The sequence below is a fragment of the Streptomyces sp. NPDC060049 genome (assembly GCF_042736715.1).
Lineage (GTDB): Bacteria > Actinomycetota > Actinomycetes > Streptomycetales > Streptomycetaceae > Streptomyces.
The window spans coordinates 1-57671 of sequence record NZ_JBHWVV010000010.1 but is presented as its reverse complement, the minus strand read 5'-3'; the positions used below and the strand labels follow the sequence as shown (position 1 = coordinate 57671).

Sequence of the window (57671 nt, the reverse complement as noted above, 5' to 3'; positions counted from 1 at the left end):
ACGAGCAGTACCGCTACTAGGCCGCCGCCGGTACGGGCCGCCGGCCCGCGCCCCGACGGGGCCGCCGCCTACTGCGAGCCGCGGAAGTCCGCGCCCTCCACGATCAGCCCGGCCACCAGGGCGCCCGTCATCCCCGCGTGCGCCAGTCCGCCGCCGGGGTGCGCCCAGCCGCCGGCGAGGTAGAGCCCCGGCAGTGCGGTGGTGTTCGCGGGGCGCAGCAGCCGGCCCCCGGCCCCGGCCAGCGAGGGGGCGGGCACGGCGCCGCCGACGGCACCGGTGGCCGCCTCGATGTCGGCCGGGGTGCGCAGTTCGTGCCACAGCAGCCGCTCCCGCAGACCGGGCACGGCGCGGGCCGCCGCGGCCAGCAGCTCCTGGCCGGACGGAGCGGGCCCGCCCGTCACCACCGCGTGCACGGTGACCGCCTCGTGGTCCGCGTCGGGCCGGGTGGCCGGGTCGTCGGGGCGCAGCACGGTGACGGACCGGTGGGGCTGGAGGACGGCCGGGACCGTGCGGTGCACGGCATCGCCGTCGCGGGCCCCGCGCAGCGCGGCGAAGAGGGTGTACCAGCGGGCGGGTTCCGCCGCGCGGGCGGGCGCGGCGCCCGCGTCCGGGGTGATCCCCAGCCGCCGCGGGTCGGCCGCGCAGACCACGGAACCGGCTTCGACCACGACGCCGTCGGCGAGCACCAGCCCGGCCGCACGGTCCTCCCGTACGAGCACCTCGCGGACCTCGGCGCCGAAGACAAAGTCCACCTTCCGCTCCAGGCACCGCTCGTACACGGCGGTGGCCAGCTCCCGGATCCCGCCGCGCACGTACCAGCTGCCGAAGGTCTGCTCCATGTAGGGCAGCACCGCCGCGGAGGCGGGCGCGGTCGCCGGATCGAGCCCGTACGCGCGCACCCGCTCGGCGAGCAGCCCCCCGAGGCCGTCGCCGCCGAGCTCGCGCGCGGCGACCTCGGCCAGCGTCGGCGGCCGGCGGCGCAGCAGCCCGCTGCCGCGCAGCGCCGGATAGGGGTCGCGGCCCAGCGCCTGGCGGTCGGGGCGCAGCGGCTCCTCCAGCAGCGGGCGGCGGGTGGCGTCCCAGGCGTCCCGGGCGCGGCCCAGGACCGCACTCCAGCGATCGCCCGCACCCGAGCCGAAGGCCTCGTCGAGGGTGGCTGCCACGCCTCCGTGCGATGTGCCCGGGAGGGTGACCGTCCGGCCGTCCGAGAGCACGTGCCGGACGGCAGGGTCGACCTGGACCAGCTCGGCGCACTCCTCCAGCGGCCGCTTGCCGGTCTTGACGAACAGGTCGCGGTAGACGGCGGGCAGGTGCAGCAGCCCGGGGCCGGTGTCGAAGACGAAGCCTTCGCGCTCGTAGCGGCCGACGGCGCCGCCGTAGGTCCCCCCGCGCTCGTACACCGTCACCTGATGCCCCGCCACGGCCAGCCGGGCCGCCGTAGCCATCGCGCCCATCCCGGCGCCGATCACCGCAATTCGTGCCATGGGCAGAGCCTACCGAGCGACGCGTGCCACCTCGGCGGCGAGCCGCTTCTCCTCGCGGCGCTGGGCCCGGCGGCGCAGGAAGCGGCGGATCCTGCTCCAGAGGTAGATCACCAGGGCGAGTCCGGCGACCAGCAGGACGGCCGCGATGATCGCGGCGGCCTGCGGGTTGAACATCGCGAACGTGACGATCCCGGCCACGCCGAGGTCCTCGGCGGTGCTCATGACGATGTTGGTGAAGGGCTCGGGCGAGGTGTTGATCGCCATGCGGGTGCCGGTCTTGACGAAATGGCTGGCCAGGGCGGTGGTGCCGCCGACCGCGCCGGCGGTGATGTCGGAGAGCGAGCCGCTCTGCCCGGCCAGCAGCGCGCCGACCACCGCTCCGGCCACCGGGCGGATCACGGTGTGGACCGCGTCCCAGAGCGAGTCCATGTACGGGATCTTGTCGGCCACCGCCTCGCAGAGGAAGAGCACCGCCGCGACGATCAGCACGTCGGGGCGCTGCAGGGAGGCGGGGACCTCGTCGGTCAGTCCGGTCGCGCCGAAGATGCCGAGCAGGAGGACCACCGCATACGCGTTGATCCCGCTGGCCCAGCCGCTGGTGAAGACCAGGGGGAGGACACTCACCCGGTCATCATGCCGTACGGGGCGTGTCCCGCGGCCGGACGCGGGGGAGGGGACGACCCCGTGGGAAGGCGGACACAGCAGTGAGGGGACGGCCGCCTTCCGGCGGCCGTCCCCTCACCCGAGTCTGTCGTCGGGGCTACTGCCCCTGTTCGTCACGGCGGCGCTGCCACCGTTCCTCGATCCGGGTCATCATCGACCGACGCTGCCGGTTCTGGCCATGGGCCGAACCGCCTGCACTACCGGAGGCGGGTTGCTCACCCGGCTTGGGGGCTTTGCGCCAACCGGTGACCACGAGAACCGTGCAGCCCAGCATGACGAGGAACCCCACCACGCTGATCCAAAGCACGTTCGGAATGATCACACCGGTCATGAGGAGCGCGATACCCACCACGATGCCGGCGACTGCCTGGTAGACCCGTCGCCGGGTGTACGTGCGCAGTCCGCTTCCCTCAAGCGCTGTAGCGAATTTGGGATCTTCGGCGTACAGCGCTCGCTCCATCTGCTCGAGCATTCGCTGCTCGTGCTCCGAGAGCGGCACGGGAGTCCTCCTCATCCGTCGGTCGCGGGGGGAGCGACCAGGGGTCCCCTTCAGGATAGGCGGGGAATCGCCCCCGTGACACCCGCCCTCTACGCCACGTTCTAAAAACACTGCCCTTGGAAAGTACCGAGGAAAGCACAGTGCCGTCTTGGAGACGGCGCTGTCACAAACGAGTGGTGCGCGAAGCCGGACCGCCCGCCCGGCGATCCTCGAGGGCGTTATTCCCCAGAGGTCCGCTCGGCATGCCGGTCACTGCCTCCGATCATACGGGGCACGGCGCCGGTTCGGAGGGTGAGTGGCCCACTGCGTGCCCGGAAGGTCCGCAGATCAGGCGGGCTTCTCGCCCAGCACGTGCAGCTGGGTGGCGACCGCGTGGAAGGCGGGCAGCTCGGCGGCGGCCTCTTCCAGGCGCAGCAGGGCCTCCACCGCGCCCGGCTCGGTGTCCACCAGAACACCGGGGACCAGGTCGGCGAAGACCCGGACGCCGTGCACCGAGCCGACCGTCAGACCGGCGTCGCCGACCAGCGCGGCGAGCTGCTCGGCCGTGAAGCGCCTCGGCACCGGGTCGCCCTGCCCCCACCGGCCGGCCGGGTCGGTGAGCGCCGTACGGGCCTCCGTGAAGTGCCCGGCGAGCGCGCGGGCCAGGACGGCCCCGCCGAGGCCGGCGCCCAGCAGGCTGAGGATGCCGCCGGGGCGCAGTGCGGCCACCGCGTTGGCGACGCCCTCGGCCGGGTCGTCCACGTACTCCAGGACGCCGTGGCAGATCACCACGTCGTACGCGTCGCGCTCGACGACCTCGAGCAGGCCCTGGGCGTCGCCCTGCACCCCGCGGACGAGGTCGGCCACGCCGGCTTCGGCGACCCGGCGCTCCAGCCCGAACAGTGCGTTCGGGCTGGGGTCGACCACGGTGACCCGGTGGCCGAGGTGGGCGACGGGCACGGCGAACTTGCCGGTGCCGCCGCCGGTGTCGAGCACGTCCAGCACGTCCCGCCCGGTCGCCTTCACCCGGCGGTCGAGCGCCTCCTTGAGGACCTCCCACACCACGGCGGTGCGGAGGGAGGCGCGGGGGCGGGAAGTGTCCGACACGGCTGATGGCTCCTCGGCGCGTTTTGGGTGAGCGGTTCGTGCCCACCCTATGGCCTTCGGCTGCCGGGCAGGTCATCCCGCGTCGGGACGCCCCGCACGCGCCAGCGGAAGGCCCGGCGGCGGGCCGGCGGGCGTGATCGGCCGGAGCGCGAGCATCCGCTCCACCAGGCGCAGGAACATCGCCACCTCGCGCACCAGGTCGTCCGCGTCCCGGCCGGTCGCCGCTCCCGCTATCCCCGCCTCGGCCCGCGCCCGGCGGGCCGCGCCGGAGGCGAAGAGCGCGCTCCACTCGGTCAGTTCGGGCGCTATCTCCGGGAGCACCTCCCACGCGCTGCGGATCCGGGGCTTGCGCCGCGGGTTCACCGGCTCGGGCCGCCCGCGCGCGGCCAGCACGGCCGCGGCGGCGCGCAGCGCGGCGAGGTGGGCGGTGGCGTACCGCTCGTTGGACCGGGTCAGCCGGGCGGCTTCGGCCAGGCCCTCGTGGGCCTTGACGAGCAGATCGAGTGCGGCGGGGGGTGCCGCCGACTTCCGCGGGACGGGGTGGACAGGGGACGGGGACGGTGTGGCCATGACGAACCTCCTGTCGTTGCGTGCGCTTGCGCGCTGCCTGGTGTGGCTCCGTGCGGTGTGGCTCCGTGCGGTGTGGTGCCGTGCGATTCCGTGCGTGTCCCCATCGTGAAGGCCCCCACTGACAATCGCGCTGACCTGCGTTTTCGCCCTCGCGGCAGCGGCATCGTCCGGACAACTTCCCCCCGGCGCGCACCGGATGCCGCCGAAGGTGCTAGTTTTTGAACTGACTGGTCAGTTCAAAAGAAGGAGGATGGCGTGGACAGCCCGCACGGCGCGGCCGTCAGGGCCGAGGCTTTCGGACTCAAGGGCCCGCGGGGCTGGGTGTTCCGGGGCGTCGGGATCGACGCGGAGCCCGGCTCGCTCATCGCGGTCCAGGGCCCCTCCGGAAGCGGCCGGACCTGCCTGCTCCTCGCCCTCACCGGCCGGATGAAGCCCACCGAGGGCCACGCCGAGATCGGCCGACACCGGCTGCCGAAGAAGATGGCCGCGGTCCGCCGCATCGCCGCCCTCGGTCCGGTGTCCGGGGTCAACGACCTCGACCAGGCCCTCACCGTCGCCGAGCAACTGCGCGAGGGCGCCCTGCTCCAGCGCCGCTACGAGGGCCCCGTCCGCGCCCTGCTCCGCCCGCGCGGCGAACGCCGCAGCTCCTCCGCGGCCCGCATCGACGCCGCACTGGCCGCCGCCGGACTGGACCTCGCCACCCTGCCCAAGGGCCCGCGCACCTCCGTGCGGGACCTGGAACGGCTGGAATCCGTACGGCTGTCGGTGGCCATCGCGCTGCTCGGCTCGCCCCGGCTGCTGGCCCTGGACGACCTCGACCTCAAGCTCTCGGACGCGGAGCGGGCCGAGGCCTGGGACCTGCTCCGCTCCCTCGCCGCCGGCGGCACCACCGTCCTGGCGGTGTGCAGCGAGGCCCCGGCCGACGCGACGGTGCTGCGGACGGTCGCGTCCGCCGCCGAGCCGCACACCGAGCCGGCCGCCGAACCGGGCGGGGACGACGCCGCCGGACCCCGGCCCGTGGACTCCAAGATCACCTGGGGCACCTCCGCGGGCACCGGCACCACCGACACCGACACCGACGACACGAAGGGGGACGACGATGCGCTCACCGAAACTGGCCGCGCTTGAGCTGAAGCGGTTCGGGCGGGGGAAGCTGCCCAGGGCCGCGCTCGTCGCGCTGCTCCTGCTGCCGCTGCTCTACGGGGCCCTGTACCTGTGGTCCTTCTGGGACCCCTACAGCCGCCTCGACAAGGTGCCCGTCGCCCTCGTCAACTCCGACCAGGGCGCCACCGTGAACGGCGAGCGCATCGACGCGGGCGACGAGATCACCCGCAAGCTGCACGACAGCAAGACCTTCGACTGGCGCGAGGTCAGCGCGGAGGAGGCGGCCGAAGGGCTGGAGAACGGTACGTACTACCTCTCCCTCACCATGCCCGCCGACTTCAGCACGAAGATCGCCTCCAGCTCCGGCGAGGACCCGGCGACCGGGGCCCTCCAGGTCCGCACGAACGACGCGAACAACTACATCGTCGGCTCGATCTCGCGCACCGTCTTCTCCGAGGTCCGCTCGGCGGCGTCGACCAACGCCTCCCGCGGCTTCCTCGACAAGATCTTCGTCAACTTCTCCGACCTGCACGACAAGACCGCCGAGGCGGCCGACGGCGCCGACAAGCTCACCGACGGCGCCGGCAAGGCCCAGAAGGGCGCCAAGGACCTCGCCGACGGCCTGGACACGGCGAAGGAGAAGAACGGCGAGATCACCGGCGGCCTGAAGAAGCTGAACGGCGCCGCCGGGCAGCTCGAGACCGGCACGAAGGACATCGCGGCCGGCACCCAGCGGCTCGCCGACAAGGTCGGCGGCGTCGCCGGCAAGGCCCGCCCCTTCCTCAAGGACCCCAAGCAGCTCGCGGACAGCGCCGAACTCGTCGCCGACACCGCCAAGGTCGTGGGCAACCACCTCGACACCTTCACCAAGGCCGCCCCCGCCGCCGCCACCGTCACCCAGCGCGTCTCCACCGGCGCCGCCGACGTCTACGCGAAGACCTGCACCACCGGCGCCAAGCCGCTGCCCGCCACCTGCCCCCAGCTCAAGAGGCTCAAGGACGACGCCGCCGAGGGGGCCGAGCTCGCGGGCGACGTCGACACGCTCGTCAAGGACGCCGGCGGCGACATCGGCACGCTCCGCAAGCAGCTCTCCGACCTGGAGGACGAGGCCCGCAAGCTCGCCGTCAAGGCGCCCGGACTCTCCGCCGACATCGACGCGGCCGTCACCCAGGTGAACGCCCTCAACGACGGAGCCCACAAGGTCGCCACCGGCATGGCCAAGCTGCACACCGGCATCGGCACCGCCACCGCGGGCTCCGGCGCCCTCGGCGAGGGCGTCGGCAAGCTCGGCGACGGCGCGCACAGCCTCGACGGCGGCCTGGTCAAGCTCGTGGACGGCAACGGCGAACTCGCCGGCGGGCTCCACGACGGCGCCGGCAAGATCCCCGACTACGACCAGCAGCAGCGCGACGCCCGCACCCAGGTGATGGCCGATCCGATCCAGCTGGCCAACCAGTCCCTGCACAAGGCGCCCAACTACGGCACCGGCTTCGCCCCCTACTTCATCCCGCTCTCGCTGTGGGTCGGCGCGATGGTCGCCTACATGCTGATCGCACCGCTGAACCGGCGGGCGCTCGCCGCCGGCGCCTCGCCCTGGCGGATCGCCTTCGCGGGCTGGCTGCCCGTGGCCGGGCTCGGCGCCGCGCAGGTGGCCGCGCTGATGTCCGTACTCCACTGGGGGCTCGGCCTGCAGATGGCCCGGCCTGCGCTCACCGTGGCCTTCCTGATGCTGGTCACCGGCTGTTTCGCCGCGATCGTCCAGTGGCTCAACGCCAAGTTCGGCGCCGCCGGACGGATCCTGGTGCTGGCCGTCCTGATGCTCCAGCTGACCTCGGCCGGCGGCACCTACCCCGTCCAGACCAGCCCGGGGTTCTTCAACGCCATCCACCCCTACCTGCCGATGTCGTACGTGGTCGAGAGCCTGCGCCGCCTCATCACCGGCGGCGACCTCACCCCGGTCTGGCAGGGCTGCGCCGTACTGGCCGCCTTCACCGCGGGCGCCCTCGCCCTCACCGCGCTCGCCGCCCGGGGCAAGCAGGTGTGGACGATGGACCGGCTGCATCCGGAACTGAGCCTGTAGCCGGTGCGGAGCGGCAGACCTGTGAGAATCAGCGCCATGGAACGCAGCAGCACCGGTACGGCCGCGGGCGGCGCCCGCCGCCAGGCCACACGGCAGAAGCTCTACGAAGCCGCCGTCACCCTCATCGCGGAGCAGGGGTTCTCGGCGACCACGGTCGACGAGATCGCCGAGCGGGCGGGCGTTGCGAAGGGCACCGTCTACTACAACTTCGCCAGCAAGAACGAGCTCTTCGAGGAGCTGCTGCGGCACGGGGTCGGGCTGCTGACCGAGTCCCTGCGGACGGCGGCGGAATCGACCGAGGCCAGGGGCGGGAGCCGGGTCGAGGCGCTCGACGCGATGATCCGGGCCGGCTTGGTGTTCATCGACCGGTACCCGGCCTTCACCCAGCTCTACGTCGCGGAGCTGTGGCGGACGAACCGGACCTGGCAGTCCACCCTGATGGTCGTCCGGCGGGAGGCGGTCGCCGTCGTCGAGACGGTGCTGCGCGAGGGCGTGGAACGGGGGGAGCTGAGCGCGGAGATCGACGTGCCGCTGACCGCTGCCGCGATGGTGGGAATGGTGCTCGTGGCGGCGCTGGACTGGCAGTCGTTCCAGAGCGAGCGGTCGCTGGACGACGTGCACTCGGCGCTGTCGCTGCTGCTGCGGGGACGGGTCAGCGGGAACCGCTGACGTACCCCGATCGGCGGTGCCGCTGGGAGGCGGCGGCCGCGTAGAACTGGTGGGGCGGCTGAGTATCCGTACCTAGGCGCGGAAATGAGTACGCGCGCGGATGGGCCCCGACCTGCGCGGACGCCAGACTGGGGGCAACGGACAGGGACCCGGCCCGCACCGCCGACACGGGGCGGCAGGTGTGGACCGGGTCTCTCCGACCGGTGGGAAGGCGGCCGGCGCGGGGCTCGGGGGGATCGAGCCCCGGCGCCGGCCGCCTTTCGTTCTGGTACGGGGCCCTGCCCGGCGCCGTAGCCGTGTCCCGGGGCCCCATCGTCAGCCGCGACCCCGTAGCGGGATCCGGGTGCGGACCCGGGAGACGGCGGCCGCGACCTGCTCGGTCAGCGCCGCCCAGCGGGACGAGGCCGCCCAGCGGACGCGGGCCCCCGAGCGGGGGAGGAACAGCGCGCGCAGCCGGGCCGTCCGGGAAACCCCGGCGAGCAGACCCGCCCGCGCGAGCAGGACGTCAGGCCCCGCGGTCCCGTACGCGGGCTCCGCGCCCGGCGGGGCGTACAGCGCCCGCTCGACCGCGCCCGAGAGCCGGCGCACGGCGTCGGCCGCCTCCGCTTCCAGCCGGCCCAGCTCCACGACCCGGTCAGCGGCCCCCCGCGGGGACAGCGCCTCGTCCGGGGGGATCCCGACGTCCCACGCCGAGTCCGCGAGCTCGCGCCAGGCGGACAGCACGCTGCCCGAGCCGAGCCGCCGGGCCCGGAGCCTGCCGCGCCACAGGAACGGCAGCAACGGGAGCGCCAGTACCAGCAGGCCCGCGGCGGTCCAGGCCAGGACGGTGGCCGCCGACGGCCCGCCGTCCCCCGACCCCGCGTTCTGCTGCGGAGCGGTGGGCCCGCATTCGCCCAGCTTCTTCTGCTCCGGCGGGCAGCCCTCCTCGGTCGACGGCCCGGCCGAAGGCTGCACCGCGCTCGGGGACGGGGCCGCCGTCGGCGCCACCGGCTCGTTGCGCGGGGTCTCGGTCCGGCTGTAGTCCGGCACCGTGATGCCCGACCGGGGCGTCGGCTCGAAGCGGGTCCAGCCCACGCCCTCGAAGTACAGCTCCGGCCACGCGTGCGCGTCGCGCATCGAGACGTTGATGTTCCCGTCGGACTGCTTCTCACCGGGGGTGAACCCGACCGCGACCCGTGCGGGGATCCCGACCGAGCGCGCCATCGAGGCCATCGAGAAGGCGAAGTGGACGCAGAAGCCCTCCTTGTCCTCGAGGAACCGGGCGATGGCGTTCGAGCCCGTCCCCGAGGACACCTTCGTGTCGTAGCGGAAGCCGCCGCTGACCGCGAAGTAGTCCTGGAGCTTCACGGCCGCCGTGTAGTCGTCCTGGGCGCCCCGCGTGACCTCGCGGGCCGTCTTGACGACGATCTCCGGCAGGTTCTCCGGCAGCTTCGTGTACTCGGCCTTGACCGCCTCGTTCGGCGGCGGCGCCTTGCGCAGCTGCGTCGCCGTCGGCTTCAGCAGAAGGCTCCGTACGGTGTACTGCGCGCCCTGGGCGTTCTGGAACTTGTCCTTGGCCAGCTGGTCCCCGACGAGCGTGCGCCCGACCGGCTCGAACCGCCACTTGCCGCCGATGTCCACCTGCGTCGCCGGATACGGCATCGGCAGGTAGCGCTGCGCGTACGTCTGCGCCGAGGAGACGTTGGTGACCACCTCGACGGCACCCCCCAGGACGGCGGCGCTCACGCCGGGCGGGTCCGGCAGCCGCTTCGGGACGTCCGTCAGGGCCCGCCCGGAAGCCTCCCACTTGACGCCGTTGAACTCGTCCAGCGCCAGGATCCGCAGGTACTGCTCGCTCAGCTCCGGGCTGTTCGTGCGGTACTTCAGCACCACCCGGTTGTCCTGGGTGTTCAGGCTGGACTGGAGCGACACCAGCGGGTTGACCGCCTGGATCGAGGGGCCGATACCGGTCCCCGCGCCGTCGCCGCCCGCGCCCGAGCCCAGCACGCCCCCGCCCAGCGAGGGCAGCACCGCGGGCACCGCCAGCGCCAGCCCGAGCGCGAGCGCGCCGATCCGGCGCCCGGTCCGCACGGGGGCGAGCGCCTGCCCGCCGCCCGAGTAGCCGGCCGCGACCCGCCCGCGCGGTGCCGCGCCGAAGACCCGGCCCCACTGCGCGAGCCGGTCGCGGCCCTCGGCCAGCAACAGCAGCAGGTAGCCGCAGCCCGCCAGTACGAACGCGAACCAGGAGGCGCCGCCGGAAGCGGAGGCCGCGCTCGACAGGCCCGCCGCCACCGAGAACAGGGCGAGCAGCGGCAGCCCGGCCGCCGCGGCCATCCGCAGCGTCACCGCCAGCAGGTCCACCAGCAGCCCGATCGACAGGACCCCGCACACCAGCAGCAGCCGGATCCCGTCCGTCAGCGGCGCCGGGATCGCGAACTCGTTCACGTCCTGGACGCCCTGGCGGAACAGTGCGCCGAAGTCCGTCACCAGATAGGCCAGCAGCCCGTCGCCGGTCGAGGACTGCGCCTTCCCGCCGAACAGCAGCATGAGCGCCAGCAGCGATACGAGCAGTTGGGCCGCCACGGTCAGCGACCGCGCCAGCGGCACCCGCCGCGCCCCGGCGCCCACGGCGCTCTGCAGCGCCAGCAGCAGGGCCGCCTGCGGCAGCCAGCCGCCCGCCTCCACCAGGGGGTTCAGCGACCAGGCGGTGAACACGGTCGCCAGAGCCGCGAAGACCGTCAGTCTCGCCCGCCCGCTCATCCCCAGCCCCCCGCCGAACCCGAACCGCCACCCGTACCGATCGGAGCGTGGCCGGCCTGGCGCCACAGCTCCCCGAAGGCCACCCCGGGCGGGGCGGCCAGCGCCGTCCAGCCCGCGTCGCGCAGCCTGCCGAGGCGCTCCTCCAGCGGAGGCAGCCCCTGCGACATCACCGAAGCCAGCCCCGGCGGCCGCCCGGACCAGTCCGCGGAGTCCAGCACGAACGCCACGGCACCCCCACTGCGCCGGCACATCTTGGCCGCCAGATCCGTCTGTACGTCGTCCAGGTCTCCGAAGAAGGCGATGAGGAGCCCGTCACCGCCGGCTCCGCCGAAGCCGCTGCCGATGCCGTTGCCCCGTACCGCGTCGTACGCCCGGGACAGCCCGGCGCCGTCGGAGTGGGTGACCACCGCGAGGGTGTCCATCATCAGGCCCGCGGCCTCCGCGGACTCCTGGCCCCCAGAGGTGAAGCCACCGCCCTCGCGGGGCACGCAGTCCCCGGTGTCGGTCAGCAGCCGCACCGAGAAGCCCTGCTCCAGCAGGTGCACCAGGGCGGACGCGGCGCCCGAGACGGCCCACTCGAAGGCCGAGTCGGGGCCGGCGCCCTCGTAGGCGAGGTCCCGTGTGTCCAGCAGCACGGTGGCCCGGCTTCGCTGCGGCTGCTCCTCGCGGCGCACCATCAGCTCGCCGTAGCGGGCGGTGGAGCGCCAGTGCACGCGGCGCAGGTCGTCGCCGCGCCGGTAGCCGCGCGGGATCACGTCGTCCTCGCCGGCCAGGGCCAGCGAGCGGCGGCTGCCGTCGCCGTAGCCGGAGGACTCGCCGGTGAAGCGGACCGCGGGCAGGGCCTCGGTGCGCGGGATGACCGTGAGGGTGTCGTAGGCGGAGAACGAGCGGGTCAGCTCGACCAGCCCGAAGGGGTCGGTGAGGCGCAGCTGCAGCGGGCCCAGCGGATAGCGGCCGCGCAGGTCGGAACGGACCCGGTAGGACACCTCGCGGCGGCCGCCCGGCTCCACCCGGTCCAGGACGAAGCGGGGACGGGGACCGAGCACGTAGGGCACCCGGTCCTGGAGCATCAGCAGGCCGGTGGGCATCCGGGACGTGTTGTCGAGGCGCAGCTGCACCCGGGCCTCGGCGCCGGCGGCCACCCGCACCGGGGACAGCCGGCGGGTGCCGGAGACCCGGTAGCGGGTGCGGTGCAGGGCGTACACGCACAGCAGCGGCAGCACGGCGAGCAGGAGCCCGACCCGGAGCAGCTCCGACTGGCCCAGGACGTACGCGCACAGCGCGGCGGCGATGCCGGCGGCCAGGAAGGACCGGCCGCGGGTGGTCAGGCCGGACAGCGACGCGCGGAAACCGCCGCCTTCGCCCGCGCCCTGGCCGCCGGCGCCCTGCGGTGCGCCGGCACCCATCAGAAGCCCCGGATGCCCGCGCCGGGCGGCATCTCGCCGCGCGCGTGCGCGGCCGGTACGGGGGTGCGCTGCAGGATGTCGGCGACGACCTGCTCGGCGGTGCGGCGGCTCAGCTGGGCCTGCGCGGTGGGCAGCAGCCGGTGTGCGAGGACCGGACCGGCCAGCGCCTGGACGTCGTCGGGCAGGACGTAGTCCCGGCCGGCCAGCGCGGCGGAGGCCTTCACGGCGCGCAGCAGGTGCAGGGTGGCGCGGGGCGAGGCGCCCAGGCGCAGGTCCGGGTGGCTGCGGGTGGCGGAGACCAGGTCGACGACGTAGCGCCGGACGGGCGCGGCCACGTAGACCTCGCGGACGGCCTCGATGAGCTTGACGACGTCGTGGGCGTGCGCGACGGACGTCAGGTCGTCGAGCGGGGAGAGCCCGCCGTGCACGTCGAGCATCCGCAGTTCGGCGTCGGGGCTGGGGTAGCCGACGGAGACGCGGGCCATGAAGCGGTCGCGCTGGGCCTCGGGGAGCGGGTAGGTGCCCTCCATCTCGACCGGGTTCTGGGTGGCGACCACCATGAAGGGGCTCGGCAGCGCGTAGGTGGTGCCGTCGATGGTGACCTGCCCCTCCTCCATCGACTCCAGCAGCGCCGACTGGGTCTTGGGAGAGGCGCGGTTGATCTCGTCGCCGATGACGATCTGCGCGAAGATCGCGCCCGGCTTGAACTCGAACTCGCGGCGCTGCTGGTCGTAGATGCTGACGCCCGTGATGTCGGAGGGCAGCAGGTCCGGCGTGAACTGGATGCGCTGCACCGAGCAGTCGATGGACTTGGCGAGAGCCTTGGCCAGCATGGTCTTGCCGACGCCCGGCACGTCCTCGATCAGCAGGTGGCCCTCGGCGAGCAGGACGGTCAGCGCGAGGCGGACCACTTCCGGCTTGCCCTCGATCACGCTCTCGACCGACTCCCGCACCCGCTGCGCCGTGCTCGTCAGATCCGCGAGGCTCGCTCGGTCGTCATACGTGGTCACCTGGTTCTCCTCGACCCAATCCCAGGGCCGACGCGCATGACGCGGGAGGGCCCACCCCGAAACACCTCAAAAGCGAGAGTGCGGACACCGGCCCGGAGGTCCTCCGGGTGACGTCTCCCCGCATTCTTGACGGCGTTACGGCCTTGTGTCACTCACGAGGTGGGATCGATCTCCCGCAGCAGGCCGGTGTGCACGTCGAAGACGAAGCCTCGCACATCGTCCTTGTGGGGGAGGAACGGGTTCGTGCGAACCCGCTGCATGGACTGGCGGACGTCCTGGTCGACGTCCCGGAAGGCCTCGACGGCCCAGGCGGGGCGCTGCCCGACCTCGTCCTCCAGCTCGTGGCGGAAGTCCTCGGTCAGGCTTTCGAGACCGCAGCCGGTGTGGTGGATGAGTATCACCGTGCGGGTGCCGAGCGCCCGCTGGCTGATGGTGAGGGAGCGGATGGTGTCGTCGGTGACCACGCCGCCCGCGTTGCGGATGGTGTGGCAGTCGCCCAGTTCGAGGCCGAGGGCGGCGTGCAGGTCGAGCCGGGCGTCCATACAGGCCACGACCGCCACCTGGAGGACCGGTCGGGCGTCCATGCCGGGGTCGGCGAACTTGGCGGCGTAGGCGCGGTTCGACTCCACCAGCCTGTCGGTGACGGAGCGGCCGCCGGTGGCCTCGGAGGCGGACTCGGCGGGCACGGGTACGGAAGTCGTCATGGGTACGACGTTAATGGTCACAGCACGTCCGAGCATTGAGTGAGGGTGGACAAAGAAGGTCACGGCAACCTGTTGTGAGCTAACCCACAGGGGTGAGGCGAAGGTGGCCGTCCGGGTGATTCGCGGCATTTGTCGGTTCATGGGGAGAGGAGCGCACGGCGCGCGGGGCGGTTCGTTGACCGCGGCGACCGTTGCACTAAAGTGACGCGAACCGGCCGGAGCCCGGCCCTGACCGGCCGCCCGGCCCCTTTGGTAAGACTCCGCGTGCGCGGCGCGGCGTATGCCTGCCGCGCCGTTATCTGAGAGGGCGCTTTGACTAGCGAGTCCCGACACGTCCCGGTGATGCTCCAGCGGTGCCTGGACCTGTTGGCCCCGGCGCTGGAGAGGCCCGGGGCCGTCGTCGTCGACTGCACCCTGGGCCTCGGCGGCCACAGCGAGGCCCTGCTCTCCCGTTTCCCCGAGGCCCACCTGATCGGCCTCGACCGCGACAAGGAGGCCCTGCGCCTCTCCGGGGAGCGCCTCGCGCCCTTCGGGGACCGGGCCACCCTCGTCCACGCCATCTACGCGGACCTGGCCGACGTACTGGACAACCTGCGCATCCCCACCGTCCAGGGCATCCTCTTCGACCTCGGCGTCTCCTCCATGCAGCTGGACGAGGCCGACCGCGGCTTCGCCTACGCCCAGGACGCGCCCCTGGACATGCGGATGGACCAGACGACCGGCATCAGCGCGGCCGAGGTGCTCAACACCTATCCGCCCGGCGAGCTGGTCCGGATCCTGCGCCAGTACGGCGAGGAGAAGCAGGCCAAGCGGATCGTCTCCGCGGTGGTGCGCGAACGGGACAAGGAACCCTTCACCAACAGCGCGCGCCTGGTCGAACTGATCCGCGACTCCCTGCCGCAGGCGGCGAAGCGGACCGGGGGCAATCCCGCCAAGCGAACCTTCCAGGCGCTGCGCATCGAGGTCAACGGAGAGCTGTCCGGACTGGAGCGGGCCATCCCGGCCGCCGTCGGCCGGATCGCGGTCGGCGGCCGGATCGCCGTGCTCTCCTACCACTCGCTGGAGGACCGGCTCGTCAAGCAGGTCTTCGCGGCCGGCGCGACCTCCACGGCCCCGCCCGGGCTGCCGGTCGTACCGGAGAAGTACCAGCCGAAGCTGAAGCTCCTCACGCGCGGCGCGGAGCTGCCGACGGAGGAGGAGATCGCGGAGAACCGGCGTGCGGCGCCGGCCCGCTTCCGCGGGGTGGAACGGATCCGGGAGGCGCGGCTGTGAGTCCACGCGGGGGACGCTTCGGGCGGGTCCTTTCCGGGAGCCCGGCCGGCCAGGCGGCCAGGATGCCGTTCGTCCTGCTGGTGGTCGCGCTGCTCGGCGGCGGGCTGATCAGCCTGCTGCTGCTGAACTCGGCGCTGAACCAGGGCTCCTTCCAGCTGAGCAAGCTGCGCAAGGAGACCACCGTGCTCACGGACGAGGAGCAGGCGCTGCAGCGGGACGTGGACGGCTACTCCGCGCCCGACGCGCTGCAGAGCCGGGCGCACGAGCTGGGCCTGGTGCCCGGAGGCAGCCCGGTGTTCATCGGACCGGACGGCAAGGTCGCCGGTACCGCGTCCGCCGCCGCGGAGCCGCCCCCGCCCTCCCCGCCGCAGTCCGCCCCGCCGGTCTCGCCCTCACCGGGCGGGGCCGTCCCCAGCCCGGCCGGCTCCCCGGCCCCGGCTCCCTCGGGCTCGGCCACCCCCGTGGTGCCCGCCGCCCCGCCGGCATCGACCGGAGCCTCCCAGCCCTCCCAGACGCCTGGACGGTGACGTAGTGACGCGTACCCCTGCGGGGCCTGTCCCCTACCCGCCCTTCGGCCGGTCCCCGGGCCCTGCCCGGACCCGGCGTCCGAGGCACGGAGCCCCGGGAGCCCCGGCGCAGCAGGGCGCCGCCGCGTGAGCCCGCAGGAGCCGCCGCGGCGGCGGGTGCCCGGTCCGGGACGGGCCAGGCCCGGCGGGGACCGGGCACGGGCGACGGCCCGGCCGGCCTCCAGGCCCGCCACCCGCCGCCCCGCCCCGGCGAGGAAGACGCACACCATCCGTCTCGGCGCCCCCAAGCCCCGCCTGCGGCTGGTCAGCGTGGGGCTGACGCTCGTCATGCTCGCCTTCGTCGTCCGGCTGCTCCAGGTCCAGGCCGTCGACGCGTCCGCGTACTCCGCCAAGGCCTCCGAGAACCGCTTCGCCAGCTACACCCTGGCCGCCGAGCGCGGGGAGATCACCGACCGCAAGGGCGTGGCGCTCGCCACCAGCGTGGACGCGTACGACATCACGGCCGACCCGCAGATGTTCACCCCGCAGGAGAGTAAGGCCCCGGACGCCCCCGAGCAGGCGGCCGCACTCCTCGCGCCGATCATCGGCACGGACGCCAAGGAGCTCACCGAGCGCCTGAAGACGAAGAACACCCGCTACGTCGTCCTGGCCCGCCGCCAGACCCCGCAGGTCTGGAACCAGATCAAGGACCTCAAGAAGGTCTTCGCCGAGAAGGCGGCCGCGGACAAGAAGAACAACGGTCCCGGCGCCAACGTCCTGGGCGGCGTGTTCAACGAGAACAGCAGCAGGCGCGTGTACCCCAACGGCGACCTCGCCGCCGGGATACTGGGTTACGTCAACGCCGAGGGCAAGGGCGGCGGCGGACTGGAGTCCTCCCTCGACAAGAAACTGGCGGGCAAGGACGGCCGGCTCACCTACGCCCAGTCCGGCGGCCGCCGCGTGCCGACGGCCGGTTCCCGCGAGAAGCCCGCCGTGCCCGGCCAGGACATCGAGCTGACCATCGACCGCGACATCCAGTGGGCCGCCCAGAGCGCCATCACCGAACAGGTCGCCAAGTCGGAAGCCGACCGCGGCTACGTCATCGTCCAGGACACCCGCACCGGCGAGGTCCTCGCGATGGCCAACGCCCCCGGCTTCGACCCCAACGACCTGTCCAAGGCCAGCTCGGCCGCCATGGGCAACGCGGCCCTCCAGGACGTCTACGAGCCCGGATCCACCGCCAAGGTGATGTCGATGGCCGCCGTGCTGGAGGAGAAGAAGGCCGCCGCCGACACCCACGTCGAGGTCCCCAACCGGCTGCACCGCGGCGACCGCCTCTTCAAGGACGACATCGACCACCCGACCTGGTACCTGACCCTCAACGGGGTCCTCGCCAAGTCCTCCAACATCGGCACCATCCTGGCCACCGGCCAGCTCGGTCCGACGCAGACCGAGGCCAACAAGGTCCTGTACTCGTACCTGGACAAGTTCGGCATCGGCCAGCCCACCGGGCTGAACTACCCGGGCGAGTCACGCGGCATCCTCGCCAAGCCCGAGAAGTGGTCCACCTCCCAGCAGTACACGATCCCCTTCGGGCAGGGCCTGTCCCTCAACGCCATGCAGGCGGCCTCCGTGTACTCGACCATCGCCAACGGCGGCGTCCGCATCCAGCCCACCCTGGTCCGCGGCACCAAGGGGCCCGACGGCCGCTTCACCCCGGCCCCGGCGCCCGCGCAGCACAGCGTGATCAGCCCGGAGACCGCCAAGACCCTCGCGCAGATGCTGGAGTCGGTGGTCGACGACCAGGAAGGGACGGGAACCAAGGCCCGCATCCCCGGCTACCGGGTCGGCGGCAAGACCGGCACCTCCAACCGGGTGGATCCGGCCACCGGCCGCTACAAGGGCTACACCGCCTCCTTCGCCGGCTTCGCGCCCGCCGACAACCCCCGCATCACCGTCTACTGCGCCATCCAGAACCCCACCAAGGGCAGTTACTTCGGCGGCCAGATCTGCGGTCCCATCTACAAGAAGGTCATGGAGTTCGCCCTCAAGACCCTCCAGGTCGCCCCCACCGGAACCGCCCCCGCCGGACTCCCGGTCACCTACGAACCCGGCGCGCAGCCCGGCCCCCAGCCGAGCCCGCAGCCGAGCCAGTGACCGTCCGCCCGGCGGCCCGCCCAGAAACGCGTGAGGCACCATCAGTGACAACGATCACCCCGGAACCCGGGAACCAGACGACGGCCGGCTCCGAGGCCGGTCCCTCACTTCGCGGGCGGCCCGCCGGGCCCGGTACGCTCACCGCCGTGCCCCACGCTGAACAGCCCAGAACCACACAGAACGACGCCCCGGCAGCGCCGCCGGGAGCGCCGCGTCCCGTGTCCGCCCGCCCGATCCCGCTCGGCGAGCTCGCAGGCCTGCTGGGGCTCGAAGCCCCCGGCGTGCCGCCGCAGATCACCGGCATCACGCACGACTCCCGTGCCGTGCGTCCCGGAGACCTGTACGCCGCCCTGCCGGGCGCCAGGATGCACGGCGCGGACTTCGCCGCGCAGGCGGCCGCCCTCGGCGCCGCGGCGGTGCTGACCGACCCGGCCGGCACCGAGCGCGCCGAGGCCACCGGGCTCCCCGTCCTGACCGTCGCCGATCCGCGCGGCCGGATGGGCGAACTGGCGGCCACGATCTACGGGCGGCCGGGTACCGGCCTCCTGCAGATCGGCATCACCGGCACCTCCGGCAAGACCACCACGGCGTACCTCGTCGAAGGCGGCCTGCGCGGCAGCGGACGCACGACGGGGCTCATCGGCACCGTCGAGACGCGCATCGGGGACGAGCGCATCAAGTCCGAGCGCACCACCCCCGAGGCCACCGACCTGCAGGCGCTCCTCGCGGTCATGCGCGAACGCGGCGTCGACGCCGTTGCCATGGAGGTCTCCAGCCACGCCCTGGTGCTCGGACGGGTCGACGGCTGCGTCTTCGACGTCGCCGTCTTCAACAACCTGAGCCCGGAGCACATGGAGTTCCACTCCGACATGGAGGACTACTACCAGGCCAAGGCGCGGCTCTTCACCGAGCGCCGCGCCCGCCTCGGCGTGGTCAACGTCGACGACGAGTACGGCCGGCGCCTCGCCAAGGAGTCGCCGATCCCGGTCGTCACCTTCTCCGCCTCCGGTGACCCGGCCGCCGACTGGCGCGCCGAGGACGTGGTCTCGGGCCACATGGATTCGACCCTGACCCTGGTGGGTCCGCAGGGCGAGCGGGTACGGGCCACCGCCCCGCTGCCCGGCCCGTTCAACGTGGCCAACACCGTCGCCGCGGTCGTCACGCTCGCCGCGGCCGGCCTCGACCCGCAGGACGCCGCAGACGGCGTCGCCGCGGTCCCCGGGGTCCCCGGCCGACTGGAGCGGGTCGACGCGGGACAGCCGTACCTCGCCGTCGTCGACTACGCGCACAAGACGGACGCCGTCGAATCGGTCCTGCGCGCCCTGCGCGAGGTCACCACCGGCAAGCTGCACGTCGTGCTCGGCTGCGGCGGCGACCGCGACACCACCAAGCGGGCACCGATGGGCGCCGCCGCCGCCCGGTTCGCCGACACCGCCGTACTGACCTCCGACAACCCGCGCTCCGAGGACCCCCTCACGATCCTCGCGGCGATGTTCCGCGGGGCCGTGTCCGTACCCCCCGCCGAGCGGGGCACCGTCCTCGTCGACGCCGACCGCGCGGCGGCCATCGCCGCCGCCGTCGCACGCGCCGAGGCGGGCGACACCGTGCTGGTGGCCGGCAAGGGCCACGAACAGGGCCAGGACACCGCGGGCGTCGTACGGCCCTTCGACGACCGGGCGGTCCTGCGCACGGCCATCGAGAACCAAGCGCGCCTAAGTCCCCGACAGGCCGAGGTGAACCAGTAGTGATCGCCCTTTCCCTCGCCGAGATCGCCGAAATCACCGGCGGGCGGCCCCACGACATACCGGATCCGTCCGTACGCATCACCGGGCCCGTCGTCATCGACTCCCGCCAGGTGGAGCCCGGCAGCCTCTTCGCCGCGTTCGACGGCGAGCAGGTCGACGGCCACGACTACGCCGGTCGCGCGGTCGCCGCCGGCGCCGCGGCCGTGCTCGCGGCGCGGCCCGTCGGCGTCCCGGCCGTCGTCGTCCCCGACGTCGAGAAGGCGCTCGGCGCCCTCGCCCGGGCCGTCGTCGAGCGCCTGGGCACCGACGTGGTGGCGCTGACCGGCTCCGCCGGCAAGACGTCCACCAAGGATCTCATCGCCCAGGTACTCCAGGCCCACGCGCCCACCGTGTGGACGCCCGGCTCCCTCAACAACGAGATCGGCCTGCCGCTCACCGCGCTGAAGGCCACCGAGGACACCCGGCACCTGGTGCTGGAGATGGGTGCCCGCGGGATCGGCCACATCGCCTACCTCACCGGTCTGACGCCCCCGCGCATCGGCCTCGTCCTGAACGTCGGCACCGCCCACATCGGGGAGTTCGGCGGCCGGGAGCAGATCGCCCAGGCCAAGGGCGAGCTGGTGGAAGCCCTGCCGGCGGCGGCGGACGGCGGCATCGCCGTGCTGAACGCCGACGACCCCTTGGTCCGCCCGATGTCCGCCCGCACGAAGGCCCGTACGGTCCTGTTCGGCGAGGCCGAGGACGCCGACGTACGGGCCACCGATGTGCGGATGGCCGCCGGGGGACAACCCTCCTTCACACTCCACACACCCACCGGGTGCGGCGATGTGACCTTGCGGCTGTACGGTGAGCACCACGTGTCGAACGCGCTCGCCGCGGCCGCCGTCGCCCACGTACTGGGCATGTCCGTCGAAGAGATCGCCACCGCGCTCTCCGGGGCGGGCACCCTGTCCCGGTGGCGGATGGAGGTCACCGAGCGGGCGGACGGTGTGACGATCGTCAACGACGCCTACAACGCGAATCCCGAGTCCATGCGGGCCGCCCTGCGCGCACTTGCCGCGATGGGCGGCGCCGCCAGGGCCCACGGGGGTCGTACGTGGGCAGTGCTCGGTCCCATGGCCGAGCTCGGTGACGCGTCGCTGGCCGAGCACGATGCGGTGGGACGGCTTGCCGTCCGGCTCAACGTGAGCAAGCTCGTCGCAGTCGGGGGCAGGGAAGCGTCCTGGCTGCAACTGGGCGCATATAACGAGGGTTCGTGGGGTGAGGAGTCGGTGCTCGTGTCCGACGCGCAGGCGGCGGTCGACCTGTTGCGCAGTGAACTGCGCCCAGGTGACGTCGTGCTGGTGAAGGCTTCCAGGTCCATTGGTCTGGAGCGGGTCGCGCTGGCGTTGCTGGAGCGCGAGGGCGAGGTCGCCGGCCGATGAGGCAGATCCTGTTCTCCGGAGTCATCGGACTCTTCCTCACGCTCATCGGCACCCCGCTGCTGATCAAGGGTCTGGCCCGCAAGGGCTACGGCCAGTTCATCCGCGACGACGGCCCGCGTGGCCACGCGGGGAAGAAGGGCACGCCCACCATGGGCGGCATCTCCTTCATCCTGGCCACGCTGATCGCGTACGCCCTCACCAAGGTGATCACCTCCAGCGATCCGTCCTTCTCCGGTGTGCTCGTCCTCTTCTTGATGGCGGGCATGGGCCTGGTCGGGTTCCTCGACGACTACATCAAGATCGTCAAGCAGCGCTCACTTGGCCTGCGGGCCAAGGCGAAGATGGCCGGCCAGCTGATCGTCGGCATCGCCTTCGCGGTGCTCGCGCTCCAGTTCTCGGACTCACGAGGGCTGACCCCGGCGTCCACCAAGCTGTCGTTCGTCACGGACTTCGGCTGGTCGATCGGCCCGGTGCTGTTCGTGGTCTGGGCGCTGTTCATGATCCTGGCCATGTCCAACGGCGTGAACCTGACGGACGGCCTCGACGGCCTGGCCACCGGCGCCGCCGTGATGGTCTTCGGCGCCTACACCTTCATCGGCGTCTGGCAGTACCAGGAGTCCTGCATCAACGCGGAGACCCTGACCAACCCGGCCGCCTGCTTCGAGGTCCGCGACCCACTGGACCTCGCGGTCGTCGCCTCCGCGCTGATGGGCTCCTGCTTCGGCTTCCTGTGGTGGAACACCTCGCCCGCCAAGATCTTCATGGGTGACACCGGCTCGCTGGCTCTCGGCGGCGCGCTCGCCGGACTCGCGATCTGCTCCCGCACGGAGTTCCTGATGGCGCTCCTCGGCGGCCTCTTCGTCCTGATCACCATGTCGGTCGTCATCCAGGTCGGTTCCTTCAAGATGACCGGCAAGCGCGTCTTCCGGATGGCGCCGCTACAGCACCACTTCGAGCTCAAGGGGTGGTCCGAAGTCCTTGTCGTGGTCCGCTTCTGGATCATCCAGGGCATGTGCGTGATCGTGGGCCTCGGACTCTTCTACGCGGGATGGGCAGCCGACAAGTGACCGCCTGGCACGGCAAGAACATCACCGTCGCCGGTCTCGGCGTGAGCGGCGTCAGCGCCGCCCGCGCCCTGGCCGGCCTCGGCGCTTCGGTGACGGTCGTCGACAACGGCGACGGCGACGCCCAGCGCGCGCGGGCCGCCGAGCTCGCGGAGCTGGGCATCGAGGTCCGTCTCGGCCGCCTGGACGGCGGCGCGCGGGCGGGCGAGGTCCTGCCCGAGGGCACGGACCTCGTGGTCACCTCGCCGGGCTGGAAGCCCGACAGCCCGCTGTTCGCGGCAGCCGCCGCGGCCGGCGTGGACGTCGTGGGCGACGTCGAGATCGCCTGGCTGCTGCGCGGCCCCGATGCCGCGCCGTGGCTCGCGATCACCGGAACCAACGGCAAGACCACCACCACCCAGATGCTCGCCTCGATCCTCAGGGCGGCCGGGCTCAGGACGGCGGCCGTCGGCAACATCGGCACCCCGATCATCGACGTGGTGACCGGCGAGGAGACGTATGACGTCCTCGCCGTCGAGCTCTCCAGCTACCAGCTGCACTGGGCGCCCTCGCTGCGCGCCCACTCCGCGGCCGTCCTCAACCTGGCCCCGGACCACCTCGACTGGCACGGCTCGATGGAGGCCTACGCCGCCGACAAGGGACGGATCTACGAGGGCAACTCGGTGGCCTGCGTCTACAACGCGGACCCCGCCGACAACAAGGCCACCGAGACCTTGGTGATGGAGGCCGACGTCGAAGAGGGCTGCCGGGCGATCGGCTTCACCCTCGGCGCCCCCGGCCCCTCCATGCTCGGTGTCGTCGACGGGATCCTCGTCGACCGGGCGTTCGTGGAGAACCGGCAGAAGAACGCCCAGGAGCTCGCGGAGGTCGCGGACGTCAATCCGCCGGCCCCCCACAACATCGCCAACGCCCTCGCCGCGGCCGCCCTGGCCCGCGCCTTCGGCGTGAAGCCGAGCGCCGTCCGCGACGGACTGCGCGCCTTCCGGCCGGACGCGCACCGGGTCAGCCACGTGGCCGAGGTGGACGGGGTCACCTACATCGACGACTCCAAAGCGACCAACACCCACGCCGCGGAGGCCTCCCTGGCCGCCTTCGAACCGGTCGTGTGGATCGCCGGCGGCCTCGCCAAGGGAGCCACCTTCGACGAGCTCGTGCGCAAGTCCGCGGCGCGGATGCGCGGCGTCGTGCTGATCGGCGCCGACCGGGCGCTGATCGCCGAGGCGCTGGCGCGACACGCGCCGCAGGTCCCGGTCGTGGACCTCGGACGGACCGACACTGGGGCGATGCTCGCGGCGGTCCGGGAAGCTGCCCGGCTCGCGGAGACCGGCGACACGGTTCTGCTGGCACCCGCCTGCGCCTCGATGGACATGTTCGCGAACTACAACGAGCGTGGGGACGCGTTCGCCGACGCGGTGCGCGAACTGGCCGCCGAGAAGGCCTAGGGCCGGCTCGATCCAGGGCCGGTCCCTCCGGCCGACCGGCCGCTCGCCTCGTACGAGTGGAGGGGAAGATCACAGATGCCGGCCAAGCAAATGCTGCCGGGGCGGCGGCCGTCCGCGGACAAGGCCGCCAAAGCCGTCAGAGCCCCCAAGGCCGCCAAGGGCGGCCGGACATCAGGCCGGGTCCGCCCCGCCGTGCGCCTGGGACGGCCCGGGGCGGGCGGGCCGCTGGCCGGCCTGCGGCGTACGCAGCAGCAGGTGCGCCGGGCCTGGGACCGGCCCCTCACCGCGTACTACCTGATCTTCGGCAGCTCGCTGCTCATCACCGTGCTCGGTCTGGTGATGGTCTACTCGGCCTCGATGATCAAGGCGCTCCAGCTCGGCCTGGGCGACGCCTACTTCTTCAAGAAGCAGTTCCTCGCGGCCCTGATCGGCACCGGACTGCTGCTGGTCGCCTCCAGGATGCCCGTCAAACTGCACCGGGCGCTGTCCTATCCGGTGCTCGCCGGCACGCTCTTCCTGATGGTCCTGGTCCAGGTCCCGGGGATAGGCGTATCGGTCAACGGCAACCAGAACTGGATCTCCCTGGGCGGTCCGTTCATGCTCCAGCCCAGCGAGTTCGGCAAACTGGCCCTCATCCTCTGGGGCGCCGACCTGCTGGCGCGCAAGGGCGAGAAGGACCTGCTGAGCCAGTGGAAGCACCTCCTGGTGCCGCTGGTCCCGGTCGCCTTCCTGCTGCTCGGGCTCATCATGCTGGGCGGGGACATGGGCACCGCGGTGATCCTCGGTGCCGTGCTGTTCGGCCTGTTGTGGCTGGCCGGGGCGCCCACGCGGATGTTCGCGGGCGTACTGGCCGTCGCGGGCGTGCTGGTCGTGCTCCTCATCAAGACCAGCCCGCACCGCATGGACCGGCTCGAGTGCATCGGCGCGACCGAGCCGGGCAAGAACGACCTCTGCTGGCAGGCGGTCCACGGAATCTACGCACTCGCCTCCGGCGGATGGTTCGGTTCCGGCCTGGGCGCCAGTGTGGAAAAATGGGGGCAACTGCCAGAGGCCCACACCGACTTCATCTTCGCCATCACCGGCGAGGAACTGGGGCTGGCGGGGACACTGTCGGTGCTCGCCCTGTTCGCGGCCCTAGGCTATGCGGGTATCCGCGTGGCCGGACGCACGGAGGACCCCTTCGTACGGTATGCCGCGGGAGGCGTGACCACGTGGATCACGGCGCAAGCCGTGATCAACATCGGTGCGGTGCTCGGTCTGCTGCCGATCGCCGGGGTCCCGCTCCCGCTGTTCTCCTACGGCGGGTCGGCCCTGCTGCCGACCATGTTCGCGGTCGGACTGCTCATCGCGTTCGCGCGTGAGGAGCCGGCGGCACGCGCGGCGCTCGCGATGCGGAAGCCGAAGAACGGCCGTCCGCGGACCGGGCAGAGATGGAAGTCGATGAGACGGCGCGTCAAGAAGCGTCCGTCCGGAGAGCGGTGAATTTCGGTGCATGTCGTACTCGCCGGTGGGGGGACCGCCGGCCACATCGAGCCGGCGCTCGCCCTCGCGGACGCCCTGCGCAGGCAGGACCCTTCCGTGGGCATCACCGCCCTCGGCACGGAACGCGGACTCGAAACCCGCCTGGTGCCGGAGCGCGGCTACGAGCTGGGACTGATCCCGGCCGTCCCGCTGCCCCGTAGGCCAACGCCCGAGCTGATCACCGTCCCCGGACGGCTGCGCGGCACCATCAAGGCCGCGGAGGAGATCCTCCTGCGCACGAAGGCCGACTGCGTCGTCGGCTTCGGCGGCTACGTGGCCCTGCCCGGCTACCTCGCGGCCAAGCGCCTCGGGGTACCGATCATCGTCCACGAGGCCAACGCCCGGCCCGGACTGGCCAACAAGATCGGCTCCCGGTACGCGCACGCCGTCGCGGTCTCCACCCCCGACAGCAAACTGCGCGGGGCCCGCTACGTGGGGATCCCGCTGCGCCGCAGCATCTCCACCCTCGACCGGGCAGCGGTCCGCCCGGAGGCGCGCGCCGCCTTCGGCCTGGACCCCAACCTGCCGACGCTGCTGGTCTCCGGCGGCTCGCAGGGCGCCCGCCGCCTCAACGAGGTGATCCAGCAGGTCGCGCCGACCCTCCAGCGCTCCGGGATCCAGATCCTGCACGCGGTCGGGCCGAAGAACGAACTGCCGCGTGTCGACAACATGCCGGGGATGCCGCCCTACGTGCCGGTACCGTACGTGGACCGGATGGACCTCGCGTACGCCGCCGCCGACATGATGCTGTGCCGCGCGGGTGCGATGACCGTCGCCGAGCTCTCCGCCGTCGGGCTCCCCGCCGCCTACGTACCGCTGCCGATCGGCAACGGCGAACAGCGGCTCAACGCCCAGCCGGTGGTCAAGGCCGGCGGCGGCCTGCTCGTGGACGACGCGGAACTGACGCCCGAGTGGGTGCTGGGCCAGGTCGTCCCGGTCCTCACCGACCCGCACCGGCTCTACGAGATGTCCCGCGCGGCCGCCGAGTTCGGCCGCCGGGACGCGGACGACCTGCTGGTCGCCATGGTGTACGAGGCGGTCGCCGCCAACAGGAAGCACTGACGCAGGAGGCACAGGAGTGGCCGGAGCGAGCACCGCACAGCGCGGCAGTCCGGGGGCCTCGGGGAAGGGGGCCGGGCCTTCCGGCCGGCCCCGGCCCCCCAAGTCGCCCAAGCGGCCCGGGCGCTCCGGCCCGGCCGGCCCGCTCGGCCTGCGCCGGGGCCCCGTCCTGGTCGCCGGGCTCGTCCTGGTCCTGCTCTTGGCCGCGGGCCTCACCTGGGTGTTCTACGGGTCCTCCTGGCTCCGGGTCGAGAAGGTCACCGCGGGCGGCACCGAGGTCCTCACCCCGGAGCAGGTGCGCCTCGCGGCGGCCGTGCCCGTCGGGGCGCCCATGGTGTCCGTGGACACCGACGAGATCGAGGCCCGGGTGCGCGGCCGGCTGCCCCGCATCGATTCGGTCGACGTGGTGCGGACCTGGCCGCACGGCATCGGGCTGAAGGTGACGGAACGCAAGCCCGTCCTGCTCATCGAGAAGGGCTCGGAGTTCCTGGAAGTGGACGCTTCCGGTGTGCGATTCGACACGGTCGCGAAGGCACCCGAAGGCGTTCCGGTCCTCGAACTGAGCGCCGGGCAGTCCCCGAGCGGCCGCCGTTTCGACGAGGAGCGGCTGCTGCACGAGGCCGTCGGCGTGGCCGTCGACCTCCCGGAAGCCGTCCGCAAGGAGACCGCGCGGGTCAAGGTCCGGTCCTACGACTCCGTGGTGTTGGAGCTGTCGCGGGGCCGCACGGTCGTCTGGGGGAGCGGCGAACAGGGTGAGGCGAAGGGGCGAGCTCTGACGGCGCTCCTGAAGGCCTCGCCCAAGGCCGAACACTTCGACGTGAGCGTCCCCACCGCGCCCGCGGTGTCCGGTAGTTGACGTCAGGTCGAACACCGGCGCACCCTGGTTGGCCAGCGATACGGGTGATCACATAGGGTGAAAAGAAAAACGGGAGGTTCGGCGTGTTCGTTGAACACGCGCTACTTGTCGACTTAGTGTCCTGTTCGGAAGAGTCAAGGAACAGACACACTCATAACCCTAAACTTCAGGGTTAGGGTTCGGGTCGGCGCGTACGGACCGTCCCAATTTCGGCATCAGTCGTCGCACCGCAGGCCCGCGAGGCGAACGACACGTAACTCGAGGCGAGAGGCCTTCGACGTGGCAGCACCGCAGAACTACCTCGCAGTCATCAAGGTCATCGGTGTCGGCGGCGGTGGTGTCAATGCCATCAACCGAATGATCGAGGTCGGTCTCAAGGGCGTCGAGTTCATCGCCATCAACACGGACGCCCAGGCGCTGTTGATGAGCGACGCCGACGTCAAGCTCGACGTCGGTCGGGAACTCACCCGGGGTCTTGGCGCCGGCGCCAACCCGGATGTCGGCCGCAAGGCGGCAGAGGACCACCGCGAGGAGATCGAGGAGGTCCTCAAGGGGGCCGACATGGTCTTCGTCACCGCCGGTGAGGGCGGCGGCACCGGCACGGGCGGCGCACCCGTCGTCGCCAACATCGCGCGTTCGCTGGGCGCCCTGACGATCGGTGTGGTCACCCGGCCGTTCACCTTCGAGGGCCGGCGCCGCGCGAACCAGGCCGAGGACGGCATCGCCCAGCTCCGCGAGCAGGTCGACACCCTCATCGTCATCCCCAACGACCGGCTGCTGTCCATCTCGGACCGCCAGGTCAGCGTCCTCGACGCCTTCAAGTCGGCCGACCAGGTCCTGCTCTCCGGCGTCCAGGGCATCACCGATCTCATCACCACCCCGGGTCTGATCAACCTCGACTTCGCGGACGTCAAGTCCGTCATGTCCGAAGCGGGCTCGGCGCTGATGGGCATCGGCTCGGCCCGCGGCGACGACCGCGCCGTGGCCGCCGCCGAGATGGCGATCTCCTCGCCGCTCCTCGAGGCGTCCATCGACGGCGCCCGCGGCGTGCTGCTCTCCATCTCCGGCGGCTCGGACCTCGGTCTCTTCGAGATCAACGAGGCCGCGCAGCTGGTGAGCGAGGCCGCGCACCCCGAGGCGAACATCATCTTCGGCGCCGTCATCGACGACGCGCTCGGCGACGAGGTGCGGGTCACCGTCATCGCGGCCGGGTTCGACGGCGGACAGCCCCCGGCCCGCCGGGACAACGTCATCGGCGCGGCGTCCACCAAGCGCGAGGAGCCGGCCCCGGCTCCGGTCCGTGCCGCCGAACCGGTCCGCCCGGCCTTCGGCGGACTCGGCTCGGTCACCCCGCGCGAGGAGCCGGTCCGTGCCGAGCCCGTCCCGGTCGCCGAGGCGCCCGCGCCGCAGGTCCCGACGGCCCGCCCGTACCAGGACAGCCCGGCCGAGGAACTGGATGTCCCGGACTTCTTGAAGTGACCCTGGAGCAGCACAGCGAGAGCGGCGCCCACTTCGCCTTCACCGACCGGTGGGGCGGGGTGAGCGCCGTTCCGTACGAGGAGCTCAATCTCGGCGGCGCGGTCGGAGACGACCCGGCCGCCGTTCGCGCGAACCGGGCCGCCGCGGCGAAGACCCTGGGCGTCGACCCGGACCTGGTGGTCTGGATGAACCAGGTGCACGGACGCGACGTGGCGGTGGTCGACGGCCCGTGGGCCGCCGGCGTCACCATCCCCTCCGTGGACGCGGTGGTGACCACCCGTCGGGGGCTCGCGCTCGCGGTCCTCACCGCCGACTGCACACCCGTCCTGCTGGCCGACCCCGTGGCCGGCGTCGCGGGAGCCGCCCACGCGGGGCGGCCCGGGCTGGTCGCGGGAGTCGTGGCCGCCGCCGTCGAGGCGATGGTCTCGCTGGGCGCCGACCCCGCGCGCATGGTCGCCCGTACCGGGCCCGCGGTGTGCGGGCGCTGCTACGAGGTACCCGCCGAGATGCGCGCCGCCGTCGCCGAGGTGGTGCCGGCCGCGTACGCCGAGACCAGCTGGGGGACACCGGCCGTCGACGTGGTGGCGGGAGTGCACGCGCAGCTGGCGGAGGCGGGGGTGGCCGATGCGCGCCGGTCCCCGGTCTGCACACTGGAGTCGCGGGACCACTTCTCGTACCGCCGTGACCGGGTGACCGGGCGGCTTGCCGGATATGTCTGGTTGGACTGAAGAATGACGGACCGTAAGGCCGAGCTGGCCGAGAACCTCGCGCGGGTGGAGGAACGCATCCGGGCCGCCTGCGCGACCGCCGGGCGCGACAGGGAGGAGGTGACCCTCATCGTGGTCACCAAGACCTACCCGTCGAGCGACGTACGACTGCTGGCGGACCTGGGTGTCCGTCACGTGGCGGAAAACCGGGACCAGGACGCCGCCCCCAAGGCCGGGGCCTGCGCGGATCTGCCGCTCAGCTGGCACTTCGTCGGCCAGTTGCAGACGAACAAAGTCCGTTCCGTGGCGGGATACGCGCAATTCGTGCAGTCCGTGGACCGGCCGAAGCTCGTCACCGCGCTGTCGGCGGCCGCGGAGGGCGCGGGACGCGAACTGGGCTGCCTCGTACAGGTCGCCCTCGACGCCGAGTCGGGCGGGAGGGGGACCCGTGGCGGCGCCGCGCAGGAGCAGCTCGCCGAGTTGGCGGACCTCGTGGCGGCGGCGCCCGGACTGCGGCTCGACGGGCTGATGACGGTCGCGCCGCTGGCCGGGCCCTACGCGGGACGCGAACAAGCGGCCTTCGAGCGGCTGGTGGAATTGTCATCAGGCCTGCGCGCGGACCATCCTGCTGCCACGATGGTGTCCGCCGGGATGAGCGCGGACCTGGAAGAGGCCATTGCGGCCGGTGCGACACATGTACGCGTCGGCACTGCGGTACTCGGCGCGAGACCCCGGCTCGGGTAACGTCGCGAAGAAAGTCGGACCACAGCAGAAAATATGGTCATTTCCGCAGATGAGCGGACGGACCACGTGGATCGCGGGCAGTTGGTGACATTCGTGACACGGCGAGACACCTGCGACAGGGCGATCCACCACAGAGCGGAGGACTCAGAGAATGGCCGGCGCGATGCGCAAGATGGCGGTCTACCTCGGCCTCGTGGAGGACGACCGGTACGACAACCCGGGGTACGACCCCGACGACGAGTTCGAGCCCGAGCCGGAACCGGAACGGGAGCGTCGGCGACAGCAACCAGCTTCGCACCAATCACCCGTATCGGACGAACCGGTACGAGTTGTACAGCCCCCGGCACCGAGAGAACCCCTCCCAATGCCGGTTGAAAATGGACGTCCTGCGCGAATCGCCCCCGTGGCATCCATCACACCCGACCGCTCGAATCTGGAGAAGAACGCCCCCGTGATCATGCCCAAGGTCGTCTCCGAGCGGGAGCCGTACCGCATCACGACGCTCCACCCCCGGACCTACAACGAGGCCCGTACCATCGGGGAACACTTCCGTGAGGGCACTCCGGTGATCATGAATCTCACGGAGATGGACGACACCGACGCGAAGCGTCTGGTCGACTTCGCCGCCGGACTCGTGTTCGGCCTGCACGGCAGCATTGAACGCGTGACACAGAAGGTGTTCCTGCTGTCGCCTGCTAACGTCGATGTCACGGCGGAGGACAAGGCCCGCATCGCGGAGGGCGGGTTCTTCAACCAAAGCTAGACCGATCCGTCAGATACGGGACCGGGAACAGAGCGGGAGCAGGGGAGAGGGAAGCGCGGGATGGGCGTCGCACTGGAAGTGGTCTACATCGCGCTGATGTGCTTCCTCATCGTGCTGATCTTCCGACTGGTCATGGACTACGTGTTCCAGTTCGCACGTTCATGGGCACCCGGCAAGGCGATGGTGGTCGTTCTGGAGGCCACCTACACTGTCACCGATCCACCGCTCAAGCTTCTCCGGCGGCTCATCCCGCCGTTGCGTCTCGGGGGCGTGGCACTCGACCTGTCCTTCTTCGTTCTGATGATCATCGTTTACATCCTCATCAGTTTCGTGAGCACCGCTGCGAGAAGCGTGTGAACGATGAGCTTCCCCGCAGGCGCGGGGACAGTCCCGATACGGCCTTGCCGACTGCCGACGACTACGTAGAGGTGAAGAAGACATGCCGCTGACTCCCGAGGACGTGCGGAACAAGCAGTTCACGACCGTCCGCCTGCGAGAAGGCTATGACGAGGACGAGGTCGATGCCTTCCTCGACGAGGTCGAGTCCGAGCTGACGCGCCTGCTGCGCGAGAACGAGGACCTGCGCGCCAAGCTCGCTGCCGCCACGCGTGCCGCCGCGCAGAACCAGCAGCAGCAGGGCATGCGCAAGCCGGAACCCCAGGACCAGCGTGGCCCCGGCGCCCCCGTGCCCGCGGCCATATCCGGCCCGCCGCAGCAGCAGCCCCAGATGGGTCCGCCGCAGCTTCCGGGCGGCCAGCCCCAGCTGCCGGCCGGCCCCGGTGGCCACGGCCAGCAGGGTCAGGGCCCGATGGGCGGCTCCATGCAGCAGCACACCATGGGCGGCCAGCAGCAGATGGGCCAGCAGGGCATGGGCCAGCAGGGCATGGGCCAGCAGGGTCCGGGCCCGATGGGCGGCCCCATGCAGCAGCAGTCCATGGGCGGCCAGAACCCGCTCGGCCAGCCGATGGGCCAGCAGATGGGCCAGCAGATGGGCCAGCAGATGCAGCCGATGGGCCAGCAGATGCAGCCCATGGGCCAGCAGATGCACCAGCAGCAGCCGCAGCAGCTCCCGCAGCAGGGCCCCGGTGGCGACAGCGCCGCCCGCGTCCTGTCGCTCGCGCAGCAGACCGCCGACCAGGCGATCGCGGAGGCCCGCTCCGAGGCCAACAAGATCGTCGGCGAGGCCCGGTCGCGCGCCGAGGGCCTGGAGCGGGACGCCCGCGCCAAGGCCGACGCGCTGGAGCGGGACGCGCAGGAGAAGCACCGCGTCGCGATGGGCTCGCTGGAGTCCGCCCGCGCCACGCTGGAGCGCAAGGTCGAGGACCTGCGGGGCTTCGAGCGCGAGTACCGGACCCGCCTGAAGTCCTACCTGGAGTCGCAGCTGCGCCAGCTGGAGACCCAGGCCGACGACTCGCTGGCTCCGCCGCGGAACCCCGCCGGTCCCGCGCTGCCCCCGTCGCCGACTCCTTCGATGGCCCCGGCCGGTGCGATGCACTCCATGGGCGGCCCGTCGATGGGTGGCCCCTCGCCGATGGGCGGTCCGTCGCCGATGGCCCCGTCCTACGGTGGCGGCCAGCAGCAGATGTCCCCGGCGATGACGCAGCCGATGGCTCCGGTGCGGCCCGCCGCTCCGCAGCCGATGCAGCAGGCGCCGTCTCCGATGCGGGGCTTCCTGATCGACGAGGACGACAACTAAGCGGTAGCCCGTCGGCAGACGGTCGGGCCGGGCCCGGTTCCCCTTCGGGGGCACCGGGCCCGGCCCGTTTGCGTACCCGCGGCCCTACGCGGCGGCCCGCCAACCGGTGCGGTGCCCGGTGCCCGGCGCACGAACCCCCGCCTGCGCCGCGTGTGCCGCCGCGCGGGGCTGGTCCCCTACCCGCCCTTCCCCCGTTCCCTGGGGCGCCGCCCCAGCCCCCGCGCCTCAAGCGCCGGCGGGGCCGGGTGGGGGCTTGGCTCCGGGTCCCGTGCCTCAAGCGCCGGCGGGGCTGGGTGGGGGCTTGGCTCCGGGTCCCGCGCCTCAAGCGCCGGCGGGGCTGGGTGGGGCGCTGCCCCGGGCCCCGCGCCGTAAGCGCCGGCGGCTCGGGTGGGGGCTTCGCCCGAGGGCCCGCGCGTCATACGTCGGCGGGGTGGGATGGGGCTGCCCCTCGGCCCCGCGCCTCCGGCGGCGGCGGGGCCTGGGTGGGGCGCTGCCCTTGGGGCCCGCGCCTTGAGCGGCGCCGGGGTTGGGTGGGCGGTGCCCCCGGGCCCGCGCCTCCAGCGGCGTGGGGGTTCGGGACGGGGGCGCGTCGTGGCGGGGGATGAGTGTGGCCCGGCGCCCCCAGGGGGTGCCGGGCCACGGGGCGTGCGTGTTACGCCTTGCGCAGGCGGAACGTCAGGCCGAGGGGCTCGTCCTCGAACGGGTCGCCGTACGTGGCGTCCGCTTCGGCGGACGCGTAGTCCGTGGCGAGGACCTCGTCCGCGATGAGGCCCGCGTGGTCCGTCAGGGCCTTCGCGACCTCCGGGTCCGAGGAGGACCACCGCAGGGCGATCCGGTCCGCGACGTCCAGGCCGGAGTTCTTGCGGGCCTCCTGGATCAGGCGGATCGCGTCACGCGCCAGGCCCGCGAGCCGCAGCTCCGGAGTGATCTCCAGGTCCAGCGCGACCGTCGCGCCGGAGTCGGACGCCACCGACCAGCCCTCGCGCGGGGTCTCCGTGATGATGACCTCCTCCGGGGTGAGCGCGACGCTCTCGCCGTTCACCTCGACCGAGGCCTCGCCGGAGCGCAGCGCCAGCGACAGCGCCGCCGCGTCGGCCGCGGCCACGGCCTTGGCCACGTCCTGCACGCCCTTGCCGAACCGCTTGCCCAGCGCCCGGAAGTTCGCCTTCGCCGTGGTGTCGACCAGCGAGCCGCCCACCTCCGAGAGGGAGGCCAGCGAGGAGACGTTCAGCTCCTCCGTGATCTGCGAGTGCAGTTCGGGGGAGAGGGACTCGAAGCCCGATACGGCGACCAGCGCGCGGGACAGCGGCTGGCGGGTCTTGACGCCGGACTCGGCCCGCGTGGCGCGGCCCAGCTCCACGAGGCGGCGTACCAGCAGCATCTGCTGGGACAGGACCGGGTCGATCGCCGAGGCATCCGGGGTCGGCCACGTGGAGAGGTGGACCGACTCGGGGGCGTCCGGGGTGACCGGGACGACCATGTCCTGCCAGACCCGCTCCGTGATGAAGGGGGTGAGGGGGGCCAGCAGGCGGGTGACCGTCTCCACGACCTCGTGCAGGGTGCGCAGCGCGGCCGCGTCGCCCTGCCAGAAGCGGCGGCGCGAGCGGCGGACGTACCAGTTGGAGAGGTCGTCCACGAAGGAGGAGAGGAGCTTGCCGGCGCGCTGGGTGTCGTACGCCTCCATCGCCTCGGTGACCTCGGTCGTGAGGGTGTGGAGCTCGGAGAGGAGCCAGCGGTCCAGGACCGTGCGGTCCGCCGGCGCCGGGTCCGAGGCGGACGGCGCCCAGTTCGACGTACGGGCGTACAGCGCCTGGAAGGCGACCGTGTTCCAGTAGGTCAGGAGGGTCTTGCGGACGACCTCCTGGATCGTGCCGTGGCCGACGCGGCGCGCCGCCCACGGGGAGCCGCCGGCGGCCATGAACCAGCGCACGGCGTCCGCCCCGTGCTGGTCCATGAGCGGGATGGGCTGGAGGATGTTGCCCAGGTGCTTGGACATCTTGCGGCCGTCCTCGGCGAGGATGTGGCCGAGGCAGACCACGTTCTCGTAGGAGGACTTGTCGAAGACGAGGGTGCCGACCGCCATCAGCGTGTAGAACCAGCCGCGCGTCTGGTCGATGGCCTCCGAGATGAACTGCGCCGGATAGCGCTTCTCGAAGATCTCCTTGTTCTTGTACGGGTACCCCCACTGCGCGAACGGCATCGACCCGGAGTCGTACCAGGCGTCGATGACCTCGGGCACGCGGACGGCTTCCAGGGAGCAGGCCTCGTGCGTGCACGTGAAGGTGACGTCGTCGATGTACGGCCGGTGCGGGTCCAGGCCGGAGAGGTCCGTGCCCGTCAGCTCGCTCAGCTCCGCGCGGGAGCCGATGCAGGTGAGGTGGTTCTCCTCGCAGCGCCAGATCGGCAGCGGGGTGCCCCAGTAGCGGTTGCGGGAGAGCGCCCAGTCGATGTTGTTGTTCAGCCAGTCGCCGAAGCGGCCCTGCTTGACGGAGTCCGGGAACCAGTTGGTCTTCTCGTTCTCCCGCAGCATCGCGTCCTTGACGGCGGTGGTGCGGACGTACCAGGAGGGCTGCGCGTAGTAGAGCAGCGCGGTGTGGCAGCGCCAGCAGTGCGGGTAGCTGTGCTCGTAGGCGATGTGCTTGAAGAGCAGGCCGCGCGCGTCGAGGTCGGCGGTCAGCTTCTCGTCGGCCTTCTTGAAGAAGACGCCGCCGACGAGCGGGACCTCCTCCTCGAAGGTGCCGTCGGGGCGGACCGGGTTCACGACCGGCAGGCCGTACGCGCGGCAGACCGCGAGGTCGTCGGCGCCGAAGGCGGGGGACTGGTGGACCAGACCGGTGCCGTCCTCGGTCGTGACGTACTCGGCGTTCACGACGTAGTGGGCTTCGGCGGGGAACTCCACGAGGTCGAAGGGGCGCTGGTACGTCCAGCGCTCCATCTCCTTGCCGGTGAAGGACTCGCCGGTGGCCTCCCAGCCCTCGCCGAGGGACTTCTCCAGCAGCGGCTGGGCGACGACGAGCTCTTCGCGGCCGTTGGTGGCGACGACGTACGTGACCTCGGGGTGGGCCGCGACCGCGGTGTTGGACACCAGGGTCCACGGGGTGGTCGTCCAGACCAGCAGCGCGGCCCGGCCGGCCAGCGGGCCGGAGGTCAGCGGGAAGCGGACGTAGACCGAGGGGTCCACGACCGTCTCGTAGCCCTGCGCCAGCTCGTGGTCGGAGAGGCCGGTGCCGCAGCGCGGGCACCAGGGGGCGACGCGGTGGTCCTGGGTGAGCAGGCCCTTGTTGAAGATCTCCTTGAGCGACCACCAGACGGACTCGACGTACTCGGGGTCCATCGTGCGGTACGCGTCGTCCAGGTCGACCCAGTAGCCCATGCGGGTCGTGAGCTCGGCGAACGCGTCGGTGTGGCGGGTCACGGACTCGCGGCACTTGGCGTTGAACTCGGCGATGCCGTACGCCTCGATGTCCTTCTTGCCGTTGAAGCCGAGTTCCTTCTCGACGGCGAGCTCGACGGGCAGGCCGTGACAGTCCCAGCCGGCCTTGCGGGCCACGTGGTAGCCGCGCATGGTGCGGAAGCGGGGGAAGACGTCCTTGAAGACGCGGGCCTCGATGTGGTGCGCGCCGGGCATGCCGTTCGCCGTGGGCGGGCCCTCGTAGAAGACCCACTCGGGGCGTCCCTCGGACTGCTCCAGGGTCTTGGCGAAGGTCTTGCTCTCGCGCCAGAAGTCGAGGACCGCGTGCTCGAGGGCAGGCAGGTCGACCTGGGCGGGTACCGGGCGGTATTGCGGCGGTGTGGTCATGAGGCTGAACTCTTCCTCCGGCGGGATGTCACTTCCGTCCGGAGGGACGAGAGCCGACGTGCGCTCCCGCGGTACCACCCTCCTTGGCCTCCGGACCGTGGTCCGATGGCCCCCTCATTGGGGTGCGAAGCCGGTTCTACCGTCCGTACGGGACCCTGGCGGTTCCCTACGGCTTTCTTCCGGCGGCTCCGGGGTGATCCTTCGCATCGCGCTCGCCCCCGGGCTCTCACCGTCCCCGGGTCGCTCCTGGCTGCGTCCGACGCTACTCGTCCCCATCCATGCCTCTCGCTGGGCCCAGTGTACGGGCCGGGGGCGGCTCGGCAGACCGGTTTACGGGGCGTGGCGCGGGGGCGCGGGAGAGAGCCGCGCAGGGGCCTTCGCAGGGGACGCGGAGGCTGCCGCGGAGGGGACGGCGCCGGGGCCGGGGAATGACCCGAATGGGCCGATGGGCCACTCCGGGGTGCGGTGGGGCCGGAGGGGCGGATTACCGGGCCCCCCGCTGGGCACAACGGATGCAGGTTGACCTTGATGGACGCGTGCCCCGTTGCCGCGGGGCCGGAGTCGATTTATCGTTCCGGCACGATTCGCGTGCAATGATCACAGTATGTGAAGGGGCCGCGGCCATGGTGGCGAAGAAGACCGCCGGGAGTACACCTGAGAAGGCTGCGGAGAAGGCTGCCGTGACGGAGAGGGCAGACGCCGACGGGGCGCCGGCGGCGTCGGCCAAGAAGACGGCCGCCAAGAAGTCGGCGGCCAAGAAGGCGCCCGCGAAGAAGGCGCCCGCCAAGAAGGCCGCTGCCAAGAAGACGGCCGCCGTCAAGAAGACGGCCGCGAAGAAGGCCACGGCCGACACGGCCGGGGCCCAGGGGGCGGCGCACGCCGCGCGAGAGACGGGAGCCCGGAAAGTGGTCGCCAAGAAGAGCACCGGCACGGCCAGGAAGACGGCCGCGACCGCGACGAGCGGGCTGCCCAAGGCGCGGGGCGTGGCGGCGAGCTCGCCGGGCGAGCTCGCCGTACGGCCCGGCGAGGACCCGTGGACCGAGGAGGAGGTCGGCGAGGCCCGCAGTGAGCTGATGAGCGAGGTGCTGCGGCTGCGGGCCGAACTCGACGCCTCCGAGGTGGCCATCTCCGGCCTGATGCGGGACTCGGGCGACGGCGCGGGCGACGACCAGGCCGACACCGGCACCAAGAACATCACCCGGGAGTCCGAGCTCGCGCTCGCGGCCAACGCCACCTCGATGCTGGAGCAGACGGAGCGGGCCCTGGAACGCCTGGAGGCGGGCACCTACGGGATCTGCGAGAACTGCGGCCAGCCCATCGGCAAGGCCAGGATGCAGGCCTTCCCGCGGGCCACCCTGTGCGTGGACTGCAAGCAGAAGCAGGAGCGGCGGCACTAGGCCGTCTCTTTGCCGGACCGGCGGTCCCGGGGCGGCGGGTGTCGACGCCGGGCGGCGCCCGGCGGGCGCCCTGACGTACCCTCGTGTCTCGTCAGGGTCCAGGAACCTGGCGGGGCGGTCGGCAACCTGGTTCGAGCTAGTTCGAGGGACTCACGTGACAGAGGCGGAGCGCATCATCGGTACGCCGGAGGCCGGGGAAGACGGCACCCAGCCGGAGCCCGTCGCGCCCAAGGGACGGCGCCGGATCGTGGCGCTGCTCGTCGTGGCGGTGCTGGCCTACCTGCTGGACCTCGGCAGCAAGATGATCGTCGTCGCGAAGCTGGAGCACGAGCTGCCGATCCGGATCATCGGCGACCTGCTGAAGTTCGAGGCGATCCGCAATCCGGGCGCGGCCTTCGGCTTCGGCGAAGCCTTCACCATCATCTTCACCTGCATCGCGGCCACCGTCATCGTGGTGATCGTGCGCCTCGCGCGGAAGCTGTACAGCCTGCCGTGGGCGATCGCGCTCGGCCTGCTGCTGGGCGGTGCGCTGGGCAACCTGACCGACCGGATCTTCCGCTCGCCGGGCGTCTTCCGCGGCGCCGTCGTCGACTTCATCGCACCCGCCCACTTCGCCGTCTTCAACCTCGCGGACTCCGCGATCGTCTGCGGCGGGATCCTGATCGTCCTGCTGTCGTTCCGGGGTCTCGACCCGGACGGCACCGTCCACAAGGACTGACCGGGAAGGGCCGCGGGGCCGGTCGCGGGAGAGATCGCGGGACCGGGCGTCTGTCCGGTCCTGCATACTCGACAGGTGAGTACGATTCCCGAGATCCGCACCCTGCCCGTTCCCGATGGCCTAGAAGGCGAGCGCGTCGACGCCGCCATCGCCCGTATGTTCGGTTTCTCCCGGACGAAGGCGGCCGAGCTCGCGGCCGCGGGGAAGGTGTCGGTCGACGGCAGTGTCGTCGGGAAGTCCGAGCGTGTGCACGGTGGCGCCTGGCTCGAAGTCGAGATGCCCACCCCGGCGCGGCCGGTCGAACTCGTCGCCGAGCCCGTTCCCGGCATGGAGATCGTCCATGACGACGACGACATCGTCGTCATCATGAAGCCGGTCGGCGTCGCCGCCCACCCCAGCCCCGGCTGGACCGGCACCACGGTCATCGGCGGGCTCGCCGCGGCCGGCTACCGCATCTCCACTTCCGGTGCCTCCGAGCGCCAGGGCATCGTGCACCGCCTCGACGTCGGCACGTCCGGCCTGATGGCCGTCGCGAAGTCGGAGCGCGCCTACACCTCGCTGAAGAACCAGTTCCGCGAGCGGATCGTCGACAAGCGCTACCACGCGCTGGTCCAGGGCCACCCGGACCCCATGAGCGGCACCATCGACGCGCCGATCGGCCGCCACCCCAGCGCCGACTACAAGTGGGCCGTGACCCAGGAGGGCAAGCCCTCCGTCACCCACTACGACCTGATCGAGGCGTTCCGCGCCGCGTCCCTGCTGGACATCAAGCTGGAGACGGGACGCACGCACCAGATCCGCGTGCACATGGCCGCGCACCGCCACCCCTGCGTCGGCGACCTGACCTACGGCGCCGATCCGACCGTGGCCAAGCGGCTCGGGCTCACCCGGCAGTGGCTGCACGCGGTGCGCCTCGGCTTCGAGCACCCCTCGGACGGCCAGTGGGTGGAGTTCGAGAGCACCTACCCGGCGGACCTGCAGAACGCGCTGGACGTGATCCGGAAGGAAAGCGAGTGACCGGCGCCCCCGCCGTCCCGGTGCGGGTCGCCGCCACCGAGGCCGACATGAAGGCCTGCTTCGCCGTGCGGACCGAGGTGTTCGTGGTGGAGCAGTCCGTGCCGGAGTCGATCGAGTACGACGCGTACGACGCGGGCGCGGTGCACGTCCTGGCCGAGGGGCCGGACGGAGTGCCGCTGGGGACGGGCCGGCTGCTGCACGGGCCCGGAGTCCTGGGCAAGACGGGGTCACCCGACGTCGGATCCCTGGGCCGGCTGGCCGTCGTCAGGTCCGCGCGCGGACTGGGCGTCGGGGTCGCGCTGGTCCGCGCCATCGAGGCGGAGGCGGCGCGCCTCGGCCTGGCCGCCGTCGACCTGGGCGCGCAGACGCATGCGCTGGGCTTCTACGAGCGTCTCGGCTACGTGGCCTACGGGCCGGAGTTCGAGGACGCCGGGATCCCGCACCGGGCGATGCGGCGCGCCCTGCCGTAACCCCGGCCGGGGCGGGCGCGGCGGCCGTCGAGCCCGCGCCTCGAACACCCGCGGGCCCGAGGGTGACAGGGTGAGCGGGTGGACCAGCTAGCTCTGTTGTTCGTGTTGTTGCTCGGGGCCGTGGTGACCGTGCCGCTCGGGAACCGGCTGGGGCTGCCCGCGCCGGTGCTGATGACGCTCGGCGGGGTGGTGCTCGCGCTGGTGCCCGCCGTGCCCAACGTCGACGTCGCACCCGAGTACATCCTGCCGCTCGTGCTGCCCCCGCTGCTCTACGCCTCCGTGCAGCGGACCTCCTGGCGCCAGTTCGCCGCCAACGTGCGGCCCATCCTGCTGCTGGCCGTCGCGCTCGTGTTCGTGACCACCGCCGCGGTCGCCGCCGTGGCGAACGCCGTCGTACCCGGGCTGCCGATCGCTGCGGCCGTGGCCCTGGGCGCGCTCGTCGCGCCGCCCGACCCCGTCGCCGCCACGGCCGTGGCCGGGTCGCTCGGGATGCCCCGGCGGATGGTGTCGATCCTGGAGGGCGAGGGACTCTTCAACGACGTCACCGCCATCGTGCTCTACCACGTGGCCGTCGGCGCCGTCGTGAGCGGGAGCTTCTCGTGGCCCGACGCGCTCGGGGAGTTCGTGCTCTCCGCCGTCGTCGCCGTGGTCGTCGGGCTCGCGCTGGGCTGGGCCGCCCACCGGCTCATGGGGCGGCTCGACGACGCCACGCTCCAGATCGGGCTGACGCTGCTGGTGCCGTTCGTTTCCTACGTCCTGGCCGAGGAGTTCCAGGGGTCGGGGGTGCTGGCCGTGCTGACCACGGCGCTGTACCTCGCCGAGTACGCGAGCGACGCCGACGACGTGCTGGGCCGGCTGGCCGGGCACACCTTCTGGGAAGTCGTCGACATGCTGGTCACGGGCGTCGCGTTCGGCCTGATCGGGCTGGAGCTGCACAACGTGTTCGGCGTCGCCCGCGGCCGGGAGTGGGAGATGGCCGGATGGGCGGCGGCCGTGGTCGCGGTGGTGATCGGCGTACGGCTGGTGTGGCTGCTGCCCGCCGGCTGGCTGGCGAAACGGCTGCACTCGCGGCGCGACTACGACGAGGAGATCCCGCTGAGCTGGCGGGAGTCCGTGGTGATGTGGTGGGCGGGGATGCGGGGGGTGGCCTCGGTGGCGCTGGCCCTGGCGATCCCGCTCCGGACGGACGCCGGCGAGGAGTTCCCCGGCCGGGACCAGATCATCTTCATCGCCTTCGCCGTGATCATGGTGACCCTGGTGGTCCAAGGGCTGACCCTGCCGTGGCTGGTCCGCAGGCTCGGCGTGGAGGCCGACCCCGACGCGGAGGCGGAGATCGCGCGGACCCTGGCGATCCGCGCCGCCAAGGCCGCCAAGCGGCGGCTGAAGGAGATCGAGGAGGAGGAGGACCTCCCCGAGGACCTGGTGGAGACGCTCTACCGGCGGGCGTACGACGTGGGGGCGAGGATCAGCCCCGACATGGTCGACGAGGAACGGCGCGAGGCCTACGCGAAGCGGGTGGAGCGGATCCGCGACGTGCAGCGCATCCAGCGGGAGATGATGTCCGCCGCCCGCCACGAGGTACTGGCCGCCCGGAGCGAACCCGGCGCCGATCCGGAGATCGTCGACCGGGTGCTCCGTCACTTGGACGTCCGCAGCCTGCGCAACCCGTAGGTCCTCTGGGCCGTCGCCGGACGGAGTCCGGCGCAGCGGCGCGAAGCCCGTGAGGCGCCCTGGCGCCGAGTGGTGCGAGTGGCGCGTGGGGAGGAGCGGCTCGTCGACCGGGTGCTCCGTCACTTGGACGTCCGCAGCCTGCGCAACCCGTAGCCCCGGGCCCGCCTGCCCCTATACCTGGTACCGGTCCGGGGCGAAGAGGTGGAGGTGGGACGCTATCCAGTCCGAGGTGCGGGTCAGGCCCTCGCGGAGGGAGACCTCGGGCTTCCAGCCGGCCCACTCGCGGGCGCGCGTGTTGTCCGACAGCAGTCGCTGGACCTCACTGCCCGAGGGCCGCAGCCGGGTCGGGTCCACGACGATCTCCGCGTCCCGGCCCGACGCGGCGACCAGTGCCCGGGCCAGGTCGCCGATGGAGATCTCCTCGCCGGCGCCGAGGTTGACCACCTCGCCCAGCGCCCGGTCGCACTCCGCGACCGCCAGGAAGCCCGCGGCCGTGTCCGTCACGTACGTGAAGTCCCGGGTGGGGGTCAGGGAGCCCAGGCGGACCTCGCGGGCGCCCGAGTGCAGTTGGGCGAGGATCGTGGGGATGACCGCGCGCGCAGACTGGCGGGGGCCGTAGGTGTTGAACGGCCGGACCACCGTCACCGGCAGCTCGAAGGCGTGGTGGAACGACAGCGCCATCATGTCCGCGCCGATCTTCGACGCGGAGTACGGGGACTGCGGCTGGAGCGGGTGGCTCTCGGAGATCGGGGCCGTCAGGGCGGTCCCGTAGACCTCGCTGGTGGAGGTGTGCACGAGGCGGCGCACCCCGTGGCGGCGGCAGGCCTCCGCCATGTTCTCGGTGCCGGTGACATTGGTCTGGACGTACGCGCCGGGCGACGCGTAGCTGTACGGGATCCCGATCAGCGCCGCCAGGTGGAAGACCGTGTCGCAGCCGGCCACGGCGTCGCTCACGCGGCCCGCGTCGCGGATGTCGCCCGCCCACATCTCGACCGGGGCGTCGGCGCCGGCCGGGCCCGCCAGGTACCGGGCCAGGTGGCCCTTCTCCGCGTACGGCTTGTAGTGCACGAAGGCGCGCACCTTCGCGCCCCGCTCCACCAGCAGGTCGACGAGGGTGGAGCCGATGAACCCCTCGGCGCCGGTGACGAGCACCGTGCGGCCCGTCCAGTCGGCGGGCAGGGAGGCGCGGCCGGGCACGGACAGGGGCGTGGACAGGGGCGTGGTCATACGGACTCCATGTGAGTGGGGGAGAAGGAGGGGAAGCCGGCGACGCCCAGCACCTGCGCCGCCAGGAGTTCGGCGGCCCGCGCGTGCGGGCCCGGGTCGGCGGCGCCGGCCATCGCGGCGAGGGCCGCCGGATCCGCGAGCAGTGGGGCGAGCAACGCGGCGAGGCCGTCGGCCGTCGCGTCCTCGTCGGGCAGCAGCAGCCCGGCACCCGCGTCGGACAGCACCCGCGCGTTGTGGGTCTGGTGGTCGCCCGGGGCGTGCGGGTAGGGGACGAGCACGGCCGGGACGCCCGTGGCGGCGAGCTCGGCCACCGTCGCCGAGCCCGCGCGGCACACCACCAGGTCGGCGGCCGCGTAGACCAGGTCCATCCGGTCGAGGTAGGGCACGGCCCGCGCGATCCGCTGCCCGCCCGACGCCGCCAGCCGTGCCACCGTGTCCGCCAGTACGGCGGGACCCGTCTTGATCAGCAGCTGGACGTCGTCCCGTGCCTGCCAGGCCGCGGCCATGCCGGCCGCGGCCTCCGTGAGGCGGACGGCGCCCAGGCTGCCGCCGTTGAACACCACCAGCCGCCGCCCGTGCGGCACCCCGAGCTCCCGCCGCGCCTCGGCGCGCAGCACCGTACGGTCACGGGCGGGCAGGACCGCGAGCCGCGACAGCGCCGCCGAGATCGGCATTCCCGTGGTCAGCGCCCGCGCCCCGCCCGCCAGGTGGGGCCGGCTGCGGTCGAAGGCCACCGCCATGTGCGGGGTGAGACGGGCCGCGAAGCGGTTGGCCCGCCCCGGCACCGCGTTGGACTCGTGGATCACCGCGGGCAGCCCGGCCATCCTGGCCCCGAGCACGGCGGGCGCGCTCGGGTAGCCGCCCATGCCGACGGCCACGTGTGCGCCCTGCGCCCGGATCACGGCCCGCGCCTGACCCGCCGAGCGCAGCAGTGCCGCCGGGAGCAGATAGCGGGCCGCGCCCAGCGCCGGGTCGAAGGGGATCATGTCGACGGTGTGCAGCCGGTAGCCGGCGGCCGGGATCAGCTCGGTCTCCAGGCCGCGTTCGGTCCCGATGAACGAGACCACGGCGCCGGGCACCGCGGCGCGCAGCGCCTCGGCCAGCGCCAGTCCCGGGTAGATGTGGCCGCCGGTGCCGCCCGCGCCGATCACGACGGAAAGCGGTGAGGGTGTGGGTGAGGTGGTCATGGACGCACACTCGCGGTGCGTCCTAAGAAGGTTCTAAGAGGTTCCCGCCGAACCATTTGGCAGGCTTTGCGGCATGCAGCGGATTCTGGTGGTGGACGACGAGCCCGAGGTGCGGGCCGCCGTCGAGGACGGCCTCGCCGTCGAGGGGTACGAGGTGCGCGGCGCGGCCGACGGACTGGCCGCGCTGTCCGAGGTGGCGCTCTGGCAGCCCGACGCGGTGGTCCTCGACGTGATGATGCCGGTGCTGGACGGGCTCGGTGTCTGCCGGCGGCTCCGCGCGGTGGGCGACCGTACGCCCGTACTCGTACTGACCGCCCTCGACGCGGTCAGCGACAGGGTCGACGGACTGGAGGCCGGGGCGGACGACTATCTGGTCAAGCCGTTCGCGCTCGACGAGCTCGTGGCGAGGGTACGGGCCCTCCTGCGGCGGGCCGCCCCCGAACCGGCCGGGTCCGCGCCCGAACTCTCCTACGGGGACCTCGTCCTCGACCCGGAGACCCGCACCGGGCGGCGCGGCGGGAGGCCGCTGGAGTTCAGCCGCACCGAGGCGGCCCTCCTCGAACTGCTCATGCGCCACCCCGGACAGGTGCTGCCGCGTGAGCTCGTCCTGGAACTGGTGTGGGGGCGGGACTTCGGTCCGGACTCCAACTCGCTGGCCGTCTACGTCGGCTACCTGCGGCGGAAGCTGGAAGCCGGCGGCGAGCCCCGGCTGGTGCACACCGTGCACGGCGTCGGCTACCGGCTGGACACCGCGTGAGCGGCGCGGGGGACGTGGGGGAGGCGGGGGAGGCGGGGGACGCGGGGGGCCCGGGCGGTGCTCGGGCCGGGGGCGGGCGCATGCTCGCGGCGCCGTGGCGGCGCAGACGGCCGCTGCGGACCCGGCTCGCGCTCGCGGCCACGGCTGCCGTCGCGCTGGTCGCGGTCGGCGTGTGCGCGGCGGCCTTCTTCGTCGTGCGGGACGCGCTGTACCGCCAGCTCGACCTCAACCTCACCCAGTCGGCCCGCCTCGCCGCCCAGCGCAACCCCGACTCCGGGCCCGGGACCCTGAGCGGGGAGTGCCGTTTCCTGGCGGCGCCCGCCTGCGCGGAGGTGGTGCCGGCCGATCCGGCGAACGACCCCGCGGAGCCCTTCCTCCTGCCGGTGGCCCCCGCCGCACGGGCCGTCGCGGCGGGCAAGAGAGCCCCCTACTACACCAGCATCGTGCACGCGGGGCACCCGGCGCGGATGCTGACCACCGACTACACCAAGGGGCGGGCGCTGCAGGTGGCGTTGCGGGCGGACAGCGTGGAGGACGCCTTGGAGGAGGCCGCCTGGTGGCTGGCGCTGACGGCGGCGGCCGGCATGCTGATGGCCGCGCTGCTCGGCTACTGGGTCGCGCGGACCGGCCTGGCACCGGTCACCCGCCTCACGGCCACCGCCGAGCGGATCGCGGCGACGCGGGATCCCCGGCACCGGATCGAGCTGCCGCCGCCGGGTCCCGGGCGGGGAGCGGAGGACGAGGTCACCCGGCTCGCCGGAAGCTTCAACACCATGCTCGGCGAGCTGGAGCAGTCCGTGACCGCGCAGCGCAGGCTGGTCGCGGACGCCTCGCACGAGCTGCGGACACCGCTGACGGCACTGCGGACGAACGCCGAGCTGCTGGCGCGGGGCGAGCGGCTGACGGCCGAGCAGCGCGAGCGGGCCTCGCTGGCGCTCGGGCGCCAGCTGCGGGAGGTGACGGGCCTGGTCAACGACCTGATCGAGCTGGCCCGGGACGAGGAGCCGCGGCTGCTGGTGGAGCAGGTGCGGCTGGCACCCCTGGTCGAGCACTGCGTGGGGGCCGCGCGGGCGCACTGGCCCGGGGTGGAGTTCCGGGTGTGGGCGCGGGAGGAAGCGGTGGTGGCGGGGGTGCCGGCGCGGCTGAGCCGGCTGCTGGGGAACCTGCTGGACAACGCGGCGAAGTTCAGCCCGGGGTCCGGGGCCGAGGTGGAGGTGGGGCTGACGGTACTGGGCGGCGGCCGGGCCGAGGTGACGGTCCGGGACCACGGACCGGGGATCGCGGAGGGCGACCTTCCGTACGTCTTCGACCGGTTCTACCGGGCGGGGGCGGCGCGGGCCCTGCCGGGGTCCGGGCTGGGGCTGGCGATGGCGCGGCAGATCGCGCGGGCCCACGGGGCCGAGCTGACGGCCGAAGCCGCTCCGGGCGGGGGCGCGATGTTCCGGCTGACGTTCGGGGCCACCGGGTGAGTGCGTGCCCTGCGGGGCTCTCGGGGCTGACGCTCACGGTCGCGGGGGTGCCTCGGTGGTCGGTATGTGGGGGAGGGCGTACGGGTGGTGGGTGACGAGCCAGGTGATCAGGCGTTCACGGACCGCGCAGCGCACCGTCCAGATGTCGTCGCCGTCCTTCGCCGTGACCACGGCGCGGACCAGGATGGTGTGCGGGGTGGTGTCCGTGACGGCGAGGGAGCCCGTGCGGCCGTCCCACTCCGGTATGTCCGGCAGGATCCGCCGGAGCTCCTCGCGCATCAGGTCCACCGGAGCGCTGTGGTCCAGGTGCCAGAACACGGTGCCCGTCATCTGCGCGCCCCCGCGCGACCAGTTCTCGTAGGGCTTTCCTGTGAAATACGACACCGGCATCGTGATCCGGCGCTCGTCCCAGGTGCGGACGGTGAGGAAGGTCAGGGTGATCTCCTCCACGGTGCCCCACTCCTTGTCCACGACCACGGTGTCCCCGATGCGGACGGTGTCGCCGAAGACGATCTGGAGCCCGGCGAAGAGGTTGCCCAGCGAGGACTGGGCCGCGATGCCCGCCACGATGCCGAGGATGCCCGCCGAGGCCAGCATCGAGGTGCCGACCGTCCGCATCTGCGGGAACGTGAGCAGCATCGCCCCGACGGCCACCACGATGACGGCCGCGGTGGCGACCCGCTGGATCAGTGTGACCTGGGTGCGGACCCGGCGGACCCGCGCGTCGTCCGGGCTGTCGGCGGCGTAGCGGGCGTAGGTGGAATCCACGATCGCCGTGACGATCCGAACCAGCAGCCAGGCGGCCGCGGCGATCAGCACGAGGGTCAGTACGTGGCTCGTGGCGTCCGCGCGGCGGCGCACGCCCAGGAGCAGTGAGGCCGCCAGGACCAGCATGAACGGGGGGCGGCAGTGGCGCAGCAGTCCCCACAGCGGGGTCTCGCCGTGCACGGCGTCGGCGCGGCGCAGGAGCAGGTCGAGGAGCCATCCGGCGAGCAGGGTGACGGCCAGGGTGCCGACGACGGCCGCGACCGGCCGCAGGAGCGAGTCCGTGTCCATGGACGCCAACCGTAGCCGGATGGCGTCCTGGGGAGCTGGCACGATGGAGGAATGAACATCATGCTTTTCCATTCGACCTACGGGCTGCGGCCCGCGGTGCGGGAGGCGGCCGACCGGCTGCGCGCGGCCGGACACGAGGTCCAGGTGCCGGACCTCTTCGAGGGACGCACCTTCGAGACCGTCGAGGAGGGCATGGCCCACCGGGACGAGATCGGCCGTGACGAGCTGCTCAAGCGCGCGGTCCTGGCTTCGGCCCCCTACTCGGACCAGGGGCTGGTCTACGCAGGCTTCTCCTTCGGCGGCTCGATCGCCCAGCACTTGGCGCTCGCCGACGAGAAGGCGCGCGGGCTGCTGCTCCTGCACGGGACGGCCGACCTGGAGGACGGCGTCTCGGTCGACGAGCTGCCGGTGCAGCTGCACGTCGCGGATCCGGACCCCTTCGAGCCGCACGACTGGCTGACGGCCTGGTACCTGCGGATGCGGCGGGCGGGGGCGGACGTCGAGGTCCACAGTTACCCGGGGGCCGGGCACCTGTTCACCGACCCGGGGTTGGACGATTACGACGCCGAGGCCGCCGAGCAGGCCTGGACGGTCGCCCTCGGCTTCCTCGACAGCCTGTAGGACGGACGCGGATGGGGCCCCACGGGTGTGGGGCCCCATCGTCATGTGCGCTTCAGCGTGTCGGCGCTGCGGCGCCTGCGGCTGCGGCGCTCGGGCTGCGGAGCGTCAGGCGCGGTACGCCGTCCACATGCTCTTCATGCGGGTCACCTGGCCCGCGGTGAACTGGTACATGCAGGAGTCGTACGTGTAGTCCATGAAGTTGTGGATCGGGTCGACGCCCGCCTTGCTGGCGCAGCTGTCACGTCCGGTCGGGCACTCGAAGGCCGCGCTCTTCTCGGCCGGGGTGTCCGAGACGGAGTCGCCGCTGCCGTTGCAGCCGCCCTGGAAGGTGTGGTAGAGCCCCATCCAGTGGCCGACCTCGTGGGTCGCGGTGTCGCCCTCGTTGTAGTTGGCGGCGGAGCCGCCCGGCAGCGAGGTGTCCAGGACGACCACGCCGTCCATCTTCGGCTGCGAGGCGTAGGAGCTGGGGAAGGTGGCCCAGCCCAGCAGCCCGCCGGAGAGGTTGGCGGTGTAGAAGTTGAGGGCTTCGGGGCCGCCCTTGCGCAGCGTGTTCTTCATGGTCTTCTCGGCCGTGGAGCCGGAGGCCAGGTTGTACCAGCTCGCGTTGTCCGTGTAGTCGGTCGCCGCCAGGGTGAACTGGTAGGTCGTGTCGACGTTTCCGGTGCCCTGGCCGGCGTAGGCCGCGTTGAGGACCGCCAGCTGCTTGCTGATGTCGGTGGACGTCAGCTTTCCGGTGGTGCCGGAGTGGATGACGTGGAAGTACACGGGGATGTTCGTGACGGCTTCGGCGACGCGCAGGCTGCGCGGCTCCTTCGAGGCCTTGTCCAGCTTCGCCTTGAGGTCGGCGTCCATGGCCTTGGACTGGGCCTCGGTGACCTCGTTGGGCTCGGCCGCGTGCTGGTCCTTCGGGCGCGCCACGCGGGCGTTGGCCGCTCCGGCGTCCTCGGCGCACACCTCGGCGCCGGTCTTGGCGGCGGCGAAGGTGGTGGGGGCGGCGAGGGGGGTGAAGGCCAGGGTTCCGGCCAGCACGGCCGTACCCATGAGGCGGCGGCGGAGAAGGGGGGATATGCGGGCAAGAGCGCGCACGTGTGCTCCTCGCGAGTGGGGGGGTATGCCGTGAGGGATCTTCCCTACGACTGGCGCGAAGCTTACGTGGGCATGTCATAAACAGGTCAAGTGTCTTACGTAAAAGATTTGTTGCTTCTGGGGCTGAAGGGGCGCCTGGTCTGCACCAGACACCCCCTCGAACAGTAAATTTGACGGTCTGTCAGCGAACCGGTCGGTCGGCCCGTTCCACCTTCTGGGTCCCGTTCAGCGTCCGGTACGAGCGCTGCCAGGCGGCCGTGGCGTCCTGGCGCCGCTTGTCGGAGACCGTGTAGTAGTCCATCTGGGACCGCTCGGCCGTCACGTCCAGAACGCCGTACCCGTGGGAGTCCATGTCCAGCCACTTCACGTGCCGGTTGGCCGCCTTGATGGCCGTTTCGGCGACGAGCGAGGCGGTGTCCGCCGGGACGTGCAGGAGGTCGTCGATGTTGTCGGAGGTCACCGAGGTCACCACGAACTCCACGCCCGCCGAACGCGACCACGGGTAGGTGGCCGCCGTCACGGGGACGTCGTTCGCCCACGCCATGTGGATGTCACCGGTCAGGAACACGGTGTTGCGGACGGACCGGTCCGCCAGGTGGCCCAGCAGCTCCCGCCGGTCGTCCGTGTAGCCGTCCCACTGGTCCACGTTGATCGCGAGGCCCCCCTTGGGCAGGCCGAGCAGCTCCGCGAGCGGTTCCAGCAGGTGCGCGGGCAGGGAGCCGAAGGCCACCGGCGAGATCATCACCGAGGTGCCCACCAGCTTCCAGGTCGCCTGCGAGCCCGCCAGCCCCGCCTTCAGCCAGTCCAACTGCGCCCGGCCGGTGAGGGTGCGCTCCGGGTCGTCCACCTCGCCGCTGCCGATGCCCGCCTGCTGCGAGCGGAAACTGCGCAGGTCCAGCAGGTGCAGGTCGGCGAGGGTGCCGAAGCGCAGCCTGCGGTAGACGGTGCCCTCGGTGGACGTGCGGACGGGCATCCACTCGAAGTACGCCTGGCGGGCGGCGGCCGCGCGGGCCGCGAAGTCGCCCTCGGTGGCCGGATCGTGGTTCTCCGCGCCGCCGGACCAGGTGTCGTTGGCTATCTCGTGGTCGTCCCAGATGGCGATGACCGGGTGGGCCAGGTGCAGGGCCTGGAGGTCGGCGTCCGTCTTGTACTTGCCGTGGCGGGTGCGGTAATCGGCCAGGGTGAGGATCTCGTGCTCCGGCTCGTGCCGGCGCACGACGTACTTGGCCTCGGGGTAGCCGCCGGTCTGGTACTCGTAGATGTAGTCGCCCAGGTGCAGGACCGCGTCGAGGTCGCCCCGCGCGGCCAGGTGGCGGTACGCGGAGAAGTAGCCCGACTCCCAGTTGGCGCAGGAGACCACGCCGAAGCGGACCCCGGGGGTCGTCGTCTCGGCGGCGGGGGCGGTACGGGTCCGCCCGACCGGGGAGACCGCGGCGCCGGCCGTGAACCGGTACCAGTAGGTGGTCTGCGGCCGCAGGCCGCGCACGTCGGCCTTGACGGTGTGGTCGCGGGCGGCGCTCGTGGCGACGGAGCCGCCGGCGACGATCCGGGAGAAGGCCTTGTCCTCGGCGATCTCCCAGCCCACCTGGAGGGCCGGTCCCGCGCCGGAGCCCGGCACGGCGTCGGGGGTCGGGGTGACGCGGGTCCACAGCAGGATCCCGTCGGGCAGCGGGTCGCCCGAGGCGACGCCGTGCGCGAAGGAGGGGGCGTCGGCGCTCGTGGCGGCGTGCGCGGGGGTGGCGGCCAGCGCGGCCATGGGGGCGAGCGCTGCGGTGGCCGCCGCGGCCAGCACGACGGTGCGGCGGCGCGGAGTCGGCGCGGACGCCGATTCGGTTGCGGAAGGGGAGAGTTGACTGGTCACGGATCATCATATTACCGACGGGTATGAGCTCCGGAACAGCCCTGGGAAAGCAACGGGCGGGCGAACTCCGAGAGTTCGCCCGCCCGTGCGCTGTGACCGATGGGGTTCGGCCGATGACTTTCGGCCGAGGGGCCGGCCGAGGGGCCGGCCGGGTGGAGCGTCAGCCGGCCAGTGCCTTGTCGACCGCCGTCGTGAACGCCTCCGGGGACTGCGGCAGCGGGTCGATCTTCTTGCCGTCGATCTTCAGCGTCGGCGTGCCCGTCACACCGCTCTTGTCGAAGGTCTTGGACATCTCCAGGGCCCACCGGTTGTAGGTGCCGTCCTCGACGGCCTTCTTGAACTCGGCGTTGTCCTTGAGCGCCGGCACCTGGTCCGCGACCGTCAGCAGGTAGTCGTCCTTGGCGAACTTGTCGTCCTTCTCCTCCGGGTGGTTCGCCGCGGAGTAGAGGGCCGTCTTGTACTCGAGGAAGGCCTCGGGGCTGACGTTGAGGGCCGCGCCCAGCGCGCTCAGGGCGTTCTTGGAGCCGCTGCCGGGGATGCCCTTGTCGATGAAGGTGGCGCCGATGAACTGGATCTTGTACTTGCCCGCGTCGAGGTCCTTCTTGACCTGCGGGCCGACGGTCTGCTCGAAGGTCGCGCAGACCGGGCAGCGCGCGTCCTCGTACATCTCCAGTGTCTTCTTGGCGTCGGCCTTGCCGACGGTCACGGTCGTGCCGTTCTCGCCCGAGGTGTTCTTCGGCGCGACCAGGGCGGCGTCCTTGGCCTTGTCCCACTCGCCGGGCTCGTTCGCCCGCACGACCAGGTAGCCGACGCCGCCGGCCAGGGCGAGGGCGGCCACTACACCGCCGGCCACGAGCACCTGGCGGCGGGCCTTGGCCTTCTTGGCCTGCTTCTCGCGCTCGGCGCGCAGCTTCTCGCGGGCCGCCGCCTTGTTCGCCTGGCTGTTGCGTGCGCTCATCGTGATCTCCGTGGGGTGTGGCTCCGGCGGAAGCCGGATGGATGGGGGACTGCCTGCGTACGTCAGGCGCGAGCGAGCGCGCCGAGTACGCGAGGGGGTCCCCGCCGTCCCACGGAATGTGCCGGGAAGCGGGTGCGGGCCCGCGTGGACGACGCCCGGCCGGGCGTCCGCCGGGGAGCCGGGCCGAGGGCCGCCGCCACCTTGGCCGACGCCAGCAGCAGCGGCCGGAAGGCACAGGCGGCCGCCGCGCCCAGCAGCCGGCCCAGCGCCCGCTCGCCGTGCCGCAGCCACACCGAGGCGAGCAGTCCGACGACGACGTGCGCGCCCAGCAGCAGCCAGGGCGTCCACGGTCCGGACGCGGCCGACAGTGCCGCCGGGCCGGCGGCCGTCCCGCCCGACGCGGCCAGCGGGCCGCCCACCGGGGGGCCGCCGCACAGGTGGGTCAGGCCCAGGGCGCGCAGCGGGCCCGAGACCGGTCCGCCGGCGGGCCCGTAGCAGAGGTGCTGGCCGGCGGTGAAGGCGGTGTCGGCGGCCAGCTCCAGCGGTACGAGCAGTCCGGCGATGGGGGCGAGGCCCCGCTCCCGCCCGGCCAGGGCGTAGGCGATCGCGAACACGGCGGCGAAGGCGCCGCCCACCAGGGCGGGCGGCAGCGGCGTCCGGGACATCAGGACGTGCGAGCCGGCCGAGAGCAGCACGACGAACGCGCTGAACAGCGCTGCCCGCAGCCCTCGTAGCCCTACCCCGGATATGTCCATCGCCGCGAGTGTGCCATGACTCCCTGTGCACGCGGGCCGCAGGTCCCGAAAAGGGCGGCCGGGAGCCGGGCCCGCGGCTACGGCGTGAGCCGCCCGTTGCGGAAGAGGTCCACGAAGATCTGGTGGTCGGTGCGCGCCCGCGCCCCGTAGGCGTGGGCGAAGTCCACCAGCAGCTGTGCGAAGCCCTTCTCGTCGGCGGCGATGGCCGCGTCGATGGCCCGCTCGGTGGAGAAGGGCACCAGCGTCTGGCCGCTCTGCTGCTCGTCCGCCGCGCCGTGCATGGTCGCCGTCGCCCGGCCCAGGTCCGCGACCACGGCCGCGATCTGCCGCGGGTCGTCCAGGTCGGACCAGTCCAGATCCACCGCGTACGGGGAGACCTCCGCCACGAGCTGCCCGGTGCCGTCCAGCTCCGTCCAGCCGAGCCACGGGTCGGCGTGCGCCTGGAGGGCGCGCTGGGAGATCACCGTGCGGTGCCCCTCGTGCCGGAAGTACTCGCGCACCGACAGGTCGGTGACGTGCCGGGACACGGCCGGGGTCTGCGCCTGCTTGAGGTAGATCACGACGTCGTTCTCCAGGGCGTCGCTGTGCCCCTCCAGCAGGATGTTGTACGAGGGAAGCCCCGCCGAGCCGATCCCGACGCCCCGGCGGCCCACCACGTCCTTGACCCGGTAGGAGTCCGGGCGGACCAGGGACTCGTCGGGGAGGGTCTCCAGGTACCCGTCGAAGGCGGCGAGCACCTTGTACCGGGTGGCCGCGTCCAGCTCGATGGTCCCGGGGCCGGGGGCGAAGCGCCGCTCGAAATCGCGGATCTCGGTCATCGAGTCGAGGAGCCCGAAGCGGGTGCGCCGGCGGGCGTCGCGCAGGGCGTCCAGCAGCGGGCCCTCGGCGGTATCCAGGGTGAAGGAGGGGACCTCCTCGTACCCGGCACCGGTCGCCAGGGCGTGCACCCGCTCCCGGTAGGCGGCCGCGTAGATCCGCACCAGCTCGCTGATCTGCTCGTCGCTGAGCGCCTTGGTGTAGCCGATCAGGGCGATGGAGGCCGCGAAGCGCTTGAGGTCCCAGGTGAAGGGGCCCACGTACGCCTCGTCGAAGTCGTTGACGTTGAAGACGAGGCGGCCGTTCGCGTCCATGTAGGTGCCGAAGTTCTCGGCGTGCAGGTCGCCGTGGATCCACACGCGGCCGGTGCGCTCGTCCAGGTAGGGGCCGCCGTGGCGCTCGTGCTCCAGGTCGGCGTAGAACAGGCAGGCCGTGCCCCGGTAGAAGGCGAAGGCGGAGGCCGCCATCTTCCGGAATTTGACCTGGAAGGCGGCGGGGTCGGCGGTGAGCAGCTCACCGAACGCGATGTCGAACACGTCGAGTATCTGCTCGGCGCGCTGCTCGTCGGTCGTTTCGGGAACCGCCATGGCGGGTGCCTCCTGGTGGCGCGGGGTGGATCACGTTTTCGATCACGAAGGGTCGTACGTGCCGATGGTCGTGCAACGCATGACCGTACCCGTCGGTGCCCCTGATCTGTCACCCGGGAGACGTAGGATTCAGAGCTGCCGCCCCTCTCTCCCCGCCGGAGGCCCCCACCGTGACCAAGACGCCGTTCACGCACCTGCACGTCCACACCCAGTACTCCCTGCTGGACGGTGCCGCGCGGCTCAAGGACATGTTCAACGCGTGCGGCGAGATGGGCATGACGCACATCGCCATGTCCGACCACGGCAACCTGCACGGGGCCTACGACTTCTTCCACACGGCCAAGAAGGCCGGAATCACCCCGATCATCGGCATCGAGGCGTACGTCGCCCCCGAGTCGCGGCGCAACAAGCGGCGCATCCAGTGGGGCCAGCCGCACCAGAAGCGCGACGACGTCTCCGGTTCCGGCGGTTACACCCACAAGACGATCTGGGCGGCGAACGCCACCGGCCTGCACAACCTCTTCCGGCTGTCCTCCGACGCCTACGCCGAGGGCTGGCTCACCAAGTGGCCCCGCATGGACAAGGAGACCATCAGCAAGTGGTCCGAGGGCCTGATCGCCTCCACCGGCTGCCCCTCCGGCGAGCTCCAGACCCGGCTGCGCCTCGGCCAGTTCGACGAGGCCCTCAAGGCCGCCTCCGAGTACCAGGACATCTTCGGCAAGGGGCGGTACTTCCTGGAGCTGATGGACCACGGCATCGAGATCGAGCGCCGGGTCCGCGACGGCCTGCTGGAGATCGGCAAGAAGCTCGGCATCCCGCCGCTGGTGACGAACGACTCCCACTACACCTACGCGAGCGAGGCCGGCGCCCACGACGCCCTGCTCTGCATCCAGACCGGCAAGAACCTCTCGGACCCCGACCGCTTCCGCTTCGACGGCACCGGCTACTACCTGAAGTCCACGGAGGAGATGTACGCCATCGACTCCTCGGACGCCTGGCAGGAGGGCTGCGCCAACACGAGGCTGGTCGCGGAGCAGGTCGACACCGAGGGCATGTTCGCGTTCCGGAACCTGATGCCGAAGTTCGACATCCCGGACGGCTACACCGAGGTCACGTGGTTCCGCGAGGAGACCATGCGCGGCATGCACCGCCGCTACCCGGGAGGCATCCCGGACGACCGGATGAAGCAGGCCGAGTACGAGATGGACACGATCATCTCGATGGGCTTCCCCGGCTACTTCCTCGTGGTCGCCGACTTCATCATGTGGGCCAAGAACCAGGGCATCGCGGTGGGCCCGGGCCGAGGCTCCGCGGCCGGCTCGATCGTCGCCTACGCCATGGGCATCACCGACCTCGACCCGATCACCCACGGTCTGATCTTCGAGCGCTTCCTGAACCCCGAGCGCGTCTCCATGCCCGATGTCGACATCGACTTCGACGAGCGCAGGCGCGTCGAGGTGATCAGGTACGTGACCGAGAAGTACGGCGCCGACAAGGTCGCCATGATCGGCACCTACGGCACCATCAAGGCCAAGAACGCGATCAAGGACTCCGCCCGCGTCCTGGGCTACCCGTACGCCATGGGCGACCGGCTCACCAAGGCGATGCCCGCCGACGTCCTCGGCAAGGGCATCCCGCTCTCCGGCATCCTCGACCCGCAGCACCCCCGCTACGGCGAGGCCGGCGAGATCCGGGGGATGTACGAGAACGAGCCGGACGTCAAGAAGGTCATCGACACCGCCCGGGGCGTGGAGGGCCTGGTCCGCCAGATGGGCGTGCACGCGGCCGGGGTGATCATGTCCAGCGAGACGATCACCGACCACGTGCCGGTCTGGGTCCGGCACTCCGACGGGGTCACCATCACCCAGTGGGACTACCCGAGCTGCGAGTCGCTCGGCCTGCTGAAGATGGACTTCCTCGGCCTGCGCAACCTCACGATCATGGACGACGCCGTCAAGATGGTGAAGGCCAACAAGGGGATCGACATCGATCTCCTGGGCCTGCCGCTCGACGACCCCAAGACCTTCGAACTGCTCGGCCGCGGCGACACCCTCGGCGTCTTCCAGTTCGACGGCGGGCCCATGCGCTCCCTGCTGCGCCTGATGAAGCCCGACAACTTCGAGGACATCTCCGCCGTCTCGGCCCTGTACCGGCCGGGCCCGATGGGCATGAACTCGCACACGAACTACGCCCTGCGCAAGAACAAGCAGCAGGAGATCACCCCGATCCACCCGGAGCTGGAGGGGCCGCTCGAAGAGGTGCTCGCGGTCACCTACGGCCTGATCGTCTACCAGGAGCAGGTCCAGAAGGCCGCCCAGATCATCGCCGGGTACTCGCTCGGCGAGGCCGACATCCTGCGCCGCGTGATGGGCAAGAAGAAGCCCGAGGAACTGGCGAAGAACTTCGTCATCTTCGAGGCGGGAGCCAAGGAGAAGGGCTTCAGCGACCAGGCGATCAAGGCGCTGTGGGACGTCCTGGTCCCCTTCGCCGGCTACGCGTTCAACAAGGCCCACTCGGCCGCGTACGGCCTGGTCTCCTACTGGACCGCCTACCTCAAGGCCAACTTCCCGGCCGAGTACATGGCGGGTCTGCTCACCTCGGTCAAGGACGACAAGGACAAGTCCGCGATCTACCTGAACGAGTGCCGCCGCATGGGCATCAAGGTGCTCCCGCCGAACGTGAACGAGTCGGAGCCCAACTTCGCCGCCCAGGGCGACGACGTGATCCTCTTCGGCCTCACCGCCGTGCGCAACGTCGGCCAGAACGTCGTCGAGTCGATCATCAAGGCCAGGAAGGCCAAGGGGAAGTACTCCAGCTTCCCCGACTTCCTGGACAAGGTCGAGGCGGTCGTCTGCAACAAGCGCACCGTCGAGTCCCTGATCAAGGCCGGCGCCTTCGACGAGATGGGCCACACCCGCAAGGGCCTGGTCGCCCACCACGAGCCGATGATCGACAACGTGGTGGCCGTCAAGCGCAAGGAGGCCGAGGGACAGTTCGACCTCTTCGGCGCGATGGGTGACGAGAGCGCGAGCGACGAGCCCGGCTTCGGCCTCGACGTCGAGTTCTCCGACGTCGAGTGGGAGAAGTCCTACCTGCTCGCCCAAGAGCGCGAGATGCTCGGCCTCTACGTCTCCGACCACCCGCTCTTCGGCCTGGAGCACGTCCTCTCCGACAAGACCGACGCCGGCATCTCCCAGCTCACCGGCGGCGAGCACTCCGACGGCGCCGTCGTCACCATCGGCGGCATCATCTCCGGCCTCCAGCGCAAGATGACCAAGCAGGGCAACGCCTGGGCCATCGCCACCGTCGAGGACCTGGCCGGCTCCATCGAGTGCATGTTCTTCCCCGCCACCTACCAGCTCGTCTCCACCCAGCTGGTCGAGGACACCGTCGTCTTCGTCAAGGGCCGCCTCGACAAGCGCGAGGACATCCCCCGGCTGGTCGCCATGGAGATGATGGTCCCCGACCTGTCCTCCGCCGGGACCAACGCCCCCGTCGTCCTCACCATCCCGACCGTCAAGGTCACCCCGCCGATGGTGACCCGCCTCGGCGAGATCCTGCGCCACCACCAGGGCAACAGCGAAGTCCGGATCAAGCTCCAGGGGCCGCGCACCACCACCGTCCTGCGCCTCGACAAGCACCGGGTCAAGCCCGACCCCGCGCTCTTCGGCGACCTCAAGGTGCTGCTCGGCCCGTCCTGCCTGGCGGGCTAGGCACCGGCACCGCACGCGCGAGGGCCCGCCCCGGGTCGACCGGGGCGGGCCCTCGCG

At 72.1% G+C, this 57671-nt stretch carries 47 protein-coding genes (1 of these 47 running past the window's edge); 29 read left to right on the top strand and 18 right to left on the bottom strand.

Annotated elements, in window-relative coordinates; genetic code table 11:
• Window positions 1-20 carry the final stretch of a hypothetical protein gene (locus tag ACFWBY_RS19990; protein ID WP_385336432.1) on the top strand. The gene continues 883 nt to the left of window position 1, outside the view, so 20 of the gene's 903 nt are visible here — the last part of the coding sequence; the start codon falls outside the window, past its left edge; its stop codon occupies window positions 18-20.
• A gap of 48 nt (window positions 21-68) precedes the next feature.
• Here the strand turns inward: ACFWBY_RS19990 and ACFWBY_RS19985 are convergent, their stop codons facing one another.
• From ACFWBY_RS19985 to ACFWBY_RS19965, 5 genes are all read right to left on the bottom strand, one after another.
• A complete protein-coding gene (locus ACFWBY_RS19985) occupies window positions 69-1484 on the bottom strand; it encodes a phytoene desaturase family protein (RefSeq protein WP_385336430.1) in 1416 nt (471 codons plus the stop codon).
• Between the two features lie 9 nt (window positions 1485-1493).
• Window positions 1494-2108, bottom strand: coding sequence for a DUF4126 domain-containing protein (locus tag ACFWBY_RS19980; RefSeq protein ID WP_385336428.1), 615 nt, complete (start codon window positions 2106-2108; stop codon window positions 1494-1496).
• A gap of 136 nt (window positions 2109-2244) precedes the next feature.
• Complete coding sequence (locus ACFWBY_RS19975) at window positions 2245-2646, bottom strand: DUF3040 domain-containing protein (protein ID WP_385336426.1); 402 nt, start codon at window positions 2644-2646, stop codon at window positions 2245-2247.
• Between the two features lie 327 nt (window positions 2647-2973).
• Window positions 2974-3732 (bottom strand): class I SAM-dependent methyltransferase, encoded by a 759-nt coding sequence (locus ACFWBY_RS19970; RefSeq protein WP_385336424.1) that lies wholly within the window; start codon window positions 3730-3732, stop codon window positions 2974-2976.
• A gap of 72 nt (window positions 3733-3804) precedes the next feature.
• Window positions 3805-4302: an SAV_6107 family HEPN domain-containing protein gene (locus ACFWBY_RS19965; RefSeq protein ID WP_385336422.1), complete on the bottom strand. Its 498-nt coding sequence runs from the start codon at window positions 4300-4302 to the stop codon at window positions 3805-3807.
• Between the two features lie 255 nt (window positions 4303-4557).
• Here ACFWBY_RS19965 and ACFWBY_RS19960 point away from each other — a divergent pair, with 255 nt between their 5' ends.
• The 3 genes from ACFWBY_RS19960 to ACFWBY_RS19950 are packed head-to-tail and all read left to right on the top strand — an operon-like array spanning window position 4558 to window position 8155.
• Complete coding sequence (locus tag ACFWBY_RS19960) at window positions 4558-5430, top strand: ATP-binding cassette domain-containing protein (protein WP_385336420.1); 873 nt, start codon at window positions 4558-4560, stop codon at window positions 5428-5430.
• Complete coding sequence (locus ACFWBY_RS19955; RefSeq protein ID WP_385336418.1) at window positions 5402-7486, top strand: YhgE/Pip family protein; 2085 nt, start codon at window positions 5402-5404, stop codon at window positions 7484-7486. The genes ACFWBY_RS19960 and ACFWBY_RS19955 overlap by 29 nt, the downstream gene beginning before the upstream one ends.
• Before the next feature lie 36 nt (window positions 7487-7522).
• Window positions 7523-8155: a TetR/AcrR family transcriptional regulator gene (locus tag ACFWBY_RS19950; protein WP_385336416.1), complete on the top strand. Its 633-nt coding sequence runs from the start codon at window positions 7523-7525 to the stop codon at window positions 8153-8155.
• Window positions 8156-8470: 315 nt separating this feature from the next.
• Here ACFWBY_RS19950 and ACFWBY_RS19945 read toward each other — a convergent pair whose 3' ends face one another.
• From ACFWBY_RS19945 to ACFWBY_RS19930, 4 genes are all read right to left on the bottom strand, one after another.
• Window positions 8471-10894, bottom strand: coding sequence for a DUF3488 and DUF4129 domain-containing transglutaminase family protein (locus tag ACFWBY_RS19945; RefSeq protein WP_385336414.1), 2424 nt, complete (start codon window positions 10892-10894; stop codon window positions 8471-8473).
• Window positions 10891-12300 (bottom strand): DUF58 domain-containing protein, encoded by a 1410-nt coding sequence (locus ACFWBY_RS19940; RefSeq protein WP_385336412.1) that lies wholly within the window; start codon window positions 12298-12300, stop codon window positions 10891-10893. The genes ACFWBY_RS19945 and ACFWBY_RS19940 overlap by 4 nt, the downstream gene beginning before the upstream one ends.
• On the bottom strand, window positions 12300-13310 hold the full coding sequence (locus ACFWBY_RS19935; protein ID WP_385336410.1) for an AAA family ATPase: 1011 nt from the start codon (window positions 13308-13310) through the stop codon (window positions 12300-12302). Before ACFWBY_RS19935 ends, ACFWBY_RS19940 begins: the two co-directional genes overlap by 1 nt.
• Window positions 13311-13462: 152 nt before the next feature.
• Complete coding sequence (locus ACFWBY_RS19930) at window positions 13463-14014, bottom strand: beta-class carbonic anhydrase (protein ID WP_385336408.1); 552 nt, start codon at window positions 14012-14014, stop codon at window positions 13463-13465.
• A gap of 342 nt (window positions 14015-14356) precedes the next feature.
• Between ACFWBY_RS19930 and rsmH the strand changes: the two genes are divergently transcribed.
• From rsmH to ACFWBY_RS19850, 16 genes are all read left to right on the top strand, one after another.
• Window positions 14357-15286 (top strand): 16S rRNA (cytosine(1402)-N(4))-methyltransferase RsmH, encoded by a 930-nt coding sequence (rsmH, locus tag ACFWBY_RS19925; RefSeq protein ID WP_385336479.1) that lies wholly within the window; start codon window positions 14357-14359, stop codon window positions 15284-15286.
• 62 nt (window positions 15287-15348) lie between these two features.
• Window positions 15349-15813: a hypothetical protein gene (locus ACFWBY_RS19920; RefSeq protein ID WP_385336406.1), complete on the top strand. Its 465-nt coding sequence runs from the start codon at window positions 15349-15351 to the stop codon at window positions 15811-15813.
• Window positions 15814-15939: 126 nt separating this feature from the next.
• Window positions 15940-17949, top strand: coding sequence for a peptidoglycan D,D-transpeptidase FtsI family protein (locus ACFWBY_RS19915; RefSeq protein WP_385336404.1), 2010 nt, complete (start codon window positions 15940-15942; stop codon window positions 17947-17949).
• Between the two features lie 44 nt (window positions 17950-17993).
• Window positions 17994-19694, top strand: coding sequence for a UDP-N-acetylmuramoyl-L-alanyl-D-glutamate--2,6-diaminopimelate ligase (locus tag ACFWBY_RS19910; protein WP_385336402.1), 1701 nt, complete (start codon window positions 17994-17996; stop codon window positions 19692-19694).
• On the top strand, window positions 19694-21118 hold the full coding sequence (gene murF / locus ACFWBY_RS19905; RefSeq protein WP_385336400.1) for a UDP-N-acetylmuramoyl-tripeptide--D-alanyl-D-alanine ligase: 1425 nt from the start codon (window positions 19694-19696) through the stop codon (window positions 21116-21118). Before ACFWBY_RS19910 ends, murF begins: the two co-directional genes overlap by 1 nt.
• Window positions 21115-22185: a phospho-N-acetylmuramoyl-pentapeptide-transferase gene (mraY, locus tag ACFWBY_RS19900; protein ID WP_385336398.1), complete on the top strand. Its 1071-nt coding sequence runs from the start codon at window positions 21115-21117 to the stop codon at window positions 22183-22185. Before murF ends, mraY begins: the two co-directional genes overlap by 4 nt.
• Window positions 22167-23624, top strand: coding sequence for a UDP-N-acetylmuramoyl-L-alanine--D-glutamate ligase (gene murD / locus ACFWBY_RS19895; RefSeq protein ID WP_385336396.1), 1458 nt, complete (start codon window positions 22167-22169; stop codon window positions 23622-23624). Before mraY ends, murD begins: the two co-directional genes overlap by 19 nt.
• A 75-nt stretch (window positions 23625-23699) precedes the next feature.
• Entirely contained in the window at window positions 23700-25106 is a 1407-nt protein-coding gene (gene ftsW / locus ACFWBY_RS19890) for a putative lipid II flippase FtsW (protein WP_385336394.1), read from the top strand.
• A gap of 6 nt (window positions 25107-25112) precedes the next feature.
• A complete protein-coding gene (murG, locus tag ACFWBY_RS19885) occupies window positions 25113-26207 on the top strand; it encodes an undecaprenyldiphospho-muramoylpentapeptide beta-N-acetylglucosaminyltransferase (protein ID WP_385336392.1) in 1095 nt (364 codons plus the stop codon).
• A 16-nt stretch (window positions 26208-26223) separates the two neighbouring features.
• Window positions 26224-27060, top strand: a complete 837-nt coding sequence (locus tag ACFWBY_RS19880; RefSeq protein WP_385336390.1) for a cell division protein FtsQ/DivIB — start codon at window positions 26224-26226, stop codon at window positions 27058-27060.
• Between the two features lie 279 nt (window positions 27061-27339).
• Entirely contained in the window at window positions 27340-28539 is a 1200-nt protein-coding gene (ftsZ, locus tag ACFWBY_RS19875; protein WP_385336388.1) for a cell division protein FtsZ, read from the top strand.
• Window positions 28536-29267 carry a peptidoglycan editing factor PgeF gene (pgeF, locus tag ACFWBY_RS19870; protein ID WP_385336386.1) on the top strand — a complete coding sequence of 244 codons (732 nt, stop codon included), beginning with the start codon at window positions 28536-28538 and terminating at the stop codon, window positions 29265-29267. The genes ftsZ and pgeF overlap by 4 nt, the downstream gene beginning before the upstream one ends.
• Before the next feature lie 3 nt (window positions 29268-29270).
• On the top strand, window positions 29271-29990 hold the full coding sequence (locus tag ACFWBY_RS19865; RefSeq protein WP_385336384.1) for a YggS family pyridoxal phosphate-dependent enzyme: 720 nt from the start codon (window positions 29271-29273) through the stop codon (window positions 29988-29990).
• Window positions 29991-30141: 151 nt separating this feature from the next.
• A complete protein-coding gene (locus tag ACFWBY_RS19860; RefSeq protein ID WP_385336382.1) occupies window positions 30142-30753 on the top strand; it encodes a cell division protein SepF in 612 nt (203 codons plus the stop codon).
• Between the two features lie 60 nt (window positions 30754-30813).
• Window positions 30814-31110, top strand: a complete 297-nt coding sequence (locus ACFWBY_RS19855; RefSeq protein ID WP_385336380.1) for a YggT family protein — start codon at window positions 30814-30816, stop codon at window positions 31108-31110.
• Between the two features lie 82 nt (window positions 31111-31192).
• On the top strand, window positions 31193-32449 hold the full coding sequence (locus ACFWBY_RS19850) for a DivIVA domain-containing protein (RefSeq protein WP_385336378.1): 1257 nt from the start codon (window positions 31193-31195) through the stop codon (window positions 32447-32449).
• 652 nt (window positions 32450-33101) lie between these two features.
• Here the strand turns inward: ACFWBY_RS19850 and ileS are convergent.
• Entirely contained in the window at window positions 33102-36248 is a 3147-nt protein-coding gene (gene ileS, locus ACFWBY_RS19845; RefSeq protein ID WP_385336376.1) for an isoleucine--tRNA ligase, read from the bottom strand.
• A 623-nt stretch (window positions 36249-36871) separates the two neighbouring features.
• Between ileS and ACFWBY_RS19840 the strand changes: the two genes are divergently transcribed.
• The 5 genes from ACFWBY_RS19840 to ACFWBY_RS19820 all read left to right on the top strand — a co-directional run bounded on the left by ACFWBY_RS19840 (window position 36872) and on the right by ACFWBY_RS19820 (window position 41521).
• Window positions 36872-37645 (top strand): TraR/DksA family transcriptional regulator, encoded by a 774-nt coding sequence (locus ACFWBY_RS19840; protein WP_385336374.1) that lies wholly within the window; start codon window positions 36872-36874, stop codon window positions 37643-37645.
• 154 nt (window positions 37646-37799) lie between these two features.
• Entirely contained in the window at window positions 37800-38363 is a 564-nt protein-coding gene (lspA, locus tag ACFWBY_RS19835) for a signal peptidase II (protein WP_385336372.1), read from the top strand.
• A gap of 75 nt (window positions 38364-38438) precedes the next feature.
• Entirely contained in the window at window positions 38439-39380 is a 942-nt protein-coding gene (locus ACFWBY_RS19830; RefSeq protein ID WP_385336370.1) for an RluA family pseudouridine synthase, read from the top strand.
• Between the two features lie 47 nt (window positions 39381-39427).
• Window positions 39428-39850: a GNAT family N-acetyltransferase gene (locus tag ACFWBY_RS19825; RefSeq protein WP_385336477.1), complete on the top strand. Its 423-nt coding sequence runs from the start codon at window positions 39428-39430 to the stop codon at window positions 39848-39850.
• Between the two features lie 78 nt (window positions 39851-39928).
• Entirely contained in the window at window positions 39929-41521 is a 1593-nt protein-coding gene (locus ACFWBY_RS19820; RefSeq protein ID WP_385336368.1) for a Na+/H+ antiporter, read from the top strand.
• A 171-nt stretch (window positions 41522-41692) separates the two neighbouring features.
• Here the strand turns inward: ACFWBY_RS19820 and ACFWBY_RS19815 are convergent, their stop codons facing one another.
• Window positions 41693-42748 (bottom strand): GDP-mannose 4,6-dehydratase, encoded by a 1056-nt coding sequence (locus ACFWBY_RS19815; protein ID WP_385336366.1) that lies wholly within the window; start codon window positions 42746-42748, stop codon window positions 41693-41695.
• On the bottom strand, window positions 42745-43935 hold the full coding sequence (locus ACFWBY_RS19810) for a glycosyltransferase (protein ID WP_385336364.1): 1191 nt from the start codon (window positions 43933-43935) through the stop codon (window positions 42745-42747). Before ACFWBY_RS19810 ends, ACFWBY_RS19815 begins: the two co-directional genes overlap by 4 nt.
• 73 nt (window positions 43936-44008) lie before the next feature.
• Here ACFWBY_RS19810 and ACFWBY_RS19805 point away from each other — a divergent pair, with 73 nt between their 5' ends.
• Window positions 44009-44692, top strand: a complete 684-nt coding sequence (locus ACFWBY_RS19805; protein ID WP_385336362.1) for a response regulator transcription factor — start codon at window positions 44009-44011, stop codon at window positions 44690-44692.
• An 80-nt stretch (window positions 44693-44772) separates the two neighbouring features.
• Window positions 44773-46161: a sensor histidine kinase gene (locus ACFWBY_RS19800; protein WP_385336360.1), complete on the top strand. Its 1389-nt coding sequence runs from the start codon at window positions 44773-44775 to the stop codon at window positions 46159-46161.
• A gap of 33 nt (window positions 46162-46194) precedes the next feature.
• Here ACFWBY_RS19800 and ACFWBY_RS19795 read toward each other — a convergent pair whose 3' ends face one another.
• Window positions 46195-47217 carry a mechanosensitive ion channel family protein gene (locus ACFWBY_RS19795; RefSeq protein WP_385336358.1) on the bottom strand — a complete coding sequence of 341 codons (1023 nt, stop codon included), beginning with the start codon at window positions 47215-47217 and terminating at the stop codon, window positions 46195-46197.
• Between the two features lie 51 nt (window positions 47218-47268).
• Between ACFWBY_RS19795 and ACFWBY_RS19790 the strand changes: the two genes are divergently transcribed.
• Window positions 47269-47838 (top strand): dienelactone hydrolase family protein, encoded by a 570-nt coding sequence (locus ACFWBY_RS19790; protein ID WP_385336356.1) that lies wholly within the window; start codon window positions 47269-47271, stop codon window positions 47836-47838.
• Window positions 47839-47943: 105 nt separating this feature from the next.
• Here the strand turns inward: ACFWBY_RS19790 and ACFWBY_RS19785 are convergent, their stop codons facing one another.
• The 5 genes from ACFWBY_RS19785 to ACFWBY_RS19765 form a co-directional block, all read right to left on the bottom strand.
• Window positions 47944-48879 carry a zinc metalloprotease gene (locus ACFWBY_RS19785; RefSeq protein WP_385336475.1) on the bottom strand — a complete coding sequence of 312 codons (936 nt, stop codon included), beginning with the start codon at window positions 48877-48879 and terminating at the stop codon, window positions 47944-47946.
• A gap of 226 nt (window positions 48880-49105) precedes the next feature.
• On the bottom strand, window positions 49106-50785 hold the full coding sequence (locus tag ACFWBY_RS19780) for an alkaline phosphatase D family protein (protein ID WP_385336354.1): 1680 nt from the start codon (window positions 50783-50785) through the stop codon (window positions 49106-49108).
• Window positions 50786-50945: 160 nt separating this feature from the next.
• Window positions 50946-51743, bottom strand: coding sequence for a DsbA family protein (locus ACFWBY_RS19775; RefSeq protein ID WP_385336353.1), 798 nt, complete (start codon window positions 51741-51743; stop codon window positions 50946-50948).
• 62 nt (window positions 51744-51805) lie between these two features.
• Window positions 51806-52498 (bottom strand): hypothetical protein, encoded by a 693-nt coding sequence (locus ACFWBY_RS19770; RefSeq protein WP_385336352.1) that lies wholly within the window; start codon window positions 52496-52498, stop codon window positions 51806-51808.
• Window positions 52499-52575: 77 nt separating this feature from the next.
• Window positions 52576-53901 (bottom strand): DUF2252 domain-containing protein, encoded by a 1326-nt coding sequence (locus ACFWBY_RS19765; RefSeq protein ID WP_385336351.1) that lies wholly within the window; start codon window positions 53899-53901, stop codon window positions 52576-52578.
• Between the two features lie 170 nt (window positions 53902-54071).
• On the opposite strand from ACFWBY_RS19765, the gene dnaE reads away from it, so the two are divergent.
• A complete protein-coding gene (gene dnaE / locus ACFWBY_RS19760) occupies window positions 54072-57614 on the top strand; it encodes a DNA polymerase III subunit alpha (protein WP_385409678.1) in 3543 nt (1180 codons plus the stop codon).
• Window positions 57615-57671 lie beyond the last annotated feature (57 nt).

What these genes read in the sequence shown, in the direction of transcription:
- ACFWBY_RS19985 (WP_385336430.1), bottom strand. Translation starts at nt 1,484, where the DNA reads ATGGCACGAATTGCGGTGATCGGCGCCGGGATGGGCGCGATGGCTACG.
- ACFWBY_RS19965 (WP_385336422.1), bottom strand. Translation starts at nt 4,302, where the DNA reads ATGGCCACACCGTCCCCGTCCCCTGTCCACCCCGTCCCGCGGAAGTCG.
- ACFWBY_RS19955 (WP_385336418.1), top strand. Translation starts at nt 5,402, where the DNA reads ATGCGCTCACCGAAACTGGCCGCGCTTGAGCTGAAGCGGTTCGGGCGG.
- ACFWBY_RS19950 (WP_385336416.1), top strand. Translation starts at nt 7,523, where the DNA reads ATGGAACGCAGCAGCACCGGTACGGCCGCGGGCGGCGCCCGCCGCCAG.
- ACFWBY_RS19945 (WP_385336414.1), bottom strand. Translation starts at nt 10,894, where the DNA reads ATGAGCGGGCGGGCGAGACTGACGGTCTTCGCGGCTCTGGCGACCGTG.
- ACFWBY_RS19940 (WP_385336412.1), bottom strand. Translation starts at nt 12,300, where the DNA reads ATGGGTGCCGGCGCACCGCAGGGCGCCGGCGGCCAGGGCGCGGGCGAA.
- ACFWBY_RS19930 (WP_385336408.1), bottom strand. Translation starts at nt 14,014, where the DNA reads ATGACGACTTCCGTACCCGTGCCCGCCGAGTCCGCCTCCGAGGCCACC.
- rsmH (WP_385336479.1), top strand. Translation starts at nt 14,357, where the DNA reads ATGCTCCAGCGGTGCCTGGACCTGTTGGCCCCGGCGCTGGAGAGGCCC.
- ACFWBY_RS19920 (WP_385336406.1), top strand. Translation starts at nt 15,349, where the DNA reads ATGCCGTTCGTCCTGCTGGTGGTCGCGCTGCTCGGCGGCGGGCTGATC.
- mraY (WP_385336398.1), top strand. Translation starts at nt 21,115, where the DNA reads ATGAGGCAGATCCTGTTCTCCGGAGTCATCGGACTCTTCCTCACGCTC.
- murD (WP_385336396.1), top strand. Translation starts at nt 22,167, where the DNA reads ATGGGCAGCCGACAAGTGACCGCCTGGCACGGCAAGAACATCACCGTC.
- ftsW (WP_385336394.1), top strand. Translation starts at nt 23,700, where the DNA reads ATGCCGGCCAAGCAAATGCTGCCGGGGCGGCGGCCGTCCGCGGACAAG.
- ACFWBY_RS19865 (WP_385336384.1), top strand. Translation starts at nt 29,271, where the DNA reads ATGACGGACCGTAAGGCCGAGCTGGCCGAGAACCTCGCGCGGGTGGAG.
- ACFWBY_RS19860 (WP_385336382.1), top strand. Translation starts at nt 30,142, where the DNA reads ATGGCCGGCGCGATGCGCAAGATGGCGGTCTACCTCGGCCTCGTGGAG.
- ACFWBY_RS19855 (WP_385336380.1), top strand. Translation starts at nt 30,814, where the DNA reads ATGGGCGTCGCACTGGAAGTGGTCTACATCGCGCTGATGTGCTTCCTC.
- ACFWBY_RS19850 (WP_385336378.1), top strand. Translation starts at nt 31,193, where the DNA reads ATGCCGCTGACTCCCGAGGACGTGCGGAACAAGCAGTTCACGACCGTC.
- ileS (WP_385336376.1), bottom strand. Translation starts at nt 36,248, where the DNA reads ATGACCACACCGCCGCAATACCGCCCGGTACCCGCCCAGGTCGACCTG.
- ACFWBY_RS19840 (WP_385336374.1), top strand. Translation starts at nt 36,872, where the DNA reads ATGGTGGCGAAGAAGACCGCCGGGAGTACACCTGAGAAGGCTGCGGAG.
- ACFWBY_RS19825 (WP_385336477.1), top strand. Translation starts at nt 39,428, where the DNA reads ATGAAGGCCTGCTTCGCCGTGCGGACCGAGGTGTTCGTGGTGGAGCAG.
- ACFWBY_RS19815 (WP_385336366.1), bottom strand. Translation starts at nt 42,748, where the DNA reads ATGACCACGCCCCTGTCCACGCCCCTGTCCGTGCCCGGCCGCGCCTCC.
- ACFWBY_RS19810 (WP_385336364.1), bottom strand. Translation starts at nt 43,935, where the DNA reads ATGACCACCTCACCCACACCCTCACCGCTTTCCGTCGTGATCGGCGCG.
- ACFWBY_RS19805 (WP_385336362.1), top strand. Translation starts at nt 44,009, where the DNA reads ATGCAGCGGATTCTGGTGGTGGACGACGAGCCCGAGGTGCGGGCCGCC.
- ACFWBY_RS19800 (WP_385336360.1), top strand. Translation starts at nt 44,773, where the DNA reads ATGCTCGCGGCGCCGTGGCGGCGCAGACGGCCGCTGCGGACCCGGCTC.
- ACFWBY_RS19795 (WP_385336358.1), bottom strand. Translation starts at nt 47,217, where the DNA reads ATGGACACGGACTCGCTCCTGCGGCCGGTCGCGGCCGTCGTCGGCACC.
- ACFWBY_RS19790 (WP_385336356.1), top strand. Translation starts at nt 47,269, where the DNA reads ATGAACATCATGCTTTTCCATTCGACCTACGGGCTGCGGCCCGCGGTG.
- ACFWBY_RS19785 (WP_385336475.1), bottom strand. Translation starts at nt 48,879, where the DNA reads ATGGGTACGGCCGTGCTGGCCGGAACCCTGGCCTTCACCCCCCTCGCC.
- ACFWBY_RS19775 (WP_385336353.1), bottom strand. Translation starts at nt 51,743, where the DNA reads ATGAGCGCACGCAACAGCCAGGCGAACAAGGCGGCGGCCCGCGAGAAG.
- ACFWBY_RS19770 (WP_385336352.1), bottom strand. Translation starts at nt 52,498, where the DNA reads ATGGACATATCCGGGGTAGGGCTACGAGGGCTGCGGGCAGCGCTGTTC.
- ACFWBY_RS19765 (WP_385336351.1), bottom strand. Translation starts at nt 53,901, where the DNA reads ATGGCGGTTCCCGAAACGACCGACGAGCAGCGCGCCGAGCAGATACTC.